The sequence below is a fragment of the Methylophaga frappieri genome (assembly GCF_000260965.1).
Classification (GTDB): domain Bacteria; phylum Pseudomonadota; class Gammaproteobacteria; order Nitrosococcales; family Methylophagaceae; genus Methylophaga; species Methylophaga frappieri.
In genome coordinates this window covers 2129072-2186742 of sequence record NC_017856.1, presented here as the reverse complement: position 1 = coordinate 2186742, position 57671 = coordinate 2129072, and the positions used below count along the sequence as shown (strand labels likewise).

The 57671-nt window shown below is 48.6% G+C and carries 57 protein-coding genes (2 of these 57 running past the window's edge); 24 read left to right on the top strand and 33 right to left on the bottom strand.

Annotation, left to right across the window (positions count from 1 at the left end):
• Nucleotides 1–691, bottom strand: the 5' portion of a protein-coding gene (glyQ, locus tag Q7C_RS10510) for a glycine--tRNA ligase subunit alpha (RefSeq protein WP_014704746.1). It extends 239 nt beyond the left edge of the window; 691 of the gene's 930 nt are visible here — the first part of the coding sequence; the start codon lies at nt 689–691; its stop codon lies off the left edge, out of view.
• Nucleotides 692–905: 214 nt separating this feature from the next.
• Here glyQ and gshB point away from each other — a divergent pair, with 214 nt between their 5' ends.
• From gshB to Q7C_RS10495, 3 genes are read left to right on the top strand one after another with little or no spacing between them, the layout of a single operon-like run.
• On the top strand, nt 906–1856 hold the full coding sequence (gene gshB / locus Q7C_RS10505) for a glutathione synthase (RefSeq protein WP_014704745.1): 951 nt from the start codon (nt 906–908) through the stop codon (nt 1854–1856).
• Nucleotides 1847–2872: an FAD:protein FMN transferase gene (locus Q7C_RS10500; RefSeq protein WP_014704744.1), complete on the top strand. Its 1026-nt coding sequence runs from the start codon at nt 1847–1849 to the stop codon at nt 2870–2872. Before gshB ends, Q7C_RS10500 begins: the two co-directional genes overlap by 10 nt.
• A gap of 14 nt (nt 2873–2886) precedes the next feature.
• Nucleotides 2887–3897 (top strand): energy transducer TonB, encoded by a 1011-nt coding sequence (locus tag Q7C_RS10495; protein WP_014704743.1) that lies wholly within the window; start codon nt 2887–2889, stop codon nt 3895–3897.
• Here Q7C_RS10495 and Q7C_RS10490 read toward each other — a convergent pair.
• Nucleotides 3894–4511: a CYTH domain-containing protein gene (locus tag Q7C_RS10490; RefSeq protein ID WP_014704742.1), complete on the bottom strand. Its 618-nt coding sequence runs from the start codon at nt 4509–4511 to the stop codon at nt 3894–3896. The genes Q7C_RS10495 and Q7C_RS10490 overlap by 4 nt on opposite strands.
• Nucleotides 4508–7273: an excinuclease ABC subunit UvrA gene (uvrA, locus tag Q7C_RS10485; RefSeq protein ID WP_420795002.1), complete on the bottom strand. Its 2766-nt coding sequence runs from the start codon at nt 7271–7273 to the stop codon at nt 4508–4510. Before uvrA ends, Q7C_RS10490 begins: the two co-directional genes overlap by 4 nt.
• Nucleotides 7274–7377: 104 nt before the next feature.
• On the opposite strand from uvrA, the gene Q7C_RS10480 reads away from it, so the two are divergent.
• From Q7C_RS10480 to Q7C_RS10465, 4 genes are all read left to right on the top strand, one after another.
• Entirely contained in the window at nt 7378–8754 is a 1377-nt protein-coding gene (locus tag Q7C_RS10480; protein WP_041367129.1) for an MFS transporter, read from the top strand.
• A 42-nt stretch (nt 8755–8796) separates the two neighbouring features.
• Nucleotides 8797–9270, top strand: coding sequence for a single-stranded DNA-binding protein (ssb, locus tag Q7C_RS10475; protein WP_014704739.1), 474 nt, complete (start codon nt 8797–8799; stop codon nt 9268–9270).
• Between the two features lie 247 nt (nt 9271–9517).
• Nucleotides 9518–9940: a hypothetical protein gene (locus tag Q7C_RS10470; protein ID WP_041366701.1), complete on the top strand. Its 423-nt coding sequence runs from the start codon at nt 9518–9520 to the stop codon at nt 9938–9940.
• The gene (locus tag Q7C_RS10465; protein ID WP_014704737.1) at nt 9937–10134 is read left to right on the top strand and encodes a helix-turn-helix transcriptional regulator; all 198 of its coding nucleotides are present in this window, start codon (nt 9937–9939) and stop codon (nt 10132–10134) included. The genes Q7C_RS10470 and Q7C_RS10465 overlap by 4 nt, the downstream gene beginning before the upstream one ends.
• Nucleotides 10135–10231: 97 nt before the next feature.
• Here Q7C_RS10465 and Q7C_RS10460 read toward each other — a convergent pair whose 3' ends face one another.
• Nucleotides 10232–10900 carry an epoxyqueuosine reductase QueH gene (locus tag Q7C_RS10460; protein ID WP_014704736.1) on the bottom strand — a complete coding sequence of 223 codons (669 nt, stop codon included), beginning with the start codon at nt 10898–10900 and terminating at the stop codon, nt 10232–10234.
• 221 nt (nt 10901–11121) lie between these two features.
• Here Q7C_RS10460 and ppnN point away from each other — a divergent pair, with 221 nt between their 5' ends.
• A complete protein-coding gene (ppnN, locus tag Q7C_RS10455; RefSeq protein WP_014704734.1) occupies nt 11122–12486 on the top strand; it encodes a nucleotide 5'-monophosphate nucleosidase PpnN in 1365 nt (454 codons plus the stop codon).
• 3 nt (nt 12487–12489) lie between these two features.
• Here the strand turns inward: ppnN and Q7C_RS10450 are convergent, their stop codons facing one another.
• Nucleotides 12490–14040 carry an AmpG family muropeptide MFS transporter gene (locus tag Q7C_RS10450; protein WP_014704733.1) on the bottom strand — a complete coding sequence of 517 codons (1551 nt, stop codon included), beginning with the start codon at nt 14038–14040 and terminating at the stop codon, nt 12490–12492.
• Nucleotides 14041–14184: 144 nt separating this feature from the next.
• Here Q7C_RS10450 and dinB point away from each other — a divergent pair, with 144 nt between their 5' ends.
• From dinB to recQ, 3 genes are all read left to right on the top strand, one after another.
• Nucleotides 14185–15273, top strand: coding sequence for a DNA polymerase IV (gene dinB / locus Q7C_RS10445; protein ID WP_014704732.1), 1089 nt, complete (start codon nt 14185–14187; stop codon nt 15271–15273).
• 56 nt (nt 15274–15329) lie between these two features.
• Nucleotides 15330–16109 carry a hypothetical protein gene (locus tag Q7C_RS10440; RefSeq protein ID WP_238532314.1) on the top strand — a complete coding sequence of 260 codons (780 nt, stop codon included), beginning with the start codon at nt 15330–15332 and terminating at the stop codon, nt 16107–16109.
• A gap of 239 nt (nt 16110–16348) precedes the next feature.
• Complete coding sequence (gene recQ, locus Q7C_RS10435) at nt 16349–18475, top strand: DNA helicase RecQ (RefSeq protein ID WP_014704730.1); 2127 nt, start codon at nt 16349–16351, stop codon at nt 18473–18475.
• Here the strand turns inward: recQ and Q7C_RS10430 are convergent.
• Nucleotides 18472–19254 carry an exodeoxyribonuclease III gene (locus tag Q7C_RS10430; protein ID WP_014704729.1) on the bottom strand — a complete coding sequence of 261 codons (783 nt, stop codon included), beginning with the start codon at nt 19252–19254 and terminating at the stop codon, nt 18472–18474. The two genes, recQ and Q7C_RS10430, sit on opposite strands and share 4 nt — an antisense overlap.
• Nucleotides 19255–19360: 106 nt before the next feature.
• On the opposite strand from Q7C_RS10430, the gene rpsT reads away from it, so the two are divergent.
• Nucleotides 19361–19621: a 30S ribosomal protein S20 gene (gene rpsT / locus Q7C_RS10425; RefSeq protein ID WP_014704728.1), complete on the top strand. Its 261-nt coding sequence runs from the start codon at nt 19361–19363 to the stop codon at nt 19619–19621.
• A gap of 62 nt (nt 19622–19683) precedes the next feature.
• Here rpsT and proB read toward each other — a convergent pair whose 3' ends face one another.
• The 4 genes from proB to rplU all read right to left on the bottom strand — a co-directional run bounded on the left by proB (nt 19684) and on the right by rplU (nt 22553).
• On the bottom strand, nt 19684–20814 hold the full coding sequence (proB, locus tag Q7C_RS10420; RefSeq protein WP_014704727.1) for a glutamate 5-kinase: 1131 nt from the start codon (nt 20812–20814) through the stop codon (nt 19684–19686).
• A 2-nt stretch (nt 20815–20816) separates the two neighbouring features.
• A complete protein-coding gene (cgtA, locus tag Q7C_RS10415; protein ID WP_014704726.1) occupies nt 20817–21860 on the bottom strand; it encodes an Obg family GTPase CgtA in 1044 nt (347 codons plus the stop codon).
• A gap of 86 nt (nt 21861–21946) precedes the next feature.
• Entirely contained in the window at nt 21947–22204 is a 258-nt protein-coding gene (rpmA, locus tag Q7C_RS10410; protein WP_014704725.1) for a 50S ribosomal protein L27, read from the bottom strand.
• Between the two features lie 37 nt (nt 22205–22241).
• Entirely contained in the window at nt 22242–22553 is a 312-nt protein-coding gene (gene rplU / locus Q7C_RS10405; RefSeq protein ID WP_014704724.1) for a 50S ribosomal protein L21, read from the bottom strand.
• 158 nt (nt 22554–22711) lie between these two features.
• Here rplU and ispB point away from each other — a divergent pair, with 158 nt between their 5' ends.
• The 6 genes from ispB to Q7C_RS10375 all read left to right on the top strand — a co-directional run bounded on the left by ispB (nt 22712) and on the right by Q7C_RS10375 (nt 28064).
• Nucleotides 22712–23680, top strand: a complete 969-nt coding sequence (gene ispB / locus Q7C_RS10400) for an octaprenyl diphosphate synthase (RefSeq protein ID WP_014704723.1) — start codon at nt 22712–22714, stop codon at nt 23678–23680.
• 41 nt (nt 23681–23721) lie between these two features.
• Nucleotides 23722–24558 carry a presqualene diphosphate synthase HpnD gene (gene hpnD / locus Q7C_RS10395; RefSeq protein ID WP_014704722.1) on the top strand — a complete coding sequence of 279 codons (837 nt, stop codon included), beginning with the start codon at nt 23722–23724 and terminating at the stop codon, nt 24556–24558.
• Between the two features lie 11 nt (nt 24559–24569).
• Nucleotides 24570–25856, top strand: coding sequence for a hydroxysqualene dehydroxylase HpnE (gene hpnE, locus Q7C_RS10390; protein WP_014704721.1), 1287 nt, complete (start codon nt 24570–24572; stop codon nt 25854–25856).
• Nucleotides 25857–25926: 70 nt separating this feature from the next.
• A complete protein-coding gene (locus tag Q7C_RS10385) occupies nt 25927–26298 on the top strand; it encodes a hypothetical protein (protein ID WP_014704720.1) in 372 nt (123 codons plus the stop codon).
• Nucleotides 26285–27055, top strand: a complete 771-nt coding sequence (locus Q7C_RS10380) for an SDR family NAD(P)-dependent oxidoreductase (RefSeq protein ID WP_238532313.1) — start codon at nt 26285–26287, stop codon at nt 27053–27055. The genes Q7C_RS10385 and Q7C_RS10380 overlap by 14 nt, the downstream gene beginning before the upstream one ends.
• Nucleotides 27056–27146: 91 nt before the next feature.
• Complete coding sequence (locus Q7C_RS10375; protein WP_014704718.1) at nt 27147–28064, top strand: GGDEF domain-containing protein; 918 nt, start codon at nt 27147–27149, stop codon at nt 28062–28064.
• Here the strand turns inward: Q7C_RS10375 and rluB are convergent.
• A complete protein-coding gene (rluB, locus tag Q7C_RS10370) occupies nt 28061–28978 on the bottom strand; it encodes a 23S rRNA pseudouridine(2605) synthase RluB (protein ID WP_014704717.1) in 918 nt (305 codons plus the stop codon). The two genes, Q7C_RS10375 and rluB, sit on opposite strands and share 4 nt — an antisense overlap.
• 232 nt (nt 28979–29210) lie before the next feature.
• Between rluB and trpS (Q7C_RS10365) the strand changes: the two genes are divergently transcribed.
• Complete coding sequence (gene trpS / locus Q7C_RS10365) at nt 29211–30227, top strand: tryptophan--tRNA ligase (protein WP_014704716.1); 1017 nt, start codon at nt 29211–29213, stop codon at nt 30225–30227.
• Between the two features lie 32 nt (nt 30228–30259).
• Here trpS (Q7C_RS10365) and trpS (Q7C_RS10360) read toward each other — a convergent pair whose 3' ends face one another.
• From trpS (Q7C_RS10360) to Q7C_RS10310, 11 genes are all read right to left on the bottom strand, one after another.
• Nucleotides 30260–31438 (bottom strand): tryptophan--tRNA ligase, encoded by a 1179-nt coding sequence (gene trpS, locus Q7C_RS10360; RefSeq protein ID WP_014704715.1) that lies wholly within the window; start codon nt 31436–31438, stop codon nt 30260–30262.
• 24 nt (nt 31439–31462) lie between these two features.
• Nucleotides 31463–32155: a site-2 protease family protein gene (locus Q7C_RS10355; protein WP_014704714.1), complete on the bottom strand. Its 693-nt coding sequence runs from the start codon at nt 32153–32155 to the stop codon at nt 31463–31465.
• Entirely contained in the window at nt 32148–33422 is a 1275-nt protein-coding gene (gene serS, locus Q7C_RS10350; RefSeq protein WP_014704713.1) for a serine--tRNA ligase, read from the bottom strand. The genes Q7C_RS10355 and serS overlap by 8 nt, the downstream gene beginning before the upstream one ends.
• A 12-nt stretch (nt 33423–33434) precedes the next feature.
• On the bottom strand, nt 33435–33731 hold the full coding sequence (locus Q7C_RS10345) for a DUF190 domain-containing protein (protein ID WP_014704712.1): 297 nt from the start codon (nt 33729–33731) through the stop codon (nt 33435–33437).
• Entirely contained in the window at nt 33728–34102 is a 375-nt protein-coding gene (crcB, locus tag Q7C_RS10340; RefSeq protein WP_014704711.1) for a fluoride efflux transporter CrcB, read from the bottom strand. Before crcB ends, Q7C_RS10345 begins: the two co-directional genes overlap by 4 nt.
• Before the next feature lie 151 nt (nt 34103–34253).
• On the bottom strand, nt 34254–35297 hold the full coding sequence (gene fba, locus Q7C_RS10335) for a class II fructose-bisphosphate aldolase (RefSeq protein ID WP_014704710.1): 1044 nt from the start codon (nt 35295–35297) through the stop codon (nt 34254–34256).
• Nucleotides 35298–35330: 33 nt separating this feature from the next.
• Nucleotides 35331–36773: a pyruvate kinase gene (gene pyk, locus Q7C_RS10330; RefSeq protein WP_014704709.1), complete on the bottom strand. Its 1443-nt coding sequence runs from the start codon at nt 36771–36773 to the stop codon at nt 35331–35333.
• Nucleotides 36774–36790: 17 nt separating this feature from the next.
• On the bottom strand, nt 36791–37975 hold the full coding sequence (locus tag Q7C_RS10325) for a phosphoglycerate kinase (protein WP_041367126.1): 1185 nt from the start codon (nt 37973–37975) through the stop codon (nt 36791–36793).
• 135 nt (nt 37976–38110) lie between these two features.
• Entirely contained in the window at nt 38111–39109 is a 999-nt protein-coding gene (gene gap, locus Q7C_RS10320; RefSeq protein WP_014704707.1) for a type I glyceraldehyde-3-phosphate dehydrogenase, read from the bottom strand.
• A gap of 150 nt (nt 39110–39259) precedes the next feature.
• A complete protein-coding gene (tkt, locus tag Q7C_RS10315; RefSeq protein ID WP_014704706.1) occupies nt 39260–41248 on the bottom strand; it encodes a transketolase in 1989 nt (662 codons plus the stop codon).
• A gap of 26 nt (nt 41249–41274) precedes the next feature.
• Complete coding sequence (locus Q7C_RS10310) at nt 41275–41832, bottom strand: thioredoxin family protein (protein ID WP_041366700.1); 558 nt, start codon at nt 41830–41832, stop codon at nt 41275–41277.
• A 272-nt stretch (nt 41833–42104) separates the two neighbouring features.
• On the opposite strand from Q7C_RS10310, the gene mrcB reads away from it, so the two are divergent.
• Together mrcB and Q7C_RS10300 are read left to right on the top strand one after the other, a co-directional pair.
• A complete protein-coding gene (gene mrcB / locus Q7C_RS10305; RefSeq protein ID WP_014704703.1) occupies nt 42105–44441 on the top strand; it encodes a penicillin-binding protein 1B in 2337 nt (778 codons plus the stop codon).
• Entirely contained in the window at nt 44441–45001 is a 561-nt protein-coding gene (locus tag Q7C_RS10300; protein WP_014704702.1) for a tetratricopeptide repeat protein, read from the top strand. The genes mrcB and Q7C_RS10300 overlap by 1 nt, the downstream gene beginning before the upstream one ends.
• Nucleotides 45002–45006: 5 nt before the next feature.
• On the opposite strand, the gene dapB is transcribed toward Q7C_RS10300, so the two are convergent.
• The 7 genes from dapB to Q7C_RS10265 all read right to left on the bottom strand — a co-directional run bounded on the left by dapB (nt 45007) and on the right by Q7C_RS10265 (nt 51649).
• Entirely contained in the window at nt 45007–45816 is an 810-nt protein-coding gene (gene dapB / locus Q7C_RS10295; protein ID WP_014704701.1) for a 4-hydroxy-tetrahydrodipicolinate reductase, read from the bottom strand.
• Nucleotides 45817–45901: 85 nt separating this feature from the next.
• Nucleotides 45902–47017, bottom strand: a complete 1116-nt coding sequence (gene dnaJ / locus Q7C_RS10290; RefSeq protein ID WP_014704700.1) for a molecular chaperone DnaJ — start codon at nt 47015–47017, stop codon at nt 45902–45904.
• A 79-nt stretch (nt 47018–47096) separates the two neighbouring features.
• Nucleotides 47097–49016, bottom strand: a complete 1920-nt coding sequence (dnaK, locus tag Q7C_RS10285; RefSeq protein ID WP_014704699.1) for a molecular chaperone DnaK — start codon at nt 49014–49016, stop codon at nt 47097–47099.
• Between the two features lie 106 nt (nt 49017–49122).
• Nucleotides 49123–49680, bottom strand: coding sequence for a nucleotide exchange factor GrpE (gene grpE, locus Q7C_RS10280; RefSeq protein WP_083839462.1), 558 nt, complete (start codon nt 49678–49680; stop codon nt 49123–49125).
• A gap of 103 nt (nt 49681–49783) precedes the next feature.
• Nucleotides 49784–50518, bottom strand: a complete 735-nt coding sequence (gene dnaQ, locus Q7C_RS10275) for a DNA polymerase III subunit epsilon (protein ID WP_014704695.1) — start codon at nt 50516–50518, stop codon at nt 49784–49786.
• Between the two features lie 2 nt (nt 50519–50520).
• A complete protein-coding gene (rnhA, locus tag Q7C_RS10270) occupies nt 50521–50955 on the bottom strand; it encodes a ribonuclease HI (protein WP_041366699.1) in 435 nt (144 codons plus the stop codon).
• Complete coding sequence (locus Q7C_RS10265) at nt 50942–51649, bottom strand: class I SAM-dependent methyltransferase (RefSeq protein ID WP_014704693.1); 708 nt, start codon at nt 51647–51649, stop codon at nt 50942–50944. Before Q7C_RS10265 ends, rnhA begins: the two co-directional genes overlap by 14 nt.
• A gap of 16 nt (nt 51650–51665) precedes the next feature.
• On the opposite strand from Q7C_RS10265, the gene gloB reads away from it, so the two are divergent.
• A complete protein-coding gene (gloB, locus tag Q7C_RS10260; RefSeq protein WP_238532312.1) occupies nt 51666–52439 on the top strand; it encodes a hydroxyacylglutathione hydrolase in 774 nt (257 codons plus the stop codon).
• 8 nt (nt 52440–52447) lie between these two features.
• On the opposite strand, the gene Q7C_RS10255 is transcribed toward gloB, so the two are convergent.
• Genes Q7C_RS10255 through Q7C_RS10245 form a run of 3 tightly spaced genes read right to left on the bottom strand, consistent with a single transcriptional unit; the run spans nt 52448 to nt 55141 of the window.
• Nucleotides 52448–53290, bottom strand: a complete 843-nt coding sequence (locus tag Q7C_RS10255; RefSeq protein WP_014704691.1) for a mechanosensitive ion channel family protein — start codon at nt 53288–53290, stop codon at nt 52448–52450.
• 1 nt (nt 53291) lies between these two features.
• A complete protein-coding gene (locus tag Q7C_RS10250; protein WP_014704690.1) occupies nt 53292–54320 on the bottom strand; it encodes a quinone-dependent dihydroorotate dehydrogenase in 1029 nt (342 codons plus the stop codon).
• Nucleotides 54317–55141: a DUF2797 domain-containing protein gene (locus Q7C_RS10245; protein ID WP_014704689.1), complete on the bottom strand. Its 825-nt coding sequence runs from the start codon at nt 55139–55141 to the stop codon at nt 54317–54319. Before Q7C_RS10245 ends, Q7C_RS10250 begins: the two co-directional genes overlap by 4 nt.
• 244 nt (nt 55142–55385) lie before the next feature.
• Between Q7C_RS10245 and Q7C_RS10240 the strand changes: the two genes are divergently transcribed.
• A complete protein-coding gene (locus Q7C_RS10240; RefSeq protein WP_014704688.1) occupies nt 55386–56951 on the top strand; it encodes a LysM peptidoglycan-binding domain-containing protein in 1566 nt (521 codons plus the stop codon).
• Between the two features lies 1 nt (nt 56952).
• Complete coding sequence (trmL, locus tag Q7C_RS10235; RefSeq protein ID WP_014704687.1) at nt 56953–57426, top strand: tRNA (uridine(34)/cytosine(34)/5-carboxymethylaminomethyluridine(34)-2'-O)-methyltransferase TrmL; 474 nt, start codon at nt 56953–56955, stop codon at nt 57424–57426.
• 18 nt (nt 57427–57444) lie between these two features.
• Here trmL and Q7C_RS10230 read toward each other — a convergent pair whose 3' ends face one another.
• Nucleotides 57445–57671 carry the 3' portion of a YncE family protein gene (locus tag Q7C_RS10230; protein ID WP_014704686.1) on the bottom strand. The gene runs 727 nt beyond the window's last position, so the window shows 227 of its 954 coding nt (coding positions 728–954); the start codon falls outside the window, past its right edge — the gene reads right to left on this strand; its stop codon occupies nt 57445–57447.

Here is a 57671-nt window from a genome sequence, read left to right as displayed (position 1 = left end):
AGGTATCAAACAGTGAGAACAAATGCGCCGTATCGGCATGTTCAAAATTATAGGCCGACATTTCGACTTCATTTTGCAGAAACACGTCGCCATAAGTGACTTTTCCTAAAGGACCATCAGCCCACACCAAGTCGTAGACGCTTTCCACCCCTTGCAGATACATGGCAATCCGTTCCAGTCCATAGGTGATTTCACCGGTTACCGGTTTACATTCCAGACCGCCAACCTGTTGAAAATAGGTAAATTGCGTGACCTCCATGCCATTTAGCCAGACTTCCCAACCCAGTCCCCAGGCACCCAGCGTAGGTGATTCCCAGTTATCTTCAACGAAACGAATATCATGCACCGAAGTATCAATACCTAACATTCGTAAAGAGCCAAGATACAGTGCCTGTATTTCTAATGGCGACGGTTTAATCACCACCTGAAACTGGTAATAATGCTGTAGCCGGTTCGGGTTTTCACCATAGCGACCATCCGTAGGTCGGCGTGATGGTTGCACATAGGCGGCACTCCAGGGTTCCGGCCCAATCGCTCGCAGAAAGGTTGCGGGGTGAAAAGTCCCAGCCCCGACTTCCATGTCATATGGCTGCAGCAATACACAGCCTTGTTCAGCCCAGTACTGTTGCAATCGCAAAATCAGTTCCTGAAAGGTTTTTGGCGTAGCCGCCGACACCGCCGGTTCAGTCATCAGAACTCTCTTTATGATTGAATTATAAAATGTCGTGATTATAGCGAATCTGAGGCCGGCTTGTAGAGCTGACAATGTGTCACTGTTACCGAGGTGACGACAATTCAGCCAATTGATTACGTTACAATAGCCGAGGCGTGTCTCCTTTTCATCGCTGCCGAGTGATCAATATGAAAGATAGACGCGCCCCAGATCACAAACAGGAAATCAAAGCATGACCAGACGTATTGGCATCGTGATGGATCCGATTCAGGACATCAACACCAAAAAAGACAGTAGCTTCGCCATGATGCTGGCCGCTCAAGCTCGCGGCTGGCAACTCTTTTATATTCAACAAGATGACCTGTTTTTACGGGAAGGCAAGGTCATGGCAAACCTGACGGCAGTTTCAGTGCGAGATGATCCGAGCGACTGGCATCAATTGCAGGAAACGCAAATCAGCAGACTCAACAGCCTCGATGCGATCTTGATGCGTAAAGATCCGCCTTTCGATATGGAATATATCTACAGTACGTATCTGTTAGAGCAAGCTCAAGCGGAGGGCGTATTAATCGTCAACGATCCGCAGAGCCTGCGTGATGCCAATGAAAAATTATTTACCGCCTGGTTTCCGGATTGCTGTCCGCCCACACTGGTAACGCGCCAAAAATCCCTGATGCGTGAGTTTCAGGCTGACTATGGCGATATCATTATTAAACCGCTCGATGGCATGGGTGGGGCATCTATATTTCGGGTCATGCAAGGTGACCCCAATTTTTCAGTCATTGTTGAAACCCTGACCGAAAAAGGCACAAAATCCGTGATGGTACAGCAGTATCTGCCGGCTATCCGTGAGGGTGACAAACGTATTTTGCTGATCAATGGTGAACCGATTCCGTATGCCTTGGCCCGTATTCCCGCTGAAGGAGAAACACGCGGTAATCTGGCGGCCGGCGGCCGCGCCGAGGGACGTCCTCTGACAGAGAGAGACCGCTGGATTTGTCAGCAAGTTGGGTCAAAATTACGTGAAAAAGGATTAATCTTCGTTGGTTTAGACGTCATTGGTGATTATTTAACCGAAATTAATGTCACCAGTCCGACCTGTATTCGTGAATTAGACAAATTATTTGACCTAGATATTGCCGATCAATTAATGGATGCCATTGAGGCCAAACTATGCGACTGATTTTATTGTGGGTTAGCCTCGTATTGCTAACAGCCTGCCAAGACAGTACGACTCAACAAGCGAAAATTTTCGCTTTTGGCACGGAAATCGACATCAGTATTTACAATGAAGACAGGGCGACATTTGAACAGGCGATAACGGACTTGGAAACAACTTTTACCGGCGTCAATGACCTTTGGCATGCCTGGCAACCCAGTCTGCTAACAGAAATCAATGCTGCCATTGCTGCTGGTGAACCGATTGCTGTTGACGAAAATGTCGCTGAGGTCATTGCTCAGGCACAAGCCTTGGCTAAAGACAGTGAACAACTTTTTAATCCGGCAGCGGGTCAGCTATTTAGTTTATGGGGATTTGAACAAGACGACTGGTTCAGTTCCCGACCGCCCCCCCAATCCTCTGCCATCAATGCTTGGCTGGCCGCCGCCCCGGATATGACTGACATTGTGATCCGAGAGGATCAGTTATACAGCGACAACCCCATGGCCAAACTCGGCTTTGGTGGCTTTGCCAAAGGTTACGCTGTTGATGCGGCTATCGACCTGCTCAAGGCACGACAAATTGATAACGCCATTGTCAATATTGGTGGTGATTTACGTGCTATCGGTCAGCATGGGCGTCGCGCCTGGAATATTGGTATTCGACACCCTCGGCAAGAAGGGGTTTTGGCGTCTGTGGAAGTCAGGCATGACGAGAGTGTATTTAGCTCTGGAGATTACGAACGTTTTTTCGAATATGATGGTAAACGTTACTCTCATATACTTGATCCGCGTAGCGGTTATCCCGCGGATCAAGCCATGTCAGTCACCGTGATTGATAACAATGCGGCCAGAGCCGATGCGGCTGCCACAGCCTTGTTTGTTGCCGGCAACGATTGGCCCAAACTGGCGGCGAAAATGGGACTAGAAGCAGTCATGCTGGTAACGGCTTCCGGTCAACTGGAGCTGAGTCCAGTTATGGCAGAACGAATAAAGATAATTAACTATGACGGCGAACCGCGGATTCGATCTATCCGCTAGACTGGAAACGTACGATGGCACAAGCTGACAACAATGACTGTCTGATATGGATGCTGCTGTTATCCGTCTTGCTGCATGTCATTATTGTCCTGAATGTCAGCTTTAATGTCTTTTCGCCACCCACCAATGCCCCTGAAAATACGCTGGATATCACCCTTGTCAAACAACAGACCCTCGATCAACCCGAGCAAGCCGATTTTTTAGCGCAAGCGAATAATCTGGGTGGTGGCATACAGGAAAAACCGGAGCCAGAACCCGAACCGCTGCCATTAGTACCGGTTGACAGACCCTTGCCTGAACCTGAGCCAGAGGCATCCCCACCGGCCGTGCTTGAACAGGTGTCCGATTCACCTATACCCGAAGCACCGACACCCATTGAACCTGCAGCAGAGCCAGCCCCCGAACCAGAACCGGTTGTCGAACCAAAACCTGTTGTTACTCCGCCCGCCGAGACACCAACGGTCGCTTCCGAAAAAATCACAACAGATAGCGCATCAGAACAAGTGGAAAGTGTGGATGCTGCCTCTGCAGCGCACGACAATGCTGTACCAGAATCCGTGCCGCCCAGACCGAGTGCACAAGAATTAATTGCCCGGGCAAAAACCAATATTGATGACCTGCAAAATCAATTGGCTAAAAACAGTAACGTACTGAGTAATAAGCCCAAAAAACGGCGCATTTCAGCAGCGACCAAAGAGTTCACCGCTGCGGCTTACATGCGTGCGTGGGAAAGAAAAGTCGAACGGCTTGGCAATATGAATTATCCGCAGGCGGCGCGCGATCAAAATATCAACGGCAGTCTGATGTTATCAGTTGATATTCGCCCTGATGGCAGTGTGCCAGCCGATGGTATTGTTGTATCGCGATCTTCCGGGCATCAGGTGCTGGATGAGGCCGCAATTAAAATCGTCCGTATGGGCGCGCCTTATGCCAATATCCCTGACGATGTGCTGAAAGGTAATGACATGTTGACCATTATCCGAACCTGGAAATTTGAGACTCAGCGCGGCTTATCTGCGCGCTAATCCTTGGCAGGCATTAATAAATCGTAGCCAAGCTGGGCTTTATTCACTGGGTTATCTCGCAGTGGCAACGCCGTTTTCAACTGCTGCGCCAACGTGGATAACACCGTTAACTCACCGTGGCGTAGCTCCAACTCGATTTCATGGATCGGCGTCTGTCGGCCACCAGCTTTGACCCATCCGCGATCATAAGCCAGCTCGACCAAGGTATCGTCAATCTGTAAGTCCCAAGTGACACGGGTAAACTGCGTACTGAAAATACAACCAAGACGCCGCCATTTTCCCGGATCATCGACAATGGGCGCCAGCGGTGTTTGGCGCAATAAGGCCTGATCAAATTCTCCGGTTAACAAAGGCTGATCCCATTCCTCACGCTGATGTAATCCGGCTTTGACCTGCCCAGCTGTTTTTACCGTCTGCACCCACTGGCCTTCGACCTGACGTAACCGCAGCGCGATACGCTGATCTCGTAGCGTAAACTCTGGCGTATCGTAATAATCGGTTCGTAATGCCTGTGTTTTTTGCTTGGTTACTGATGACTGTAACCAATCCAACGCAGCAAGATCGATTTCTGTGTCTTGCAAGACGGCCAATTTAATTTCTTGTTCCAGACTCATGACAGCAATGCCTTGAGGTAATGTCCTGTATGTGAGTGGGTAACCTTGGCAACCTCTTCCGGTGTGCCACTACAAATAACCTGACCACCACCAGACCCACCTTCCGGCCCCATATCGATGATCCAGTCAGCCGTTTTGATGACATCCAGATTATGCTCAATGACGACGATGGTGTTACCCCGATCACGCAAGTGATGCAGTACTTTCAGCAATTGTTCAATATCAAAAAAGTGCAGTCCGGTTGTCGGTTCATCAAGAATATACAATGTTTTACCAGTATCGCGCTTGGACAATTCCTTCGCCAGCTTGACGCGTTGCGCCTCACCGCCCGACAGGGTCGTCGCGTTCTGTCCTAACTTGATATAGGTCAGCCCCACATCAATCAACGTCTGTAATTTTTTTGCCACCACCGGAATATTTTCAAAGAACACATTGGCTTCTTCGATAGTCATGTCCAGCACTTCGGTAATGGTTTTCCCTTTGTACCGAATATCCAGCGTTTCGCGGTTATAGCGCTGTCCTTTACACACGTCACAAGGCACATAAATATCAGGCAGAAAATGCATTTCCACCTTGATCAGGCCATCTCCCTGACAGGCTTCACAACGCCCACCTTTAACATTAAAACTGAAACGTCCCGGCCCATAGCCACGGGAACGCGCTTCAGGCGTTCCAGCAAATAATTCGCGAATGGGCGTAAACAAACCGGTATAGGTTGCAGGATTAGAGCGCGGTGTCCGACCAATCGGGCTTTGATTTATGGCAACGACTTTGTCCAGCTGCTCCAAACCCAGTATTTCAGTATGTGGTGCCGGTTCATCTGAAGCACCATTCAAGGTTTTGGCAGTCAGCTTTAGCAGCGTTTCATTGATTAATGTTGACTTACCGCTACCGGAAACACCGGTAACACAAGTCATTAAACCAATGGGAATATCGACATCAACCTGTTTCAGGTTATTGCCACAAGCGCCGCGCAACCCAATAACTTTTCCGGCATGGGCTGATTCCCGGCTGGCAGGAACCGCAATTTGACGACGGCCCGACAAATACTGCCCGGTGAGCGAATGCTCACTTTTCATAATGTCGTCTGGCGAACCCTGAGCAACAATAGCGCCACCATGCACACCCGCCCCCGGGCCAATATCCAAAACATAATCCGCACTGCGAATGGCATCTTCATCATGCTCAACCACAATCACCGTATTGCCCAAATCACGCAATCGCGTCAGCGTGGCCAGCAGCCGATCATTATCACGTTGATGCAAGCCGATAGAGGGTTCGTCCAATATGTACATGACTCCGACCAAACCCGCGCCAATCTGACTGGCTAAACGAATCCGTTGCGCCTCACCACCTGACAAAGTTTCTGCACTGCGGGCTAGCGTTAGATAATCCAGGCCGACATTGACCAGAAAGCTTAGTCGCGCACTGATTTCATGGATGATTTTGCCCGCGATTTCGGCACGCTGCCCAGTCAAACGCAACTGTTCAAAGAAGGTTTTGGCTTCACCAATTGGCAAGGCAGTAATCGCCGGTAAATTGGTTTCATTAATAAAGACATGCCGTGCCGCTTCATTCAGCCGTGCACCCTGACACTCTGGGCAGGTTCGCACTGAGTGAAACCGTGCCAGTTCTTCTCGAACACTGCCCGAATCCGTTTCATGATAACGACGTTGCAGATTGGGAATAATGCCCTCAAAACGATGCTTACGCGTCATGCGTCGGCCACGGTCTGTGAAGTAACTAAAATCAATTTCTTCTCGGCCACTACCATGCAAAATGATTTGCCTAATAGCTTCAGGCAACGCGTCAAAGGGTTGCTCGAGATCAAATTGGTAATGCGTCGCCAAAGCATGCAACATTTGATAATAGTAGGCATTACGCCGATCCCAGCCACGAATGGCACCATCCGCCAAACTGAGCTCGGGATGGGCAACCACACGCGCTGGATCAACAAATTGCTTAACGCCTAAACCATCACATGTCGGACAAGCGCCAGCCGGGTTGTTAAAAGAAAACATCCGTGGTTCCAGCTCAGCAATGGAATACCCACATGTACTACAGGCAAACTTTGCAGAAAACAGCATGACGTCATCCGCATCGTCCATCGACACCACTTTAGCGACGCCATCTGCCAGTTTGAGCGCCGTTTCAAATGACTCCGCCAAGCGCTGCTGAATATCTTCTCGCACCTTAAACCGATCGACGACGGCTTCAATGGTATGTTTTTTTCGTAATTCCAACTCGGGTGGATTGTCGAGTTCAATCACCTCACCATTCACTCTTGCACGCACAAAGCCCTGCGCCCGTAATTCTTCCAGTAAATCTCGGTGTTCGCCTTTACGATCCTGAATGACCGGCGCCAACAGCATCAGTCGTTTTCCTTCAGGCAACGCCAGTACGCTATCCACCATCTGACTGACGGTTTGCGCGGCTAAGGGTTGATCATGCGTGGGACAACGTGGCTCACCAGCGCGCGCAAAAAGCAAACGGAGATAATCGTAGATCTCGGTAATCGTGCCGACCGTTGACCGAGGATTATGCGAGGTCGATTTCTGTTCAATAGAAATTGCGGGTGATAAACCTTCAATATGATCGACATCCGGCTTTTCCATCATCGACAAAAATTGCCGCGCATAAGCAGAAAGTGACTCGACATAACGACGCTGTCCCTCTGCATACAGGGTGTCAAACGCCAGCGAAGATTTGCCGGACCCGGACAAACCGGTAATGACGATCAAGGCATCACGCGGCAACTCCACATCAATATTTTTAAGATTATGCGTACGGGCGCCGCGAATGCTGATTTTTTTCATGCATGTTCCGTAGTAAAATCAAACCGATCAATATACGCTGTCCCACTATCATGACGCAAAAACAAACCACATCGGCCGCACTCAGCGTGTCGGAAAAACGCACGATTTCTGGCTTATCCCTGATTTTCGCCTTACGGATGCTGGGTCTGTTTATGATTCTGCCCGTGTTTTCCTTATCCGCGCAAACCTACACCCATAGCACACCATTACTAATCGGCCTGGCTATTGGCGCCTATGGTTTAACACAGGCGGTTTTGCAAATTCCTTTCGGCATGTTATCCGACCGAATTGGCAGAAAAAAAGTGATTTTTGTCGGGTTGATTTTATTTGCTTTGGGTAGCGTCCTCGCGGCAATGGCCGAATCAATTTATACCGTGATAGCTGGCCGCTTATTACAGGGTAGTGGCGCTATTGCCGCCGTCATAATGGCGCTCACCGCAGATTTAACTCGTGATCAACACCGCACCAAAGCCATGGCCGCAATTGGCATCAGCATTGGGTTGTCTTTTTCGATCGCATTGGCAAGCGGCGCGGCATTGGAAAACTGGCTGGGTCTGGCTGGTATTTTCTGGGCAACGGCAGTGATGGCAATATTAGGTATGATTGTGTTGGCATGGTGGGTGCCGAACCCCTATCGCCTTAAAATTCATCAAGAAATGCAACCTGCCCGTGCGCAACTTGGCTCAGTGTTGAGCAACGCACCAATGATGCGAGTCATCCTCAGCATTTTGTTTTTGCATTTGTTATTGACGCTAAGTTTCTTTGCCTTACCGATTGCCCTGCAAGATTACGCCGGTATTGCCAAATCAGACTTGGCACAAACCTATTTACCTGTTTTGCTACTGGCATTTGTCGCCATGGTGCCGTTTATTTTATTAGCGGAAAAAGGCCGACAAATGAAACCGGTCATGCTGGGCGCTATCGCTGTGTTGGCCTTGGCGCAAATCGGCTGGGCAACGCAGCCTCAATCTCTCATTTTATTACTGGTTTGTCTTTGGTTATTTTTTACCGCTTTTAATGTACTGGAAGCCAGCCTGCCATCGGTTATGTCTAAATTAAGTCCGCTGCAATCCAAAGGCACGGCAATGGGCGTTTATGCGAGCGCGCAATTTATTGGCGCCTTTCTCGGTGGCGTGCTGGGCGGATTAATATATAGCTATGCTGATATTCAGGGTGTTTTTCTACTCGCACTGAGTCTATGTGTTGTCTGGCTAATGATGATGTGGCGCATGCGGCCACTGGTGCATTACAGCCATCGAATTGTGCCCTTACCCGGTTTATCTGCAACAACAGCGGAGTCTTACCAACACCGTTTATCGGCAATTTCAGGCGTTGTTGAAACGGTTCTGGTGGTGGAAGATCAACTTGCCTACGTCAAATTCGTTGCCGATGAGATAGAGTTGAATGAATTGGAATCCATCCGCTGAATCTGCGTAAAATGACGCAACCTAAGATCAAAGGAACCCATCATGTCTGTAAATAAAGTAATTCTGGTCGGCCGACTCGGTGTTGATCCTGAAAGCCGGGCATTTCCAAATGGCGGCTCAATCTGCAACCTGCGAATTGCCACAACCGAATCATGGCGTGACAGACAATCGGGAGAGCGTCAGGAACGCACCGAATGGCATCGCGTTGTATTGCGTAACAAACTTGGCGAAATCGCCCAACAATATCTGCGCAAAGGCAGCCAAGTATATATCGAAGGCCGTATTCAAACCCGTAAATGGCAAGATCAGAATGGCCAAGACCGCTACACAACGGAAATCGTTGGTAATGAAATGACCATGTTGGATAGCAAAGGCGGTAGTGGCGGCGACAGCAGTTATGATCAACCCCGTCCGGCGCAAAATAACGCGCCAAGTGGCCAACCCGCTTCAGCCACAGCCGGCCCCGATTACGGCGGTAATAATGACGATTTTTATGATGATGATATTCCGTTCTAATTTACACCTACGATAGTTTTGTAAATAAAACCAAATAAGCCCCTGTAAAATGGGGCTTTTTTTCATCTGTACATTCAATTTTGTCGCCTGATTGATTCAGGTATCCACTTTAGGATAAATACTCATTCTCAGCCTGAGGATTGATGACTCACCGCGATGACCAAACATGGAAATGTAAACAAAACTTGACATCCCATCACAACAAAAAGTAATGTTTACTTTACATTAAATCAAGCGAGGTTGACTCATGATTCAGACAAAAGCAAAGCACGCGTATGCTTCGAGCGAAAAAAAAGCCTCAAAATCTGTTATTTATTGGTCCCTGGCTTGGGGGGTGTCTATACCACTGGGCAGTGCCGCAATACTGCTATTTTTCCCCCAAAAAATGCTTATTGGACTTTTAGCATTGTTCATTAACATTTTACTTGGCGTTGGCGCGATGCTCGCTCATAAACGCTGGCTGGGTAAACTTGATGAAATGCAGCGTCAAATACAACTGGAAGCGATGGCTTTTGCACTGGGAACATTATGGCTGACTTTAGGTGGCCTTTTGATTTTAAATACGGCAGAAATAATTCATATCAATCACTGGGTGATTTCACTTTTACCTGCTCTCGCTGGGTTAAGTATGTTGATCGGTAATCTGATTGGATTCCTTCGCCTTAGATGAAAAATCGATTAAAAGTACTTCGTGCCGAATTAAACTGGACACAAGCCGATTTGGCGTCAAAGCTAAACGTGTCTAGACAAACGATTAATGCCATTGAGAAAGGCAAGTTTGATCCCAGCCTGCCGCTGGCCTTCAAAGCCGCAAGGTTATTTGGCTTAAAAATTGAAGACATCTTTGAGGAAGAAGCGGATTAATCAATTTGTATCCACTGTTGCCAATCACATTTCGAATCAATTATGCATCGGGTTAGCCAGCGCTTGCTTGAATTACCACGATAATCGCGGCTTTGTTTTATTCAGCATCTTCTCCGTAAAATTTTTCACCGAGTTTGATTCGATCCCGCCCTTGAGAGACCCGATGACGGTTGGTATCGCGCAGGGAATAAACGCAGCCGCAATATTCCTGCTGGTAAAAGTTCTCGCGTTTGCTGATTTCGATCATACGTTGCGAGCCGCCCTGTTTACGCCAGTTGTAGTCCCAATAACGCAAGTCAGGGTAAGGCTCAGCAGCACGATGACCACAACCATTAATTTGCTGCATGTCTTTCCAGCGTGAAATACCCAATGAGCTGCTGATCAGCGAATAGCCATGTTCATAGGCATATAGCGCGGTGCGTTCGAAGCGCATATCAAAACACATGGTGCAGCGCACGCCACGCTCGGGTTCGTTTTCCATGCCTTTGGCACGGGCAAACCAGTTGTCTTTGTCATAATCGGCATCAATGAACGGCACGCCGTGCTGCTTGGCAAAGCGAATGTTTTCCTCTTTGCGGATTTCATATTCTTTAACAGGGTGAATATTCGGGTTGTAAAAGAAAATGGTGTAGTCGATACCGGTTGCTTGAATGGCTTCCATGACTTCGCCAGAACACGGCGCGCAACAGGAGTGCAACAGTAACTTGTCCTTTTCAGGGTTAAAGCCTTTTGGTAACGGTAAAGGCTGGCGCTCTATCTCATCCATCAAGTGACCTTAAGCATGATTGTAGCCATGAAATTATAGCGCGATACGTTATCGATCAAAAAACCGTGTTGGTTTGCAATATCACTGCAACCGAACCGGTTTACCTTTTTTGTCTCAGATTCACTTTGAAAGAATCCATCGAGATTATTTTTCTCTGCCAGAGATTGATCGACACCCAAAACAATGGGAGTATCAGCTTATAAAACCAATGAAGGCCCTGCATGAACAAAGTAGCGCATACCACGATCCGCCCAGCCCGCAGTCTGAATCTGTTATCCCAAGATGAAATTCATAAATTAAGTAGCCCTAGCGCCGCTTTGCATAAGCTGTTTCGCGACTGTGCACTGGCTATTTTAAATACCGATAGTCAGCAGGATGATCCTGAAGAAATTTTCAACACTTTTGCCGATTTTGACGTGCGGTTTGTGCTGCAATCCCGCGGCATTGTGTTGGAGATTTTTAATGCACCGGCGCGCTCATTTGTCGATGGCAAAATCATCCGAGGCATTCAGGAGCACCTGTCGTCAACTTTGCGCGATATTGTGTACACCGATTTTAAAATTCTGTCTCAACAGCCGGAAACATCAGCACAAATCACGGACAGTGTGTTTTTGATTTTACGTAATGCCAATGTGGTTCGGCCAAATTTGCCGCCGAATATGGTGGTCTGCTGGGGCGGGCATTCTATTTCCCGGCTCGAGTACGACTACGCTAAACAAGTAGGTTATGAAATGGGCCTGCGTGGACTGGATATCATTACCGGCTGCGGTATTGGCGCGATGAAAGGGCCAATGAAAGGCGCCGCAGTTGGTCATGCCAAACAGCAAATTAAAACCGGTCGTTACATTGGCATCAGTGAGCCAGGCATTATCGCTTCCGAATCACCGAACGCGATTGTCAATGAACTGGTGATCATGCCGGATATTGAAAAACGGCTGGAAGCCTTTGTCCGACTGGGGCATAGCTTTATTGTTTTCCCGGGTGGTGTCGGTACGGTAGAAGAGATTTTTTATCTGCTCAGTATTCTGCTACATCCGGAAAACAAACAAGGTATCCCGTTGATTTTGGCGGGTCCAGCAGCGTGTCAGGATTACTTTGCAACACTGGATGCGTTTTTGAAAAAGTGTTTTGGTGATGAAATTGCGGATCTGTACCACATTATCACCGGCGAGCCGGAACAAGTCGCCAAGTGGAGCCGTGAAGCGGTTGACTCAGTGCAAGAAGCACGTCGTCAGTCTGAGGATGCTTATTACTTTAATTGGCAGCTTTATATTGACCCGATGTTACAACAACCCTTTATCCCAACACATCAAAACATGGCGGCACTCAAACTGTTTCCTGACATGCCGAAACACGAATTGGCTGCACAATTACGGGCTGCTTTTTCCGGCATTGTTGCCGGTAATGTTAAAGCCTTTGGTATCCGCCAAGTTGCTGAGCATGGACCGTATCAAATTAATGGTGACCCGGAATTAATGCGTGCCATTGATGATTTATTGAGACAATTTGTTCGCGACAAACGGATGAAACTGGGTCAGGATGCCAGCTGCTATCAACCTTGTTATGACATTATTAACGCCGATTAGACGCTATTCAGGGACGTTATTGCTAAGTTTGAAATAACGCCCGGACAGCCAGATCAACACCAGAACGGGCAGCCCTAACAAGGCGGTTAACAAGAAAAACTGCGGATAACCCATCGCCTCAACCATGCCGCCAGAATAACCACCCAGCATTTTTGGGATCAAGGTCATCAATGAACTGAAGATGGCGTATTGAACCGCTGTAAACGAAATATTGGTCAAACTTGATAAAAACGCGATAAACGCGGCACTGGCAATACCTGCAGATAAATTATCTGCCGAGATAACGACATACAGCATCATCAAGTCATGCCCCAGGGTGGCCAGCAACATAAATAATAAATTGGTCATTGCAGACAAAATTGCGCCTAACATCAAAATCCGCATGACACCGTAACGCATTGCCAATAAGCCGCCGACAAAACCACCAAAAATGGTCATAAACAAACCAAAGGTTTTAACAACAGTGGCAATTTCCGGTTTGGTAAAGCCCATATCCTGATAAAACACATTGGCAATCACGCCGAGCACAATATCTGAAATACGATACAAACCCACCAGCAGAAGCAATAATACGGCGGCAGAAACCCCATGACGGCGGAAGAAATCGACCACCGGCTCCACATAACTGCGCTGCAGAACCTGTTGCCGCACCAGTCCCAAGCGAATCAAAGTCCGCCCCACCAGCACAGCAATCAGCGCTGCCAACACCAATCGACACAACTCAATCAGAACACTGGTTAATGGCCCGTTTTGCAAAACCGGCATTAACATCGGCCCCACCTGGTCTGCCCAGCCACGCGTCAGATAAAAGCAGCCAATAAACGCTGATACCGCCAGCACAAAGGCCAGCAACAAGCCAAGGGAATCCTGTTTTCGACACGGTGTTTTTAACGGATCGGCATGCGGTTCACGGCAGAGTAAGGTGGTGATGACACCAATCAGCATCAGCAGCGCCATCAAGTAATAGCTCTGCTGCCAGGCAGCATAATCATACGCGCCCATATCCGATCCAAAATAACTGGCCAGATACAATGCACCGGCACCAGCCAGCAACATACCAATCCGATAACCGGCAATATAACTGGCAGACATCAATGCTTGAAGGCGAATTTCAGCTGATTCAATCCGATAGGCGTCTATCACCACATCTTGCGTGGCAGCAGAAAACCCCAAAAACACCGCCGCAAAAGCCATTAATGTCAGCGAATCTTTGGCTGGGTCAACACTGCCCATGCCAATAATCGCTAAAATAATGGCCAGTTGTGATACCAATAACCAACTACGTCGCCGTCCTAACAATCGATGCAACCACGGTAATGGCAAAGTATCGAGTAACGGCGCCCAGACAAACTTGAAGGAATAACCCAACGCCGCCCAGCTAAAATAGGTGACGGCGCTTCGCTCAATACCGGCTTCCCTCAACCATAGGCTCAGCGATGAAAAAATTAACAGCAGCGGCAAGCCGGCGGCGATGCCTAAAAAAAGCATTGTCAGCACTTGAGGCGTTAATAATGCGCGCAGACTGTCATGCCATGAGCGGATACGATCAATCAAACCTGTCTCTCGGGCGTGGTTTAATCGGCTAAAGTACCATTCACATCACCATGCTGCCAATGTGTGATAGCAGATAAACATTGTTGTGCGGCTTATGTCGATTGACAATGTCCTATTACGGCTGACCTCCATCAAAAAAATACCATGGCCAAACAACACAAAATCATTCACGTTGATATGGATGCTTTTTTCGCTTCCGTAGAACAACGAGACCATCCCGAGTATCAGGGCAAACCGCTGATCGTCGGCGGTCAGCCCGACAGCCGTGGTGTGGTCGCCGCCTGTAGTTATGAAGCCAGACAGTTTGGCATTCACTCGGCCATGCCCTGCGCCCGCGCCTACCGTTTGTGTCCGCAGGCCATCTTTGTGCGACCGCGTTTTGAAGCCTACCGTGAAGTCTCCGGCCAGATACGTGACATTTTCTGGCGCTATGCCAGTGAAGTCGAGCCGCTGTCGCTGGACGAAGCCTATCTCGATGTCAGCTATACCGCCGATTACAATGGTTCGGCAACGCTCATCGCCAAGGCAATCAAGCGCGATATCCTGAAAGAAACCCGCCTCACTGCCTCGGCCGGCGTTTCCTATAACAAGTTTCTGGCCAAGATTGCTTCCGATATGGATAAACCCAACGGCCTTTATGTGATTCGCCCGGAACGGGGGGAAAAGTTTGTCGAAACCCTGCCCGTCGGCAAGTTTCACGGCATCGGTCCGGCTACGGAAGCCAAGATGAAACAACTGGGCATAGAAACCGGCCTGGATTTACGCAATAAAACGCTGGCACAACTGACCGAACGTTTCGGCAAGGCCGGCCATTATTATTTCAATATCGCCCGCGCCATTGATGAACGGCCGGTACGCAGTAGCCGCACCCGTAAATCTTTGGGCAAGGAAACCACCTTTGCACAGGATATTACTTCTGTTACCGAACTAACGACCAAATTACTGGATCTTGCCGAGATCGTGTTGGAAAGTCTTGCTAAACAGAAGCTAAATGCAAGAACCGTGACGGTCAAAGTCAAATACTCGGACTTTCAGCAGATCACCCGGGCGCATACGCTGGATCACAGCATCGCACTCGGTGATTTACGTGAAGTGATTCCGATGCTGTTGGCAAGGACTGAAGCAGGCAAAAATCCAGTCAGGTTAGTCGGCTTGAGTTTGAGTGGGTTTGATGCGGGAAAATCAGAAGATCGGCAATCACAGCTAGATTTAGCCTTCAGCGACCCATTTTGATTTAGTGTCCGACGCTTAGGGAAAATCTCTTATACCCTCACGTTAGAAGTCAGGGTATGTTTATAAAAACTATCAGTCAGGATAAAAAGAAAATGGATTTTCGCTTCAATAAGACTTTTTTCATTCGCCTTTGCGGGGGGCTGCTAAGACTGTTCATTATCTACTTGATAATACCCGTGACTTTGATGTTTTTGATAGCACTGTACTACACCTCTTTGGAACTCGGCCCCATGTTAGAACTGGCAGATGAACTCTCACGTTTTAACTACCCGACGCTTTTGATTCTGATTAGCCTGATTCCTCTCGGAATGACTTATTGGTGGCAACGTGACAACAAACCACTACTTTGTTTGTGCATGGGTTTACTGGTACTACATGTGGTTTCAATGGAATACTTTGATGTCATGCCTTACGTTACTTTTGAAACCAGTAGCGGACGGGCATTGGATTATATGATATCCCCCAGCATGCTGATCATGACTGTGCTGCTCTTATTCAGTACTCTACACTTTTTGTTACCAAATCAATACAGCAGACCGTACCTGTCACTATTACCTTTTTTCCTGCTCATCAGTGGGTACTATCAAGCTGTCGCTCCGGTACTGGGTGGACTGGTTGGAATTTTAAGTGCCGATCCAACATCACCACTAACAAAAGCTGATGCTCTAGAATTCGTAATCTATAATGTCAAGTCTGTTCAGGGACTGTGGTTTTTCTACTCAGTGCCTCTCTGTATATATCTACTTGCAAGGTTTTGGCAGCCCCTGACTGATTTCCTGGCAGGTAGAATCCGTCATTTCCAGCGAAGAAGAGTCAATCGTAATATTCGATTGTGAACTGTGAGAAAGGGCTGAATCGAGTTTCTCCGTAACTTTAATTTCGCTTTCCCGAAATTCCCCCGTTTGTGCTGACAACTAGCACAGTGGCGCCTCAACCAGCACAGTCGCGCTCTCTTGGACTCTTAGAGTGCTTGAGCGCACAAGCCCTGACTCGCCCCAAAGCGAAACTGCTGGGTCATCGAAGATAAACAAACCCGAATTTGCCATAATGGCGCTTTGCCAGTTTATTGATAGCTATGGATATTAACGGACAAACGGCACAGGAAGTGCTGCAAAACGTCTTTGGTTACGACCAATTCCGCCATAATCAGGCCGCCATTGTCGAACAGGTGATCAACGGTGGCGATGCGCTGGTATTGATGCCCACCGGCGGCGGTAAGTCGCTTTGCTATCAAATCCCCGCTTTGGTTCGCCCCGGCACCGCCGTGGTGGTCTCTCCCCTGATTGCACTGATGCAGGATCAGGTAGTGGCTTTGCAGGAACTCGGCATTCAGGCGGCGTTTCTAAATTCCAGCCTGTCAATCAATGAGATGAATGCGGTAGAGTTTCAGCTCGAGGCTGGCGAGATTGATCTGTTGTACGTGGCGCCGGAGCGGCTGCTGAGCCCGCGCATGCTGAGCCTGCTGGATCGACTGACTATTTCCCTGTTTGCCATTGATGAAGCCCACTGCGTATCCCAGTGGGGGCATGACTTTCGCCCTGAATATCAGCAACTGCGCATTCTGCATGAACGTTTCCCCCGCATTCCACGCATCGCGCTGACGGCCACCGCTGACAAGCGCACCCGCGGCGAGATTATCGAACAACTTAATCTGCAGCAGGCCGAGGTCTACCTCAACAGCTTCGACCGCAACAATATTTTCTACTCCATTGCCGAAGCCCGTCAGGCCCGGCAGCAGTTATGGCAGTTTATCGAGAGTCAGCATGCCAATGACGCCGGTATTGTTTATTGCCTGTCGCGCAAAAAAGTCGAGGCTACGGCCGACTGGCTGCAACAGCAGGGCCGCACCGCTCTGCCCTATCATGCCGGGTTATCGGCCGAGTTACGGGCTCATACCCAGCAACGCTTTTTGCGCGAGGAAGGCGTGATTATCGTGGCCACTATTGCCTTCGGTATGGGCATTGATAAACCTGATGTGCGCTTTGTGGCGCATCTGAATTTGCCCAAGAATATCGAGGCTTATTACCAGGAAACCGGCCGCGCCGGTCGTGACGGTCTGCCCGCCAACGCCTGGATGGCCTACGGTCTGCAGGATGTGATTACGCTGCGCCAGTTTATGCAGGACTCCGATGCGCCGGAGATGGTTAAACGCGTCGAGCATCACAAGTTGGAAGCGATGCTGGGTTTATGCGAACTGATTACCTGCCGCCGCCATGCCCTGCTCGCTTACTTTGACGAGGATGCCCCGCAAAAATGCGGTCAGTGCGATAACTGCGTCAATCCACCGGAACAGTTTGATGCCACCGAAATCGCCCAAAAAGCCTTGTCCTGCGTGTTTCGCACCGGCCAGCGTTTCGGCGTTAATTACCTGATTGATGTTTTGCTGGGCAATGAAGACGAGCGCATCAAACACAATCAGCATGATCAAATCAGCACCTTTGCTATAGGCAGCGAGCTGAATGCCACGCAGTGGCGGGGGATATTCCGACAACTGGTGGCGACCGGCTACCTGGATATTGATATCAACCGATACGGGGCGTTGCGTTTAACCGAAAAGTGCCGGGCATTATTACATGGCAAGCAGACCCTGCATTTACGTAAACAGCAGCAAAAACAGGCGGCTGCCAAAACCGGCAAGAAAAAAACAACGGTGCGCCCTCAGGATGAAGCGCTGTGGGAAGCCTTGCGAACGCTACGCTCAGATATCGCTAAGGAGAATGGCGTACCACCCTATGTGATTTTCCATGATTCGACGCTGCTGGAAATGTGCCAGTACCGGCCTGCCGATATGGATGCCATGCAGCGTATTGCCGGGATCGGCAAGCAAAAGCTCGATAACTACGGCTCAGCTTTTTTAGCTGTTATTGCAAAACATCCACTCTCTGAACTACTTAATAACCGACTGCGAGATACCGTTAACCTGACGTTACTGATGCATGAGCAAGGTTTAAATCCCGAACAAATAGCGCGTAATCGGGCGTTAAAAGTGAGTACGGTGTATAGCCATTTATCAGATGGGATTGAAGCTGGACTGCTTGATGCCAAACAAGTTTTACAACTAACCGATGCAGAATATGACGAAATCGCCACCACTATTGCCGATCTCGGCGATCAAGCTGACAGTTTAAAACCCATCTATCAAGCGCTGGATGAACATTATGATTATGGTGTCATTCGCTGTGTCAAAGCGGCTTTGCTTTAAAACGTAGATAAGTTGTCGCGGTAATCGACAGTCAGTGGCGCATGATCTGAAAAGCGCTCATCTCGATAAATGTCGGTCGCGACGACGCTCCCTTTTAAGCCCGGACTTAGCACGTGATAATCAATGCGCCAACCCGTATTATTTGCCCATGCCTGACCGCGGTTAGACCACCAGGTATATTCATGGTCCTGTTGGGGTAATTCACGAAACGCATCCACAAACTGCATCTCATCAAATAACTTATCTAGCCAGGCACGTTCCTCTGGCAAAAATCCGGAATTTTTTTGATTGCCTTTCCAGTTACGAATATCTTCATTCTTATGTGCAATATTCCAGTCACCGCAAACTATGAACTCTCGTCCTGCATCCAGGATCTGTTGTAGACGTGTTTCGATAAAATCCATACACCGGTATTTGACCGCCTGGCGCACATCACCCGACGTCCCGGATGGCAAGTAAAGTGACACGACACTTAATTTGCCAAACTGGGCTTCGAGATAGCGACCTTCGGCGTCAAATTCATCATTCCCCATGCCAACAATGATAATATCTGGTTCCTGTCGGCAATACAGGGCAACCCCACTATAGCCCGGCTTTTGCGCATCGTGGTAATAGCAGTGGTAATCCTGTGGATGGAAGACCTGATCACTGAGCTGATGAATTTGCGCTTTGGTCTCCTGAATACAGACCACATCGGCGTTTTGTTTGGGTAGCCAGTCGAAAAAACCTTTTCGTGCTGCTGCTCGAATACCGTTTACATTGGCGGTGATGATGCGCATTACTTGCCTCAGTTAAAAATTTGTCAATGATACCATTTACAAACTGTTTAAAAATCAGGATAATGGCCGGTTCATAAACAAACAGCTGATTTTTAGGAGAAGCATTTTGGCAAACTCAGCACAAGCAAGAAAACGCGCTCGTCAAGCGGAAAAACACCGCCAGCTGAATGCTAGCCAGCGTTCTGCCATGCGCACCAGCATTAAAGCCGTCCGTAAAGCCATTGTGGCTGGTGACAAAACGCAGGCAACTGCTGCTTTCCAAGCTGCTGTTCCTGTTCTTGATAGAATGGCGCGTAAAGGCCTCATTCACAAAAATACCGCAGCACGTGGTAAAAGCCGTTTGAATAACGCCGTCCGCGCACTCTAATTCAAACCGCAATTACCATTGCGCAAAGAAACCGGCTTTTGCCGGTTTTTTTATATCCGGATTTAGGTCGTGACGACCAAGTTGTCGCGATGAATTAACTCTGGCTCATCGACATAACCCAACAAAGACTCAATCGCCTGGCTTGGCTGGCCCATAATTCTGATGGATTCCGCCGCACTGTAATTGGCTAATCCTCTCGCTACTTCTCGCCCTTGTGCATCACAACAAATAACCAGTTCACCCCGGGAAAAATCCCCTTGAACAGCTCGGATACCGACGGGCAGTAAACTTCTGCCTTGGCCACAAATCACATTCACGGCCCCGTCATCCAGTATCAGTTTGCCTTTTGGAATCAAATGTCCCACTAACCATTGCTGTCTGGCTTTGATGGGTTTCATATCCGGCCAGAAGAGTGTACCGACCGGATTACCCGCCGCTAAATGACGTAAATTATCCGGTTCTTTACCAGACAAGATAACGGTTGTTGCACCCGAACGCGCCGCACGCCGTGCGGCTCGCAATTTGGTTGCCATGCCGCCACGTCCCAGTTCACCTTTGCTATCCCCAGCCATGCTATCCAGCGCCGGATTGCTCGCTGCTGATGCAGCCAGCATGCGTGCCTGCGGATTCAAACGCGGATCGCTATCAAAAAAGCCACTTTGATCTGTCAGGATAACCAGGACATCTGCTTCAATTAAGTTCGCCGTCATCGCAGCCAGCGTATCGTTATCACCGAAACGAATTTCATCCGTAGCAATGGCATCATTTTCATTAACAACGGGCAAAATGCCCATCTTTAGCAAAGTCTGTAAAGCGCTCCGGGCATTGAGATGTCTTTCTCTTTCAGACAAATCAGCATGGGTTAATAAAATTTGTGCGGTATGGATGCCATAATATTGACATGCCGTTGCATAAGCATGGATCAAATTCATTTGACCGACACTGGCCGCGGCCTGAAGGCGGTGCAATTCATGTGGTCGGCGTCGCCAACCAAGCTGCTGCATACCGGCCGCCACAGAACCAGAGGTAACAAGAACAATGTCCTTACCTTGGCGTCTTAACTCAGCAATTTCACCACTCAGCCAACGAATACGATTTAAATCCAGACCTTGACCTGGCTTCGTTAACAACGCGCTGCCGATTTTAATCACCCAGCGTTGCGTTGACACCAATTGTTGATGCGGATTTTCCAAGCTCAGTCCTCAGTTTCACTGTCCTGCAAGGTAGCTTGCTGTGATTCTAAAAACGTCATGACATCTTCGCATAGCACATCACAACCTTCGCCAGTCTGACCACTCACGCGATAAACGGGTCCCTGCCAGTTAAGCCGGCTGAGCACTTCCTGGCATAAGTCATCACGAATATCTTCTGGCACCAAATCCATTTTATTCAAAACCAGCCATTGTGGCTGTTTGCCAAGCGCATCACTATAACGCTGTAATTCGGTATTGATGGTATTCACACTATTGACCGGATCTTGTTTAACATCAACCGGCGCCATATCAACCAAATGCAATAACAGGCGGGTACGGGTAAGGTGCCGTAAAAACTGGATACCCAGTCCCGCACCTTCCGCCGCGCCTTCAACCAGTCCTGGCACATCGGCAATAACAAAACTCCGGACATCTTTTAACGTAACGACGCCCAGATTGGGATGTAAAGTCGTAAATGGATAATCAGCGACTTTGGGCTGCGCTGCAGAGACTTGACGGATAAAAGTTGATTTCCCGGCGTTTGGTAAGCCTAACAAACCAATATCAGCCAATAGTTTCATTTCAAGGCGAAGCGTTCGCTGTTCACCAGGCGTACCATCTGAGGTTTGCCTAGGTGCGCGGTTGATACTGGATTTATAGCGCAGATTACCAAGGCCATGCCAACCGCCTTTGGCAACCAGCATCTTGTCACCATGTTTAACCAGGTCGCCAATTAACTCATCAGTTTCATCATCCCAGGCTTCCGTACCAATTGGCACTTTAATGACCAAATCATCACCCCGGGCACCACTACATTGGCGTCCACGTCCATTCTCACCACGCTGGGCTTTAAAGTGTCGTTGATAGCGGAAATCAATCAGCGTATTTACCTGTTCGTCGGCAATCAGATAAATATCACCACCATCGCCACCATCACCGCCGTCCGGCCCGCCAAAAGGAATAAATTTTTCGCGTCGAAAACTCAGGCAGCCATTACCACCATCGCCGGCCTTAACTGTAATCTTCGCTTCATCAACAAATTTCATGTCAAACTTACACTGCCCAGAAACAAAAAACCCCGCATCAGCGGGGCTTTGAGCTGTTTTGGCCCCATCAGGGCAAACAGAAAATATTACTCAGCAACAACGCTGACAAAAGTTCGTTTGTTCGCACCTTTGGTTTCAAACAAAACTTTGCCATCAACTGTCGCAAATAATGTGTGGTCACGACCGACACGGACGTTGCGACCAGCATGGAATTTTGTACCACGTTGACGAACCAGGATGTTGCCACCCAGTACGGCTTGACCACCAAATCGTTTTACACCCAGTCGTTTCGACTCGGAATCGCGACCGTTTCGAGTACTACCACCCGCTTTCTTATGAGCCATTGTTAACTCCCCTTAATGTTTCAGTTGGTTAATCGAATCAGGCAGAGATGCCAGTGATTTCGATTTCAGTAAACGCTTGACGATGACCCATCTGCTTACGATGGTGTTTACGGCGACGGAATTTGATAATTTTCACTTTATCGCCACGACCTTGTGCTGCCACTTTTGCTGTGACTTTGGCCCCATCAAGATATGGCGCACCGACTTTGACACTGTCGCCTTCGCCAACCAACAAAACTTTGTCTAGCTCAACCGTATCACCGGCTTCAGCAGTCAATTTTTCAACGCGGAGCTTTTCGCCCTCTTTTACACGGTATTGTTTACCACCCGTCGCGACAATAGCGTACATCGCTGTCTCCAAAAAAATAGTTAATTGCAGGTAACCCAACAAAAGACCGGCAATTGTATCTGCTTTATTTATGCAGATCAATTATTAATCTAAAATTTGCGCTGTCTCAGTCCCCATGAGAAAGTAGCCCTTTTAACAGCTACAGGCACCTAAGCCCCGTGGATATTCAATCCATCTACGCCCTCATTGAAGAGGATATGAACACAGTCAACACCATGATACAGCAACGACTGCAGTCTGACGTGGTCTTAATTAACCAGCTCGGCCACTACATTATCAATAGTGGTGGGAAACGATTACGTCCAGCCATCGCGCTACTCAGTGCTCGTGCTTGCGGTTATCAAGGCAGTGCGCACATTAATCTCGCCACCATTATCGAGTTTATCCACACCGCGACACTGCTACATGACGATGTGGTGGATCATTCTGAATTACGGCGTGGACGCGAAACCGCCAACACCATCTGGGGCAATGAAGCGAGCGTCCTGGTAGGCGACTTTCTCTATACCCGTGCCTTTGAAATGATGGTGGAACTGGACAATATGCGGTTGATGCAGATTTTATCACATACGACAAATGTCATCGCTGAGGGTGAAGTATTACAACTTTTAAATGTGCATGATGCCGATACGTCTGAACAACGATACTTGCAGGTTATTCACCATAAAACCGCCAAGTTGTTTGAAGCAGCCGGTCAATTAGGTGCGGTACTAAGTCAGAAGTCAGCCGATATCGAAAACGCCTTAGGTCTGTATGCCATGCATCTTGGCAGTGCTTTCCAATTAGTTGATGATCTGCTCGATTACAGTGACAGCAGTGACGTCATCGGAAAAAATATTGGTGATGATCTTGCTGAGGGTAAGCCCACGCTGCCTTTGATTTATGCCATGAGACATGGCGATGAAGCTCAGGCACAATTGATCCGAATGGCAATTGAACAAGGTGATAAAACCCACATCGATCAGATCATCGATATCATCCAGAAGACGGGCGCCATCGACTACACCGCCCAAGCAGCCCGGAATGAATCCGAAAAAGCCAAGCAGGCATTGGCGGTTTTGCCTGACAGCGACGATAAATCCGCGTTAAGCGCTTTGGCTGACTTTGCGGTATCTCGTCAATTCTAAAGTCACTTTTCAGGTGAAATGATGATTAGGTTGGCGCAAAGATGACTCCACAACAGTATTGCCGTGATAAAGCGGCAAAAAGTGGCTCCAGTTTTTATTACAGTTTTTTATTTTTGCCGCCAGCAAAACGCAATGCCATCACAGCTGTTTATGCGTTTTGTCGTGAAGTGGATGATACCGTTGATGAAATCGCGGATCTTGATGTTGCCAGCAAGACATTAGATTGGTGGCGCCAAGAAATTCATGCCGTTTTTAGTGGGGAACCGAATCATCCCGTCGGCAAGGCTTTGGTCGATGTCATTGCTGAATTTGGCTTAAATGACGCCTATTTTTATGAAATCATCGACGGTATGGCGATGGATTTGCAGCAATCGCGTTATCCGGCTTTTAAACATCTCGCCCTGTATTGTTATCGGGTTGCCAGCGTGGTGGGTTTGCTATCGGCAGAAATTTTTGGTTATCAAGATCGACAAACACTAAAATTTGCTGAAAAGTTAGGCTTGGCCTTACAACTGACCAATATTATTCGCGATGTTCGGGAAGACGCAGAACGCGGTCGAATTTACCTACCTCAGGATGAAATGACGCGTTTTAATGTCAGCGAACAATCCATCCTAATGGCTGAGTCGTCCGATGCCCTCAAAGCCTTGCTAAATTATCAAGCACAGCGCGCTTATCAATATTATGACGAGGCAATGCAACTGTTACCTGACGTTGATCGCTCTAATCAAAAAACGGCCTTGATTATGGCGGCAATTTACCGGCGTACGTTGGATGAAATTGTCGCAGATGACTTTCAGGTTATGCGCCATCGCTTGTCATTAACACCACTTCGTAAGCTCTGGATTGCTTGGCGCACTGCCAGACAATACCGCTAAACCCATTTGATATGCATATTTTAATCGTTGGCGGTGGCTGGAGTGGTTTGGCCGCCGCAGTGTCGCTTTGCGAACAAGGTCATCAAGTCACGTTACTCGAAGCAGCGGGCCAACTGGGCGGGCGCGCCCGAAATGTTCAATGGCGAAATCTCACTGTCGATAACGGCCAACATCTGATGATTGGCGCCTATCAACAGATGTTAGCGCTACTTGATCGTATTGGCGTTAACCCCGATACCGTGTTTTTTCACCAGCAGCCAGATCTGCGGATGAAAGACCCGCGTTTTCCAGATTTAGTGCTCAGCAGCCGAGGCGTTGGCCCTCGCCTAATTAACCTCGCCATTAACCTGTTTCAATCCGGCGGCTGGGCATCGGTTATCGCCGTTGCTCGGTTCCAACGTATCATTCGTTTGCCAGACAACCTGACAGACGAAACCGTCGCTCAGTTGTGCCATCGGACGCGGCAACCGGAGCGACTCATTCAGCAGATCTGGGAGCCGCTGTGTCTTGCTATGCTGAATACGCCCATTAAACAGGCGAGCGCGGCGGTCTTTGCAACGGTTCTTAATCAGGCCTTGTTTTCGAATGGAATGGCAAGCGAGTTGTTAATCCCCCGCATTCCACTCGGCGACATTTTACCCGTGCCAGCTGCGCGTTTTATTACGGCACATGGTGGCAGTATTCACTACCAGAAACGCATTACCAAAATCCATACCGAAGCTAATCGCGTCAGCCGCATTGAAGACCAGACTGGGCAGTCATTTCAGGCCGATCACGTTATTTTGGCGCTAACTCCTGCCTCACTAACAAAATTGCTCCCGGCAGGCATTGAACAGAAAACCATTACTGAAAATCCTATCTGCACGTTATATCTGCAATATCCGGCTGGCACGCAGCCGACAGCCTCAATAATGGGGTTTTCCGGCGGTGTTGCGCAATGGCTATTTGATCTAAACCCGCGTCGCTCCGGCTTGGTTGCCGTTGTCGTTAGCGGCCCTGGCCCTCATCTTGATTGGCCTCGAAGCAGACTTATGGCTATCGTTTGCGATGAACTCTCCGCGCACTTGCCTAACTGGCCTGAGCGACCTATTGATTCATTGATTATTCGAGAAAAAAAAGCCACCTTTGCCTGCACACCTCAAACACAACAAAACCGTCCATCCTGTCAGACACCACTCGATAATCTGTGGTTAGCTGGTGACATCGTTCAACATCCGTATCCTGCCACCCTAGAGACCGCAGTCGATAACGGATTGTATTGTGTCGAACAGTTATCTAAAACGATGATAAAATCCTGATGTATTTGTCGAAATCGTCCTGTTAGCTTGCTATACTGGATATCTTTATAAACCAACAGAAGGGTGAGTAATGTTAAATCGTATGCGTTTACTATTGACCAGTTTATTTATCAGTTTTGCCCTGATTGCCTGCAGTAATGATGAATCACAAGACAACGATAATGATGCCGTAGAAGAAACTGCAGCCGATGTTGTTTCTACTGATGATACTGCTGGAAACATGTCCGAATCAGCTGAAATGGATGCTCAAACAGCAGATAATGTTGAACGAGGTATGACTGAAGCACAACTTCTCGAGATGCTTGGTGAACCTGATTTAAAACAAGTGACGGGTGTTGATAGTTTTGAAGTGATTTTCTATGAGTGGGAAACTGACGAAGGGTTGCTGACCGTTCAACTCCACAATGGTGCAGTGGCATTTAGCCAATTTGAACCGAAATAATTCGTCTTTGCCGATGTCGGCTGAGACAACACTGCTCAACAATAAAGTCATTCTTATTACCGGTGCCGCAGGCGGCATCGGTAGTGAGGTGGCAAAGTCCTACGCCCACCATGGCGCAACCGTCATACTCCTTGATAAAAATTTACCTGCACTAGAAAGTCTCTACGATACAATTGTTGCAGACAATAGTGCGGAGCCTGCATTGTATCCGCTTGATATGAAAGGGGCTACCGCATCTGACTATATCAATATGGCGGCGAAAATTGAGCAAAGCTTTGGCCGTCTTGATGGCATTGTTCATTGTGCAGCGACATTAGGTCAGCTGTCTCCGACAATACATCAAGATAGTCGGCTGTGGCTGGAAACATTACAGGTCAATTTAACGGCCCCGTTTCTGTTAACAAAATCCTGTCTACCCCTGTTACAAAACTGTGCACGAGAAAAACCGGGCATGATCATCTTCACTACTGACAGCAATCAAAACAAGGCGTACTGGGGCGCTTACGGGACTAGCAAAGCCGGCATTGAAAACCTCTGCCAGCAGTTAGCGCGTGAATTCGAAGCGGCCGGCAACATCAAAGTCTTTTGTCTGGATCCGGGTCAAACCCGAACCGCACTATTTAGTCGTGCTTATCCAGCGCGTAATCCCGATGACTTACCTGCCCCTTCTGCTGTTGCCCCCGCCTATCTTTACTTGGCTACAGCAAACAGCCATCACTTGCATGGTCAATGTGTGTCGGCACTGTCAATTCTCTGACAGATATTTTATTTATCTGTTTTATATCGTTATTTTCGGGATGGCATAAATTTCGCTAGAAAGTTGCATGTACGGTCAAAAGGCAAGTGCAATGCAATCAATTTCTCCCTCAAACTCCGCTAATCTGCGTCTGCTTTCCCAGCAGGCCGTTGATGACACGATAACGGATGTCGATTCCATTTTGTCGTCACTCGCTATGTTGCTGCAAAGCACATTAGACACACGACAATTGCTGCAGTTATTTCATCAGCAATTATACAAACTCATCGGTAATGACGGTATTCGTCTGCAAAATCCAGATAGACAGCTGGATATTCGCATTGGCAACCAAGCTCGGCACAGTTGCCATTATCAGCTAGAAATTGACGCTCAGTCACTTGGCAAGCTGAGCATTGTCCGTAGCCAACGCCTTTCAGAAACCGATATTTTATTAATCGAAGAAGCCTTGTGTAAGGTTGTTTATCCACTACGCAATTGTTTGCAATATCAGGATGCACTTGCCTCGGCGATGACTGATAAATTAACTGGTATGCCTAACCGGCAGGCTTTTGACCAGCATTTAGATCGTGAAATTGACTTAGCGAGACGGTTGCAATTACCCCTGACTCTGGTCGTCATTGATGTCGATCATTTCAAGAGTATCAATGATGCTTACGGCCATAACAGTGGTGACAGGGCACTGACCCTGATTGGTCAAACCCTGGCCTCTTGCTTAAGACGCAGTGATATTGCCTTTCGTTATGGCGGCGAAGAGTTTGCCGTCATCCTCAGTCATAGTGACGCGGAAAAGTCGATAGCGGTCGCTGACCGGTTACGCCAAAACATCAGTGAGCTGACTTGTCATGACGGCCTGCGCAGCTTTTCCATGACCATCAGTATCGGTCTGGCCCAGATGACATCCGAAGAAAATACCTTCCAGCTTTTTGACCGGGCAGATAGAGCGCTTTATCACGCCAAAGCTCAGGGCAGAAATCAAGTTGTCAATGCCGCTGATATTGCTGGTTTTTAATCCCGGCCACGGATTCTTGGCGCTTTACGCGGATTAAACTTCTCTGGCCGCTGTTTTTTGACGCCCCGTTTTGTTGGGGCGGTATTTTCCTGTTTACCAGCACTTTGCCAAATCGTGTTTTTGGCTTCATTAGATTTATTGCGCTGACGGGAAGCTGGTTTCACATTCGCCCTGCTGGGTTTCAGACCTGCTTCTTCATAAAGGTAATCCAGTTCTTTGCCTTCCAAAAGCATCCAGCGACCGGGCTTGAGCTTATTCGGCATAATAACTGGACCATAGCGCAACCGCATCAGACGGCTGACTTGAACGCCAACCGCTTCCCATAAACGGCGGACTTCACGATTGCGGCCCTCTTGGATCACCACGTGATACCAGTGATTTGCGCCTTCGCCACCCGACTCCTGAATATCAGCAAATTTGGCTTCGCCATCTTCCAGCAAAATACCATCCCTGAGTTGCTGCATCATTTCTGGAGTCACTTCACCCAAGACACGTACCGCATACTCTCTGTCCATGGCATTAGATGGGTGCATGAGTTGATTGGCGAGTTCACCATCTGTGGTCAGAATAATCAAACCACTGGTATTCAAATCCAGACGACCAACGCTCACCCAACGACCTTGTTCTGGTGCTGGTAGCGATTGATAAATAGTCCGACGGCCTTCCGGGTCACTGCGGGTACACACCTCACCGACAGGCTTGTGATACAACAGAACCTGTTGCGGTTGCTGCCATAAACGTTTTGGTGAGCAGGGTTTGCCATCGAGCCGAACGGTGTCTCCTTCACTGATTTGTGCCCCTAATATTGCGGGCTCACCGTTAACCAATACTTTACCTTGTTCAATCCAGGTTTCCAGCTGCCGGCGTGATCCATAACCCGCCCGTGCCAATACTTTTTGAATTCTTTCTGCCATTTCGTTGTCTCCCGACATCGTGTTAATTGCCACATTACCCGCAGGTTATGTGTTGCCCGTTTGACTTAGTGCTGCCACGCATTACAGCGAATCAGTTTGCGGATATTGTAAACTTTTTAGTCTAGGGAGAGGGAATCTTACGAAAAAATCTGTCAGAATCAGTCCAACAGCCCTAGGCATAACAAGGTTCATTGGTTATTATCGCCAAGCTTGACTACAAACAAATCATCTCATGACTAATCAACGCGTATTAACAGGCATCACCACGACGGGCACCCCCCATTTGGGTAATTATGTGGGCGCTATTCGTCCCGCCATCGCTGCAAGTCGCCAAACCGATACCGACACGTTCTATTTTCTGGCTGACTTTCATGCTCTGATTAAATGTCAGGATCCCGAGGCGCTAAACCAGTCGACCAGAGAAATCGCCGCAACCTGGCTTGCCTTAGGCTTGGATATCGATAGATCCGTGTTTTACCGCCAGTCAGATATTGCGGAAATCCCGGAACTCATGTGGATCCTCACCTGTGTCTGTGCCAAGGGCTTAATGAATCGGGCTCATGCTTACAAAGCTGCCGTGGATGCCAATCTGGCTGAGCAGGAAGATGCCGACAAAGCGATTACCATGGGGCTGTTTAGTTATCCGGTCTTAATGGCGGCCGATATTCTGATGTTCAACGCCAATAAAGTCCCCGTCGGTAAAGACCAAATCCAACATGTTGAAATGGCGCGCGATATTGCAGCGCGTTTTAACCATATTTATTGCAAAAAAGCGCCGTTGCTGGCCTTGCCCGACTATCAAGTTGATGACAATGTTGCCGTCCTGCAAGGCCTCGATGGTCGTAAAATGAGCAAGAGTTACAACAATACCATTCCATTGTTCTTAACTGAGAAACAGCTGCAAAAGCACATCAATAAAATCAAAACCAATTTGCTTGAACCGGGCGAGCCCAAAGATCCGGATAGCTCAACGGTTTTTCAAATCTGGCAGGCCTTTGCCAGCCCCGAGCAAACCTCAGACATGCGTCAGGCTTTTGCTGACGGGATTGGCTGGGGGGATGCCAAAAAACAATTATTTGCGTTAATCAACGAAGAAATCGGTGATGCTCGGGAACGCTACCATGATTTACTGGCGCGTCCTGATGACATTGAAGCTATCCTGCAACAAGGGGCGGATAAAGCGCGCGCTATCAGTAAACCATTACTCGAAAAAATCCGCACAGCGACCGGTATTCGCCGATTGTCGTAAACAAGCGGTAGCCGGCAGGGTATCAATTCAGTTTATTTATAACTGATGCCCATCGCGGATTTCACCTCAATCAAGGTTTCTTGGGCAATTTCTCTGGCTTCTTCGCTGCCACTTTCAATGATTCGACGAATATCTTCCGGATGACCGGCCAGCTCTTCCGCCCGCTCACGAATCGGCGCTAATTCCGCGGATAACAATTCGATCAAGGTTTCTTTGCACTCGCTATCATCCCGACTACTATTTTGACAGTCCTGACTCGGATCACCTTCATAAATCGCTAATAAATCACACACTGGACAGCCGGCTGACGTTTCCCTGTTCATAGGCATTGCCCGTATTTTTTGGGCGAGACTGTCATCTGACTCACGCAGCGAAATGATATTAGCCAGAGAATTGGACATTTTTCGACCATCTGTACCCGGCACACTATCGCTATCCGTTAATAATGCCTGCGGTTCCGGCAGGATCACCTTGCCGCCACCTTCGAGATATCCAAATAAGCGCTCGCTATCACCTAGCGCCAGGTTTTGTTGGGTTTTTAATAATTCGCGGGCCGTCTCCAGCGCTTCCGTATCCCCTTGTTCCAGAAATTTCTTTCGTAACGTTTCGTAAAGCTTGGCGTTTTTCTTACCCATTTTTTTTATCGCTGCCTCTGCCCGTTCTTCAAAGTCAGGCTCTCGACCATAAAGATGGTTAAAACGGTTAGCGACTTGGCGAGTAAAACTGACATGATCAAGTTGATCTTGCCCCACTGGCACCTGGCCTGCGCGATAAATCAGAATGTCAGCGCTTTGCAGCAATGGGTGCCCTAAAAATCCGTAAGTCGACAAATTTTTATCTACTGCTTTAGCTTGTTCCTGGGTGTAAGATGGCAGCTGCTCTAACCAGGACAAAGGCGTAATCATCGACAACAGCAGATGCAATTCAGCATGTTCCGGCACTTTTGACTGTAAAAACAGGGAGGCGGCAGAGGGCTCGATACCCGCCGCTAACCAATCGGTTACCATTTCCCAGACATTATTCTCAATTACCTTGCTGTCACTATAATGGGTGCTCAAGGCATGCCAGTCAGCGACAAAAAAGAAACAGTCAAATTCATGCTGGAGTTTGATCCAGTTTTTTAACACGCCATGATAATGTCCCAAATGCAATTTCCCTGTAGGCCGCATTCCGGAAACGATTCGACGCGATTGATAAGCGACAGTATCCAACAATTACTCCAACATCTGTTCTGATTAAAATAAGCTATTCAGCAGGCTCGCTGCCTGACCGAAGCTAATGCCCAGCCACTGTGCCAGAATCTGTACCGTCGTATTCAACATTGGCGACAGGATCAACCCTAAAATACCAAATGCCAACAAACCTAAAATAATAAAAAAACCATACGGTTCAATACGACTGACCTGCCAACCCAGTTTGCCGGGTAAGACACTGACCAGGACACGTCCGCCATCCAGTGGCGGTAACGGCAATAAATTTAAAAACATCAAAATGGCATTAATCCAAATACCGGCCAACCCCATATAAAACATGGGTTCACCAAAACTGTTGCCAGCTTGTACCAGCCCAAATCCCAGCTTGGCAACGACGGCCCAGACCAGTCCCATCGCCAGATTTGCACCAGGCCCCGCCAATGCTACCCAGGCCATGTCTGATTTTGGTTTTCGCAGATTCTGATAGGACACTGGCACCGGTTTTGCCCAACCAAAAATAAAGCCACCTAACAATAATAATATGCCTGGTACGACAATCGTGCCTATGGGGTCAATGTGTTTGATCGGATTCAAGCTAAGTCGACCTAGCATTTGTGCTGTACGATCTCCCAGCTTTAATGCCATCCAGCCATGCGCTACCTCATGCAAGGTAATGGCAAATAAAACTGGCACTGTCCAGATAATAATTTTCTGGACCAGACTAAACTCATCCATGCAGTTGTTCTGCTCCAGACAAATAGCCTCGCAAGGCAGCCGGAATTTGAATGCTGCCATCCGCTTGTTGATGATTTTCCATCAATGCCAGTAAGGTTCGACCAACAGCCAGACCAGAGCCATTCAAGGTATGCAGTAATTCCGGTTTGCCTGTTTCCGGGTTACGCCAGCGCGCTTGCAACCGCCGCGCCTGAAAATCGCCAAAATTACTGCAAGACGATATCTCCCGATACGTTTGCTGACTGGGCAGCCAAACTTCCAAATCATACGTTTTTTGCGAAGCAAAGCCCATGTCACCCGTGCATAACAACATTTTCCGGTATGGTAACTCCAGAAGCTGCAGAATTTTTTCGGCATCTGCCGTTAATGCTTCATGCGCTGCAACCGAATCTTGTGGTTCAACCACTTGAACCAACTCGACCTTTTCAAATTGATGTTGACGAATCAAACCGCGCACATCACGACCATGGGAGCCCGCTTCACTTCGGAAACAAGGCGTATGAGCCACCCATTTCAATGGCAGTTTATCCGCCTCGACAATCACATCTCTAACCAAGTTCGTCACTGGCACTTCTGCGGTCGGGATCAAATAAAACTGGCCATCATCCACTTGAAACAAGTCATCAGCAAATTTGGGAAGCTGCCCCGTACCCCGCAACGAATCTGCATTGACCAAATAAGGTACATAGGTTTCGGTATAACCATGTTGCTCACCATGTACGTCAAGCATGAATTGAGTTAAAGCACGCTGCAGTCGCGCCAAAGGCCCGCTTAAGGTAACAAATCGCGCAGCACTTATCTTGGCGGCGGCTTCAAAGTCCATGGCATGCATTGCAGCGCCCAGATCAACATGATCTTTTGGCTCAAAGTCAAACTGGCGTGGCTCACCCCAGCGCGAGACTTCCAGGTTCTCAGACTCATCCCGACCTACGGGCACATCCGATAACGGCAGATTGGGAATCCCCATGGCGATATCATTCAGTTCCGTTAACACAGCGGCTAATCTTGCTTCAGCCGCTTTATGTCTATCCCCCAGATCTTCGATTTCAGCTAATAATGGCGCAATATCCTCACCGGCTGCTTTGGCTTTACCAATCTGCTTCGAGCGACTGTTGCGCTCCGTCTGTAAGGCTTGTGCATCTGATTGTGCTTGTTTCCGGTCTTGCTCCAATTGTGCAAGCTGATCAGTATCCAGTTTGAAGCCACGGGTGGCCAGTTTTTCTGCCAGTTGTTCCGTATCCTGACGTAATAATTTAGGGTCGAGCATAATGTTTAAAATCTAAAATCCAGTTTGGGCCGGCCAACTCACAATGTGATCGGGTTTAATCATGGTTTTCAGGGTTGGCATCAATTCAGCCACCCGTTCCGGCGTATCAAAAAACTCAATTACCATCGGTAATTCAGAGGACAAATCTAACAGGCTGGCTTTGTGAACCCGGCCATCGCGGCCAAGACTAGCCACACCACGAAATACAGTAAAGCCTCGCATCTGCGCGGTTTCCAACCATTTCATTAACTTGCGAATATCATCACGGCCATCAGCCAGATACAATCTGACCATCAGGATATCACTCATAGCTGCCGCCCCACTATTATTCCCAGCCAAGTCGCACTAAGACAAAGCAACACGCTCAGAAAAATATTCGTGCCCGCTTTTAGCAGGTCACCGTTTTCCATTAAAGCCAAGGTTTCAAATGAAAAAGTCGAGAAGGTCGTAAACCCACCCAAAAATCCAATCAAAATGGCACCACGCCATTCTGCCGAAAGACTGAGTCTTTCAACTAACAGAATAAATAACAGCCCCATCAACAAAGAACCAAGCACGTTAACCACCAACGTGCCATAAGGAAAATCTCTGCCCAGGACGCGATAGATACCATTGGAAGCGACAAAGCGCAGCACCGCCCCACAAGCGCCACCAATCGCTATAGCCATTATTTGCTGCACAACGTGAAATCCCGTATTGGAATCAAACTAGTTTACCGTATTACGCTTTTGTTCTCGTCATTGATTGCTTTTTCAGCATTTGCCGCTCCCAAAACCGAGCCAACAAACGATAAATTAGGCTTCCAGTCTGATATTTCAACCTCAAGCAACTTTACTCGTATCGTGACACCATATCAGCTAATGCGATGGGTTTGATTTTATCGGCTTGGCCAGCACTGCCAAATGCCTGATAACGCGCTTCGCAAATCGCTTGCATCGCCGCTGTCGACGCTAATAAAAACTTGCGTGGATCAAAGTTTTTTGCATTTTTCTCATCGGTCAAAAACTGTCTGACCGCCCCCGTAGAAGCCATGCGTAAATCGGTGTCGATATTGACCTTACGTACGCCATATTGAATACCCGCCACAATTTCTTCCACGGGCACCCCATAAGTTTCACCAATATCACCGCCATGCGTATTGATGATTTTCAACCACTCTTGCGGCACCGAACTCGAACCATGCATCACAAAATGGGTATTCGGCAGTTTGTGTTGTAAGGTTTTGAGATGGCTAATCGCCAACACTTCTCCCGTAGGTGGCTGGCTAAATTTATAAGCCCCGTGACTGGTACCAATCGCGACGGCCAGTGCATCCACTTGGGTTTGTTGAACAAAAGCCACTGCTTCATCCGGATCGGTCAGCACTTTATCGCGACTCAGTTTGCCATCCGCGCCATGGCCATCTTCTTTACCCATCTTGCCAGTTTCCAGCGAGCCTAAGCAGCCAATTTCCCCTTCAACTGACACACCACAAGCATGGGCAATATCAGTCACTGTTCGCGTCACCGTCACGTTATAGTCAAAATCTGATGGGGTTTTCATATCCGCTTGCAAAGAGCCATCCATCATCACCGAGGTAAAGCCTGATTGAATGGAGCGAATGCACACATCCGGCGTAGCGCCATGATCTTGATGCAATACAACGGGAATAAACGGATATTGCTCGACCGCGGCTTGTACCAGATGACGTAAAAACGGCTCTCCTGCATAACTGCGCGCACCGACACTGGCTTGCATAATCACCGGACTATTAACGGCCTGTGCTGCCTGCATGATCGCCTGCACTTGTTCCATATTACTGATATTAAAAGCCGGCACCGCAAAATCATGTTCTGCAGCAAAGTCGAGTAACTGCCGCAGGGCAATCAACGCCATACATTCTCCTCTTACCTGTTTATTTGATTCCGGCTATGCATCAATCAATTCGCCTACGATAACCAATTTCAAGGTATTCGTGGTACTGGGTTGTTCAGGATCACCTTTTGTCAAAATAACCACATCCCCATCCGTCACGACATTGTGCCGCTGCAATTCCGCCACCATCTGTCTGTTAATTGCAGCATGATCCGTCTTATCCAAGGCGAACACAAGCGGATAAACGCCTCTGAACAAGGTCATTCGACGTGCACTACTTAATTGTGGCGTCAAAGCAAAGATTGGCATGCCGGAGCTGATTCGAGACATCCATAATGGTGTTGAACCTGACTCTGTCAGGGCGGCGATGGCTTTCACATCAAGATGATTGGCCAGATACATGGCACTCATGGCAATAGCCTCATCCAGGCGAGTAAAACGGGTATCAATGCGATGTCTGGACCGCCGAATCTGGCGTTGTTGCTCAGTTTGTAGACAAATTCGGTTGACGGCTTCAATCACTTTCACTGGAAACTGACCCACCGCAGTTTCTCCTGAAAGCATGACGGCATCGGTGCCATCAAGGACCGCATTGGCGACATCAAATACCTCCGCACGGGTCGGAATCGGATTATGAATCATCGACTCCATCATTTGTGTCGCTGTAATAACGACGCGATTTCGCTGACGAGCGGTGGTGATCAATTGTTTTTGAATCGGTGGCAAAGCAGCATCACCAATTTCCACGCCCAAGTCACCGCGTGCCACCATAATGCCTTCTGAAGCAGCTAAAATATCATCAATTTTATCCAGCACTTCCGCACGTTCAATTTTTGCAATTAAACTCGCCTGACCACCAGCCTGTTGAAGCAAATGTCGCGCCGTGTCCATGTCTTTTGCACTGCGAGGGAAGGAGATCGCCAAGTAATCTGCTTGCATGGTGGCAGCCGTTTTAATATCGATCCGATCTTTTTCGGTTAGCGCATCTGCCGATAAACCACCACCAAGCCGGTTAATGCCTTTATTGTCAGTTAACCGCCCACCGGTCGCGACAACACACTGTACCTGGCTACCAACAACGTGTTGCACCTCAAGCACAATCCGTCCGTCATCCAGTAATAAAGTATCACCGATACCAACATCATTCGCCAAAGGTTGATAATCAACTCCCACCTGAAGCTGATCGCCAGCATCTTTGGCAAGGTTGGTATCAAGGGTAAAGGACGCACCTTCAACTAACGTGACGCCACCATGACGAAATCGTGAAATACGGATTTTTGGTCCTTGCAAGTCAACCAAAATACCGACTTGCCGACCTTGAACCGCGGCACATTGCCGAATTCGCTCAGCAACAGTCAGATGATCTTTTGCCTCACCGTGGGAAAAGTTCAGTCTAAAGACATCAACACCAGCTCGAATTAACGCTTGCAGATTGGCTTCATCTGCACTGGCCGGACCAATTGTTGCGACAATTTTGGTTCTGCGTCTGACTGTCACGCTGTCCTCCCGGAAAATTATCCGGCCGCACGCTGCTCCAGAATTTCAACCGCGGGCAGTTTTTTGCCCTCAAGAAATTCTAAAAATGCGCCACCACCAGTGGAAATATAGGAAATATCCTCACAGATTTTATACTTGGCTACCGCTGCCAGCGTGTCACCACCACCCGCAATCGAAAAGGCATCGGATTCGGCGATAGCCATGGCAATCTCTTTGGTGCCTTCACCGAACTGATTGAATTCGAATACACCGACTGGGCCGTTCCAGACGATGGTGCCTGCTGTTTTCAGGATTTCCGCAAGCTGGGAAGCACTTTTAGGGCCGATGTCGAATATCATATCATCGTCCTCAACGGCGTCGACTTTTTTCGTTTCCGCTTCAGCATTTTCGGCAAAGTGCTTGCCACAGACCACATCAGTCGGGACCGGAATATCGCCACCTTTGGCTTGCGCGGCTGAACGTAATTGCTTACAGGTATCAATCAACTCTGCTTCATAGAGAGAGTTGCCGACATTAAAGCCTTCTGCCGCGATAAAGGTATTGGCGATACCACCACCGACAATCAGTTGATCCACTTTTTGTGACAGCGTTTCCAGCACCATCAACTTGGTTGATACTTTGGAACCACCGACAATCGCCACCAGCGGTCGAGCCGGATTATCCAGCGCCTTGCCCAAGGCATCGAGTTCGGCAGCAAGTAAGGGCCCGGCACAGGCAACAGGGGCATACTTGGCGATCCCATGCGTAGAGGCCTGAGCACGGTGAGCAGTACCGAAGGCATCCATCACAAACACATCACACATCTGTGCCATACGACGCGCCAAAGCATCATCATTTTTCTTTTCACCGATATTAAAGCGCACGTTCTCACACAGCACTACTTCACCCTCTTCAACCGGGATAAAGTCCGGCTCCAGCCAGTTCTGCTCTAACCGCACCGGCTGTTCCAGCAAGGCAGTAAGGTAATTGGCCACCGGTGCCATGGAATACAGGTGTTCGTACTCCCCCTCTGTCGGTCGACCAAGATGCGACATCAGCATGACCTTAGCACCTTTTTTCAGCGCCAGTTTAATAGTCGGCAACGACGCCAGAATCCGGGTGCCGTCGGCAACGACGCCGCGTTTCAATGGTACATTGAGATCTTGTCGGATTAGGACACGTTTACCGCTCAGGTCTAAATCAGCCATCTTGATTACAGACATATCGATTCCTCTCTCAGTTTTTTGTTTTTGCTTGTGATCACCAGTCCAGTATAAGCGGCTGGCGATTTTCATAGGCACAAAAAAGGCCTCCTGCCAGGAGGCCTTTCAGTTTGCCGTCAGTCTATTAAAGAAAAATTACTGACCCACATGCTGCACAAGGCGCATCATGTTGCAGGTGTAACCATACTCGTTGTCATACCAGGCAACGATTTTGACAAACGTGCTGTCCAGTGCAATACCGGCACCCGCATCGAAGTTTGATGGTGCGGTATGTCCACGGAAGTCGGTAGAGACCACGCTCTCATCAGTGTAACCGAGCACACCTTTGAGCTCGCCTTCAGAGGCCGCTTTCATTGCCGCGCAGATATCGTCATAGCTGGCATCGCTGTTCAGTTCCGCCGTCAGATCGACCACGGAGACATCAGAAGTCGGAACGCGGAAAGCCATACCGGTCAATTTGCCATTCAACTCGGGTAATACTTTACCGACGGCTTTGGCTGCACCGGTAGAGGATGGAATGATATTTTCCAGAATGCCTCGGCCACCGCGCCAGTCTTTCATTGACGGGCCGTCAACAGTTTTCTGAGTCGCTGTCGCGGCGTGAACCGTGGTCATCAGGCCACGTTTAATGCCAAATTTGTCATGCAGGACCTTGGCAACCGGCGCCAGTGCGTTGGTGGTGCAGGAAGCAGCAGAGACAATCGCTTGACCGTCGTAATCTTTATGGTTCACACCATAAACAAACATCGGTGTGTGATCTTTAGAAGGCGCTGACTGCACTACTTTCTTGGCGCCAGCCTGAATATGCGCCTGGCAGCTCTCTTCGGTGAGGAAGAAACCGGTACATTCAATGACCAGTTCTGCACCGACTTCATCCCATTTCAGGTCCGCCGGGTTGCGCTCTGCAGTAATACGGATGGTTTTACCATTGACCACCAGATTACCGTCCTTAACGTCAACGTCACCATCAAAGCGCCCATGAACCGAGTCGTATTTGAGCATGTAGGCCAGGTATTCGGGATCCAGCAGGTCATTGATCGCCACCACTTCAATATCGGTAAAGTCTTTTACCGCAGCGCGAAACGCCATTCGTCCGATACGACCGAATCCATTAATACCTACTTTAATCGTCATGCTTGTTCCTCTTATCTCGAAAGTCTAACAACTAAAAACTTGGGGCCAAGATTTCACTAGTTAAACTTTAAAGTGTCAGACGAAAAAAAACCAGCGGGCCGGAGCCCACTGGTTCTTCTTTTATTTCAACAGATTAGCAATCTGCCGTTGTTACAGTACTGATTTAACAGTGTTAACAACGTTTTCGACGGTGAAGCCGAAGTGTTTCATCAGAACACCACCCGGTGCAGATTCACCGAAGGTGTTGATACCCACACTGCCGCCTTCCAGACCAACGTATTTCGCCCAGAAGTCGGTGACACCGGCTTCAACAGAAACACGCTTAACGCCTGGTGTCAGAACGCTGTCTTTGTAGGCTTGGTCTTGACGATCAAACACGTTAGTTGAAGGCATAGAAACAACGCGTGCTTTCACACCGTCTGCTTTCAGCTCTTCCTGTGCTTTCACAGCCAGATCCACTTCTGAACCGGTTGCGATAATGATAACGTCAGCCGCACCACCTTCTGCTTCAGACAGAACGTAAGCACCTTTACGGATACCTTCAACGTCAGCCAGGTCGTGTTTACGGCCAGGGATACCTTGACGGCTCAGAACCAGGCTTGAAGGACCATCCATACGCTCAACAGCAGCAGTCCAGGCAACAGCAACCTCAGTCGCATCAGAAGGACGCCATACATCCATGTTCGGGATGTAACGCAGACCTGCTGTGTTTTCGATAGGTTGGTGAGTAGGACCGTCTTCACCTTGACCGATAGAGTCATGGGTCAGAACCGCAACAGTACGTTGTTTCATCAATGCCGCCATACGCAGAGCAGACTTGGCATAGTCAGAGAACATGTGGAAAGTACCACCGAATGGCAGCAGACCACCGTGCAGCGCCATACCGTTCATGATGGCAAACATACCGAATTCACGAACACCGTATGAGATGTAGTTACCAGGCTCTTTACCAGATACGTGCTTGAATGAACCACAGCTAGTCAGGTTAGAACCAGTCAGGTCAGCGCTGCCACCCAGGAATTCAGGCAGTACAGGCGCCAGCTCGGTGATAACCATTTGTGATGCTTTACGAGACGCAACGCTTGGCGCATCTTCGTTGATTTTTGCAATCATGGCATCAGTGGCTTCTTTCCAGTTTGCTGGCAGTTCACCAGCCATACGGCGTTTGAATTCTGCTGCTTCTGCTGGGTATTCGGCGGCATAGGCTTCGAATTTTTTGTTCCACTCAGCTTCTACTGCGGCACCTTTTTCTTTGGCATCCCAACCCGCATAAACATCTTCAGGGATAACAAATGGTTCAGCGTCCCAACCCAGTTCTTTACGAGTCAGTGCAACTTCTTCTTCACCCAGCGCTGCACCGTGGCAGTCGTGGCTGGCAGATTTGTTTGGTGAACCGAAACCGATGATGGTTTTACAGCAGATCAGTGAAGGCTTGTCTTTAACCGACTTGGCTTCTTCGATCGCCTTGTTGATAGCGTCAGCGTCGTGACCGTCTACGGATTGAACGTGCCAGCCGTAAGCTTCGAAACGCTTAACGGTATCATCGGTATACCAGCCATCGATGTGACCGTCGATAGAGATGTTGTTGTCATCCCAGAATGCGATCAGGTTACCCAGGCCCCAAGTACCGGCCAGCGCACAGGCTTCATGAGAAACACCTTCCATCAGACAGCCGTCGCCCATGAACACATAGGTATTGTGGTTTACGATGTCGTGACCTGGTTTGTTGAACTGGTCAGCCATCAGTTTTTCAGCCATGGCAAAACCAACCCCGTTGGTGATGCCTTGCCCCAGAGGACCCGTAGTGGTTTCGACACCGGGTGCATAACCATATTCAGGGTGACCCGCACATTGTGAATGCAGCTGACGGAATGTTTTGATTGAATCCATTGGCAACTCATAACCAGACAAGTGCAACAATGAATAAACCAACATGGAACCATGACCATTTGAAAGAATAAAACGATCGCGATCAGCCCAGTTCGGGTTGGTCGGATTGTGCTTCATATGATCGTTCCACAACACTTCGGCGATATCCGCCATCCCCATCGGCGCACCCGGATGTCCCGAGTTCGCTTTTTGGACTGCGTCCATGCTGAGCGCACGGATCGCATTTGCTAAATGTCTGCGTGTAGCCATTATCTACATTCTCCTGTTAAAAAAATTTATGCTGCTCGCCATTTTATCGAACAGCCCATGCTGGGGATTTGTGTCGCCGGTCCTTGACCTGTCAATGCCACTTCACTCATGGCCTCAAACAAGTCTCGGCGAGCGTCCGCTGGCGCCGCTTCTTTTCGGCTCGCGTCCAGTCGGCCCCGGTATTGCAATTGCAAATCCTGGTTGTACCCAAAAAAGTCCGGTGTACAGACCGCGCCGTATGCTTTGGCAACGTCCTGTGATTCATCATACAAATACGGAAAAGGAAACTGCTCCCGCTCTGCAATTTGTCGCATATTATCAAATGAATCTTCTGGATAATCCGCGACATCATTGGCTGAGATTGCAACAGAATTGACACCCATCTCTGCCAATTGCCGCGTATCCCGAACCAGCCGATCAAGAATAGCCTGAACATACGGGCAGTGATTACAAATAAACATGACCAGCAATCCGTTTTGACCACGGCATTTGTCCAAAGTCCAGACGTTTCCATCGGTACCAGGCAACGCGAAATCGACGGCAGATTGGCCGAAATCACAAATTGGCGTTTGAGTGCTGACCATAATTACTGTGTCTATTATTAAAGGTTTGCTCGATACAAATTTCGAGAAAACCATCTTTATGAATATTCTCGCAACGCGGGATAGTACCAGAAAACTATTTTTTGGCGAAATAATCACCATGGCTATGATGTCTGAACATTTATGCAAAACCTGACAAAATGCCACGATAATTCAGTGATTTGCTGAGATTATGGCTATTTTAAGCATGAACCACTTTAACCATTTTGCGCTTCCCGATACCATGAGCAATCTCTAGTTGTGGATTTGCTATTGTGAAATCAAAACGCACCGCTAAATCAACGTCGTCTCACCATCCATTGCGACGCCTGCTGTTCAATAAAGTCACTTTTCTTATCCTGATTCTTATTTTTACGGCCGGCATCATTGGGCTCTGGCAAATGGATCGCCATATTCGGGCTGAATTTGAAGGCAAACGCTGGGCGCTGCCTGCAAAAGTGTATGCCAGACCACTGGAGCTTTATGCCGGTGCCAGCCTGTCCATTGCTGATCTTAAAATTGAATTACAGGCATTGGGCTATCGCCTGACCGGTCAGGTTGAGAAACCAGGCCAAGCCAATATCACTGCCAATCGGGCTGTGATTGCCAGCCGCGGATTTGGCTTGCCCGATGGGCGTGAACCTGCCCATCGAATGGTACTCCGATTTCAAGGGCAACGACTCACCTCACTTCAAGATTTTGATGGCCAGGAGCTTACACTGGTTCGACTGGAACCGGCATTAATTGGCGGGATTTATCCGCTCAATAATGAAGATCGGGATTTAATTCAGTTACAAGATGCCCCACCAGCACTGACTGATGCCTTGATCGAAATTGAAGATCAGTCTTTTTATCAGCATCACGGCATTTCATTAAAAGGCATCGGGCGTGCCCTGATTGCCAATCTCAAAGCTGGTGCATTTGTGCAGGGAGGCAGTACACTGACCCAGCAGTTAATCAAAAACTTTTACCTGACCGCTGATCGCACCCTTTTGCGGAAACTGATGGAAATTCCCATGGCCATCCTGCTTGAACGTCGATACAGCAAGGATGAGATATTGGAAGCCTATCTCAACGAAGTGTATCTGGGTCAGGATGGCAGTCGCGCTATTCATGGTTTCGGACTGGGTGCCGCCTATTATTTTGCGCGCCCCTTGAATGAATTACCTTTAGAGCAATTAGCCTTGTTAGCGGCCTTGGTGAAAGGCCCTTCATATTATGATCCGCGACGGCATCCAGAACGAGCCAAACAACGCCGCGATCTGGTATTAAAGGCCCTGCTGGATGCCAATAAAATTTCCGCTGCAGACTACTTATTGGCCGCAAACTCGCCTTTAGGTGTGGTTACTAAAGGCAGCTTAATGAAAGAGGCCTATCCTGCCTATCTTGATCTGGTCAAGCGTCAATTACGCCAGCAATACAACGATGCCGATCTGGGGTCAGAGGGGTTACAGGTGTTTACCAGTCTGGATCCAATCGCGCAGCGCAAAGCCGAAACCGCCATGACCACAACCATACAGGCGTTGCAGGGACAGCATGGCACTGCCATGACTGGCTTGCAGGGTAGTATGGTGGTCACGGATCCCCAAACCGGTGAAGTCTTGGCATTGATTGGTGATCGCCAGACCCGTAACAAAGGCTTTAATCGCGCACTGGACGCCAAACGTCAAATCGGTTCACTTTTAAAACCGGCCGTTTATCTCACTGCGCTGGAAAATAACTACACGCTGGCCAGCGTTCTAAATGACCAGCCCTATGAACTGGATATGCCCAATGGCGATACATGGGCTCCGCAAAACTATGATCGCAAATCGCATCAAGATGTATTGCTGATAGACAGTCTCAGTCATTCCTACAATATTGCGACGGCAAGACTGGGCATGACCCTGGGACTGGACAATGTGATTAGTACTATCCGACGACTTGGCGTGGATAAACCGCTTCAGGCTTTTCCTTCTCTACTGTTGGGGGCACAAAGTTTTTCCACCCTTGAAGTCGCCAGTCTTTATCAAACAATTGCGGCAGGCGGTTTTCGTATTCCACCACGAGCTATCCGCGCCGTCACTGATGCCGATGGTACGCCATTGTCTCGCTACCCACTCAAACTTGATCAGACTATCGATCCGGCAAACAATTATCTGCTGCAAACCGCCTTGGTTGATGTCATGGAAAATGGCACTGGACGATATGCGCGGCAACAGCTTCCGACCAATATGACGGTTGCGGGTAAAACGGGTACTTCCGATCAACAACGTGATAGTTGGTTTGCCGGTTATAGTGCCAACCGGCTGGCCGTTGTCTGGTTAGGTCAGGATAACAATTCTGCGTTACCCTTTACCGGTGCCAGTGGTGCACTTCCAGTTTGGCGACGCTATATGGAAAGTGAGCCTTTACTATCACTGGATATGTTGCCACCGCCGGACATTGAAACAGCATGGGTCAACCAGTTCACCGGCAAGCTGAGCGCCCCATCCTGTGAAAATGCGCGCGAGTTGCCTTTTGTAAGTGGCACGACGCCAACCACGTTAGCAACGTGCCACGCCCAATCTGATCAGAATTTACAAAACCCGGTCGAGCAGTCTATCGACTGGATTAGAGGATTATTTGACTGATGACCCAATATCAAACTGGCTTTCGATTTAGCTGCCTTGTCGGTTTTGTCATGCTGACAGCATGCAGTACCCCAAGCCGTGACTTGCCTCCCGTTACTATTCCAGAGGCGCCCGCACCCGCCGTACCCCGCACCGAGCCGGAACCCGCCGAACCGACAGCCTCAGTACAAGCGATACCCGAGCAACCTCAGGCAAAAGAACAAACCCAACCGATCAAACCTGTTGCCGTCCCTTTTCGTTCTAAACCGGCTGTGGTCGCACTCATTGATAAAGCTCAGGCGGCATCTACCGCCGGCAATTTGGCAAGCGCGCAAAGTGATTTGCAACGTGCACAACGTATTTCGCCTCGGGATCCGAATGTATATTTAAAATTGGCCACAATCCATTATCAAATGCAGGATTTTGCCCAGGCAGAACAGTTAGCCAAGAAGGGGGTGGCAGTATCGGGTTCAGATTTGCAATTGCGACAAAGATTATGGCAGCTGATTGCCGATATTAGACTGGCAAATGGCGATGATCGAGGTGCAGTTACCGCAGCACAGGAAGCGGCAAAATACTAAACCTATTAGTCGCGCAGTGCCAAGACATCCTGCATATCAAACAGGCCATGAGAATAGCTCGACAGCCAATGAGATGCACGCATGGCACCGTAAGCAAACGTCATTCGACTGGACGCTTTATGCGTAATTTCCAGGCGTTCGCCATCGGCCGCGAATAAAACGGTATGATCACCGACCACATCGCCCGCGCGGACAGTGGAAAAGCCGATAGTTTGCCGATCCCGCTCACCCGTACGGCCTTCTCGTCCGTAGATTGCACAGTCTGACAAATCCCGGCCCAAGGCGTCGGCAACCACCTCTCCCATTCGCAAGGCGGTGCCGGATGGTGCATCCACTTTATGTCGATGATGGGCTTCGATAATTTCAATGTCGACACTGTCACCCAGTACGCGTGCAGCAAGGTCGAGTAGTTTCAAAGACAGATTCACGCCAACGCTCATATTTGGCGCCAACACAATCGCAATGTCGTTTGCCGCCAACGTTATTGCTTGTTTTTGCGCCGCATCAAAACCGGTAGTGCCAATCACCGGCCGACATTGGTTTTGTGCGCAGTACGGTAATAAAGCCATCGTCACTTCAGGCAAGGTAAAGTCAATAATAACGTCTGATTTTTGGGTTGCCGCTGCAACATCATCTGTTATTTGAATACCCAGTTTGCCAACGCCTGCCAGCTCGCCCGCATCGACACCGATCAGGCTTGAATCAGCGCGATCCAACGCAGCAGATAATGTCAGGCCTTCGGTTTCATGCACTGCCTGAATCAAGCAGCGCCCCATGCGGCCAGCTGCACCATTAATGGCAACTTGAATAGTCATGATCTTTCCTTTTGCCCAAAACAGGCGTTAGTTAATCCATACTGACGGCAACATAGCGACGCCGTACATTTCTGACAATGTCAGTTTATTCAAAAAACCGTTTAACGGCGTCTAACCATGACTCATGCTTAGGGTTATGCCGCCCACCTGTACCTTCAAATGTCTCAGCGAACTCATTCAGTAGCGCTTTTTGTTTTTTCGATAATTTTACCGGCGTTTCAATGACGACTCGACACATTAAATCGCCTTCCGCACCGCTACGTACCGACTTAACGCCTTTGTTTTTTAAACGGAACTGTTGACCGCTTTGCGTACCCTCGGGGATTTTCAAAACGGCTTTGCCGGCCAGGGTCGGTACTTCCAGTTCACCACCAAGTGCTGCTGTGACAAAGCCCAGCGGCACATCACAAAACAAGTTGTTACCATCACGGGTGAAAACATCATGACGCTTAACTGAGACTTCGACATACAAATCGCCAGGTGGGGCACCACGGCTTCCTGCTTCACCTTCACCATTCAAGCGAATTCGGTCACCCGTATCGACGCCCGCTGGTACTTTCACAGACAGGGTTTTATGTTCCTGGACCACGCCTTCACCATGGCAATCCTCACAAGGCTCCTCGATCATTTTGCCGGTACCCCGGCAGTGAGGACAGGCTTGTTGCACGGTGAAAAATCCTTGCTGAATACGCACCTGACCGTGACCGCCGCAAGTCGAACAGGTGACCGGCTGCGTGCCTGGTTTAGCACCAGATCCATCGCAGGTTTTACAGCTTGCATGTACCGGAATGCGAATATTGGCTGTCGTCCCGGCAACCGCTTCTTCTAGCGTCAAATCGAGGCGATAGCGCAGATCTGCACCACGAAAATTCTGAGCACCGCCCGGACCGCCGCCACCGAAGATATCATTGAAAACATCCCCAAAAATATCACTGAACCCACCCGCACCACTGCGGAATCCGCCACCAGCACTGCCATCAACACCGGCATGACCAAATTGATCATAGGCAGCCCGTTTTTGACTATCTGCCAGCACCTCATAGGCTTCTTTGGCTTCTTTAAACCGAGCTTCGGCGGTCGCATCATCCGGATTGCGATCTGGATGATATTTCATTGCCATCCGTCGATAGGCTTTTTTAATTTCTGCTTCTGACGCGTTACGGGCAACCCCGAGCAGTTCGTAATAATCTTGTTTGGCCATGGTTTCTTTTTTTCGTTATTTCAGAAACAAAACAGGCGCAGGATCAATGCCTGCGCCTGATTTTTAACAGCAATGTGGTTTACTGTTTTTTACTGTCATCAACTTCTTCAAACTCTGCATCGACAACATCATCGGCTTGTGCGTTGTCATCTGCATCGGCGGCGCCATCACCTGCTTCGGCATTTTCAGCATAAGCCTGTTCAGCCAGTTTAGCAGCCGCTTCAGACAGCGCGGTCGTTTTGGCTTCGATGTCCTCTTTGTCTTCACCTTTAATCGCTTCTTGCAAGGCTTCGACAGCGGATTCGATCTTGGCTTTTTCATCTGCAGCCACTTTGTCACCCAAATCTTTCAGTGATTTGGTCGTGGCGTGAATCAGGCCATCAGCTTGGTTTCGAGCGGTTACCAACTCGTGGAACTTACGGTCTTCATCCGCATGTGCTTCTGCGTCTTTAACCATTTTTTCCACTTCATCATCACTTAAACCACTAGACGCCTTGATGACGATGGATTGCTCTTTACCCGTTGCCTTATCTTTTGCAGATACATTCAAAATACCGTTTGCATCAATATCAAAAGTGACTTCAATTTGCGGTGTGCCACGTGGCGCCGGCGGGATATCAGCCAAGTCAAAACGACCCAGTGACTTATTGGCTGAAGCCATCTCACGCTCACCTTGCAGCACATGAATCGTCACCGCAGGTTGATTGTCATCGGCTGTTGAAAACACCTGATTCGCTTTAGTCGGAATCGTGGTATTTTTTTCAACCAGCTTGGTCATCACACCGCCCATGGTTTCAATACCAAGACTGAGTGGTGTCACGTCCAGTAACAGGACATCTTTCACATCACCAGCCAGAACCGCAGCCTGAATCGCAGCACCGACGGCAACGGCTTCATCAGGGTTAACATCACGGCGTGGCTCTTTGCCAAACATGTCCTTAACCGCTTCCTGTACTTTCGGCATACGGGTTTGACCGCCCACCAAAATCACATCATTGATGTCAGATACTTTCAATCCTGCATCTTTCAGTGCCATTTTGCATGGCTCCATGCTGCGTGTGATCAGATCTTCAACCAGTGACTCCAGTTTGGCTCGGGTCAAACGAATTTCCAGGTGTTTTGGACCGGAGGCATCCGCCGTAATATAGGGCAGGTTAATATCCGTTTGCTGACTTGAGGACAGTTCGATTTTGGCTTTTTCTGCCGCGTCTTTAAGACGTTGCAAGGCCAATGGATCTTTACCAAGGTCAACGCTTTGATCCTTTTTAAACTCTGCAACCAAGTAATCAATAATGCGTTGATCAAAATCCTCACCACCCAGGAAGGTATCACCGTTAGTTGCTAATACTTCAAACTGATGCTCACCTTCGATATCGGCAATTTCGATAATCGATACGTCAAACGTACCACCGCCAAGGTCATAGACCACAACGGTTGAGTCGCCTCGTTTTTTGTCCATCCCATAAGCCAGTGCGGCTGCCGTCGGTTCGTTGATGATCCGTTTGACTTCCAGACCAGCGATTTTACCGGCATCTTTTGTCGCCTGACGCTGAGAATCGTTAAAGTAAGCTGGCACCGTTACCACCGCTTGGGTGACTTCTTCACCCAAAAACTCTTCTGCGGTTTTTTTCATTTTCATCAAAACGCGAGCAGAAATTTCTGGTGGCGCCATCTTTTTGTCGTTGGCCGAAATCCAGGCATCGCCATTGTCCGCCTCAACGATTTTATACGGCACCATATCGATGTCACGTTGCACCACATCTTCTTTGAATTTACGTCCAATCAGACGTTTAATACCGTAAAGTGTATTTTTGGGGTTGGTAACGGCTTGACGCTTGGCGGACTGCCCAACCATCACCTCGCCATCTTTGTTAAACGCAACAATTGACGGGGTCGTCCGATCGCCTTCACTGTTTTCAATGACACGGGCTTTGCCATCTTCCATTACTGCGACGCAGGAATTTGTTGTCCCTAAGTCGATACCAATAATTTTAGCCATAACTTATTGTCTCCATCATGCTTAAATTCATACTGGCCGTGCCAGCTGTTGTTTTGTTAAATGGGGCAACGCAATGCGAATTTCAAGCCCCTGCTTTATCTGGGTTTTATTGCGCCACGACAACCATCGCCGGACGGAGTAACCGACCATTAAAGCGGTAACCTTTTTGCATCACTGAAATCACCGTATTAGAAGCAGCTTGCTCAGAAGGCTGCATGGCGACGGCTTGGTGTGACTCCGGATCAAAAACGTCACCCTCAGGATTAACCGGTTCCAAACCAAACTTGGCAATGGTGCTCAGCAACAATTTCAAGGTCATATCCATGCCTTCACGCACTTTATCGGTGTTGGCATCATTTTCCTGCGCAGCATTGATGCCGAGCTCAAGACTGTCGCAGATTGGTAACAGTTCGGTAACGAACTTGTCGAGCGCATGCTTGTGGGCGTTTTCCAAATCACGACTATGACGTCGGCGCATATTTTCCAGATCCGCGCGGGCACGAAGCAGCTCGTCCCAATGCGCTTCAGCTTGTTTTTGAGCTGCAACCAACTGGGCGGCTAAATCAGCGTCCGTCGGTTGCGCTGTATTTTGTGCTGCTTGTTCAGTTGCCTCAGCCTGATTGGCTGCGCTTTCTTCCATTGTTGGTTTGTTTTCCTGGCTCATGATTGCCCCATTCGCTGTAACATTGAGTCACCGGAGTTGGGGATTAAAAAAATTTTTTCAAGCCAAAACAGATTTTTTTATTACCGCTAAAAAGTCAGGCGGTTCAGGTTGATTTTAACCAGACACATTTACCACCACTGGCTTTATCAATTTTTTCCAGCATGGTCTGATGCGCTTGTTGTTCAGCAGCACTCGCTGAAATCACTTTTAATGGCAACTGCGAGTCTGTCGAAATGACAGGTTGGTCAGCTTCTCTACTTTGTGTATTGGAAAGTGGCTCAGCCGCCAACGTCAGGCTGACTTGGCCTCCTGTCATGGCCAAATAAACATCCGCTAAAATTTCGGCATCTAACAGAGCGCCATGCAATTCGCGATTGGTATTGTCAACGTCGTAGCGTTTGCACAAGGCATCCAGATTATTTTTTTGTCCGGGATGCCTATCTCGGGCCATGATAAGGGTATCGGTCACCTGACACAGGTTACGAATATCCGTAACCGGCGCCGTCATCTTTTTCAGCTCATGGTTGATAAAGCCAACATCAAATGGCGCATTATGAATAATCAGCTCTGCACCATCGATAAATGCCAGAAAAGCCTCTGCAATATCACTAAACTCAGGTTTGTCAGCGAGAAATTCATGCGTAATGCCATGCACCTCCATCGCACCCGCATCAATTTCACGATGTGGGTTAATGTATTGATGAAATGTTTGGCCAGTTAGACGGCGTTGAATAATTTCGACACAGCCAATTTCGATAATTCGATGATCATCTGCCGTGCTCAACCCCGTTGTTTCGGTATCCAGCACAATTTGTCTGCTTCGTTTCGATGTTGTCATGGTTAACTCAACGATTCTCTTGCTTGAACTGCCAGTTGATCGGCGCGTTCGTTATCCGGATGGCCACTATGGCCACGCACCCATTGCCAGTCAATCTGGTGTGGCTTTGACAAGGTAACAAGCTGTTGCCACAGATCAGCATTTTTCACAGGTTGTTTTGCCGCTGTACGCCAATTCCGGGCAAGCCAGCCTGGTAACCATTCGGTCATTCCTTTCATCACATATTGCGAGTCTGTGGTGATGGTAACGTGGCAAGGTTGCTTTAACGCTTGTAATCCAGCAATCACCGCCATCATTTCCATTCGGTTATTGGTCGTGTCGGCTTCGGCACCCGATAGCATTTTTTCAGTTTTTCCGGCGCGTAAAATCACCCCCCAGCCACCTGGCCCGGGGTTACCACTGCAGGCACCATCCGTATACATCTCAACCTGTTTCATACGTTCCTTTACGACTCACTACTTTGCCTGCCAAGGCGGGACTGACAAACATCGGCGTCTTTTGCCGACGCGTTTTAAGGGGGGTTAATCGATAATAATTCTTTCGGGCAACTATCACGGTGATGGCACCGAAATAGGGCCAGTAACGACTCCCCCAGCTTTCCAGTCGGCTTTGTTTTGGTAACTGCCAAGGCAATTGATAGAGCATGGCGTGTTTTTCAACTATCTCAAAATCCAGCAGGGTTAACCAATCAATCAGGCGCCAACGACTAAAAAAATGTCCGTGCCATGGTGCTGCACGATATTGAATCAGTTTCCGTAGCCCCCACCAACTAAGCGGATTAAACGCAAAAATAATTAAACTACCCTGCTCTGCCAATACGCGATCGGCTTCTCTGAGCAACAAGTGGGGCCTGTCAACATATTCGAGCACATGCGCCAGAATCAGTTGATCCACGCTATCAGACGGCAGAGACAAGGGCAGCGGGGCGCTAAGCAATTGCTGCTGATGACAAGGACGATTGATTTTAGGTAATAATCTCTCACCACCACCCAACTGTATTTGCCAATGTCCCGTAAACCCGGCAGCATGACGCTGTAACCAGTTTTGCTCAGCGCGAATGACCGCTCGGCCATTCACACTTCGCCACCAGTCTGTCATCCTTGCTTCAGCGGTTTTATTTCGAGTGACCATGTTTCAGGAGCCTGTTTTGCCTGTTCATACTGTCCCTGCATTTACTGATAATTATATCTGGCTGATTGAGTCGGCGCAGTGTCGGCAAGCATTGATCGTGGATCCAGGCGAAGCAGAGCCGGTTTTGACTGCGCTGCAAGATGCTCAGCTGACCCCAAATGCTATCTTAATCACCCACCACCACGCCGATCACACGGGTGGTATTGAAGCCCTTAACCACCACTATGATATCCCGGTTTATGGCCCTCATAGCGAACAAATAAAAGGCGTCACCCATCCTATCTTTGCCGGCTGTCTTATTCAGCGTGACGGCTTCCCACCTATTTATGTTCTTGACACCGGCGGGCATACGCCTGGCCATATTAGTTATCTTATCGACCAGAAATTATTTTGTGGTGATACCTTATTTGCCGGCGGTTGTGGTCGATTGCTGGGTGGGACAGCGCCTCAGCTTTTTGCCTCATTGATGGCACTGAAATCGCTGCCTGACAGTACCCGTGTGTATTGCGCACACGAATATACGGAAGCGAACCTCGCCTTTGCCCAAACGGTGGAACCGGAAAATACTGCATTACAACAACGGCTTATCTACACACGTCGGCAACGCGCAGCCGGTCAGCCTACCGTTCCCAGTAGTTTGGCTGAAGAAAAAGCAACTAATCCTTTTCTACGTTGTGATGAGCCAGCCGTAATGGCCGCTGTCTCAGAAAAAACCGGTGCCCAGTTAACAAGCCCGGAAGCGGTCTTTACGGCACTGCGGCAGTGGAAAGACAACTTCCGGTCAAGTTAACGAAGTAATCAGCTGTTTTGTGGTTCGGCGTCCAGATCCGCCTTTGAGCCGCTTTCTGGTAATGGCTGATTAAGATGCAACTCCATTTGCGGAAATGGAATGGTAATTTCATTAGCATCAAAAGCCAGTTTCACCTGCTCCAGCAACTCCGCTTTAGCAACCCCAAAATCACTACGATTTACCCATGGCCAGACAATAAAATTGACACTATTGTCTGCTAATTCCCCCACCCGAATAATCGGGGCTGGATCGGCCAATACCATCGGATGCGCCGTCACAATATCGGTTAACAGTTGTTTTGCTTTCAACAAGTCACTGTCGTAACTGATGCCAAAAACCATATCAATCCTTCGTGTATCACGTGCCGAATAATTGGTGATGGTATCTGCGTATATCTGACCATTGGGCACAATCACTTCACGATTATCTGTCGTGCGCATAATAGTGCTGAAAATGCTGATTTTTTCGACAATCCCCATCACCCCGGCCACTTCGACAAAATCATCCAACTTGAAAGGTCGGTTGATAATCAACATCACCCCAGCGGCGAAGTTCTGCAATGAGTCTTTCATCGCTAAACCGACAGCCAAGCCAGCCGCACCCAGCACAGCAATCATCGAAGTGGTATCAACACCCAGCTGGTCCAGCGCTGCAATCAACACAAACAACAACAAAATGACATTGGCAATGGTGCTGGTAAAGTTAATCAGAATCGGGTCAATATTAGCTCTGACCATCAGTTTGCGGGCAATTTTTATCAGCCAGCGAACGACCACCCGACCAACCAGGACGATAACTATCGCCAGCAAAATATTTAGAAACAGATCGCCAATAAGGCTTCCGGTTTGCATATTAAGTCCTCTGTTTTAAAGTAGTAACAATGTCATGAATCAGATTTGGGCCCTGATAAATCAGGCCACTATATATCTGAACCAACGCCGCACCAGCCGCTAATTTAGCCGCCGCGTCCTCACCACTGCTGATTCCGCCAGCGGCGATAATTGGCATTTTCTCAGGCAACACTTGACGGAATTGTCGAACAATTTCCGTTGACTTGGCAAATAAGGGACGACCACTCAGTCCGCCCTTTTCTTCGGCCAATGGCACAGTGGCAACCTGCTCTCGGTCTAAGGTTGTATTGGTTGCAATAACAGCATCAATCTCATAACGGGTAAAAGCCGCTGCCAATTGGGTTAATTCTTCTTGACTGATATCGGGGGCAACTTTCACCGCCATGGGTACATAACGATCATGCTGCACAGCAAGCGCTGCCTGCGCCGACTTTAATGCCGAAAGCAAATCATCCAAGGCTTGACCAAACTGCAGATTTCGTAGCCCCGGCGTATTGGGAGAGGATATATTAATCGCCACATAATCAGCATAGGAATAAACCCGGTTTAAACTAAACAAGTAATCTGACATCGCATCAGCAACCGGGGTGTCAAAATTTTTGCCAATATTAATGCCGACAATGGTATTTTTTGTTCGAGCGACCTGAACCTGCTCGGACAAATACTCAACCCCTTTATTATTGAATCCCATACGATTGATGATCGCCTCAGCGTCCGTCAACCGAAACAATCGTGGTCGTGTATTACCGGGTTGCGGACGAGGCGTCACCGTGCCGACTTCGATAAAACCAAAACCAAGTTGCGATAGAGCTTCAATATAATCTCCATTTTTGTCCAGCCCGGCCGCCAGTCCAAGGGGGTTGGCAAACGTTAAGCCCATAACTTCAACCGGAGCAAACACCGGCTGTTTCACCAGCAAGGGCAACAAGCCTGACCATTCAAGCCATTTCAGACCATTTAGACCAAAATGATGGGCCGTTTCCGCATCCAGACGAAACATGAGGTTACGTAATAATGGATAGATTTTCATGATGCTAAAGATACCTGATAGCCTGTAAATTTTCGGATGTTGAGTACGCCGGTATCCAATATCAAATACTGGCCCTTAATGCCCATCAGCTTGCCACTGATTTCGGGCGTTTTATCAAAATTCAGGGAGGTAACCTTGTCCGGATATCGGGTTACCGGATAGCTAATATCAACCGCCGGCTCAGCATATAAATGACGGATGGCACCTGACTCAAATTGAGACTGTAACGCAGTAATATCATCTTGAAAGGACTCAAATAACTGGTCTCGCTCCTTAGCCAGATCCTGCGGCGGCGCTTCACCCTTAAGCATTTTCCGCCAATCCGTTCGATCTGAGATATGACGTTTGAACATGACCTCCACCAGTCCTGACTGATATCGACTTTGAACCCGAAAGATCGGTAACGCTTGGGTTGCTCCTTGATCTAACCAGCGTGTAGGCACTTGTGTCTGCCTGGTGATGCCCACTTTAAGACCCGAACTATTCGCCAAGTAAACGATATGCTCCTGCATACATACTGACAAGCCCCACTCAGGTTCACGACAGGTACCTTGTGAAAAATGGCAGGTTTCCGGTTTCATAAAACACAAATCACACTGCGCCAGACGCTGCGAGCACGGAAAGCAAAATCCACCACTGTAACTTTTCTTGATTTTGACCTGACAACACTGGCAAAAAATCTGACCTGCATAGGTAAAGTGTAATTGCTGGCCCAGTAACTCGTTCATTGCCACACCCTGATCGCCTAACCGTAATGTGTAATGCACCTCGCCGTGTTCAGACAGATCCGCCTGCATTTTTTCAAGTTGCCCTGCGATCACTTTTTTCCTGCCTGTCATCTTGCTAATGACATAGTTTACCTGAGCGTGACTTGGTCTGCTTAAGTGAACAAATCCGCGCAATCTGGATGCGTTAACCAAGGCTTATCTCATCAAACCAATTCTGATTTAAAGCCGAGCACAAGCGAGATTAGCGATTGCCGGAAAAATTCCTGCTGGCACCTTGACGACGAATGGCGTATAAAATGTGTGCAATTAATTGCTTAGACAAACTAGATGAAGCGTCATGTTAAACGTTAATAGCCTGTTGAGGCTTGGCGTTACTGTGTTGTTAGTGCTTATCTCCGGTTGTAGTACCACACAAAAGCAACCCGAAATGCGCACTGAAAATACGGTAAATAGCCAGCCAGTCCTTGCCGCCGTCCAACAACGACCGCCTCACTGGCAGCGAAATCATATGGTGACGCTTGAACCAGATGAATTCGATCTGCAGCTGCTTGCTGAGGAAAACGACCAGCCTATGACCGATGTCTGGCAGCGTATTCGTGCCGGCTATGCCATTGATGACTATCGTAGCTTACATCCCGAAACACAAACCCGATTGTCTTGGTTTGTTAAACACCCAGATTATGTCAACCGCGTAGTCGAACGCGCTCGACCATACCTATTTTATATCGTTGATGAACTGGATAAGCGCGACATGCCGATGGAAATCGCCTTACTGCCCATCATCGAGAGTGGTTATCAACCTTTTGCTGTTTCATCCAGTGGCGCAGCTGGTATCTGGCAATTTATCCCAGGTACCGGAAAAGTGTTTGGACTGGAGCAAACCTGGTGGTATGACGGTCGCAGAGACGTCATTCGTTCCACCGATGCGGCGCTGGATTATTTACAAAAACTACACGGCTACTTTGGTGACTGGCAGTTAGCCATCGCCGCCTACAATGCAGGGGAAGGTACGGTTGGTCGCGCTATCAAACGTAATCAGGAATTAGGGCTTGATACCGATTTCTGGTCTTTGGATTTACCGGTAGAAACAACCGGCTACATTCCAAAATTATTGGCTGTCGCACACCTGATCAAACGACCAGCACAATACGATATTGCACTCAGTCCAGTGCAAAACGTCCCGTTTTTATCCGTTGTCGAAACAGGCAGTCAACTGGATATGGCCGTTGCTGCTGATCTTGCTGGCATGGATAAAGATCAGCTATATCAACTCAACCCAGGCTATAGCCGATGGGCAACCGCACCTGACGGACCACATCAGCTTGTCCTGCCGATCAGCAAAGCATCCGCTTTCAAATCCGCATTAGCGCGCTTGCCAGAAAATAAACGGTTAAGTTGGCGACGACATACCGTTCGTCGAGGCGACTCTTTGGGGAAAATTGCCAGTGAACATCAAACGACTGTCAATGCTATCAAAACCGCAAACCAACTCTCCAGCAACCTCATCAAAACTGGTGCAGAGCTCATTATCCCTGCCGCTGGGCAATCAGCACCCACTGTTTCGCAACCTAGCAAGCAAAAACGTAGCCAATACACGGTAAAACCGGGCGATAGCTGGTGGCATATCGCACGTAAATATAATGTGGATGTTGGCGATCTTGTCAGTTGGAATAACAAGTCTGCTCAAGATATGCTGCATGTTGGTCAAGCCATCATCGTCTGGCAACCAATGCAAAAAAGTCATAAACAAACCGTCAATTACACCATTCGTAATGGCGATTCCCTTTGGAAGATTTCTCGCCAGTTCAATGTATCGGTGGCGGATGTCAAGGTCTGGAATAATCTCAGCGAATTCAGCCTGCTTCAACCCGGCCAGAAATTAACCCTCTATATCGATAGCTAACGTGCTACATGTCGCGCTGTATGAGCCAGAAATCCCACCGAATACTGGCAATATCATCCGCTTGTGTGCCAACGCAGGCGCACAGCTACATTTGATTGAACCGTTAGGATTTACGCTGGATAGCAAACAGGTACGACGTGCCGGGTTGGATTACCATGATCTGGCTAATGTCACAGTACATGCCGACTATTCGATATTTTTAGCGTGGTGTGCAAAGCGTCGCATCTTTGCCTGCACGACGAAAGCCAGACAGCACCACCATCAAGCCAAGTTTACAGATGAGGATATTTTATTATTTGGTCCGGAATCACGTGGACTGCCCAGTCAGGTACTGGACTCACTTGCTGACAAACAGAAAATTCGTATTCCGATGCGGGCAGATAGTCGAAGCCTGAACTTGTCGAATGCAACCGCTGTTATTTTATATGAAGCATGGCGCCAGCTAGATTTTGCCGGCGCCATGAAATTTGATTAGCAACGTTTAACTCGCGTCTTACTTGATTAAGAGCATATTGCGAGGCCCTTCAGGAACGTCTACAGAGCGAATCTGAGCACCTTTTTCAACATCGGCCACAGAGAGACTGTTGTCAAACCAATTGGTCACATATGCTTTCTCGCCTGATGGACCAAGCTGTAACGTTTCTGGCATTTTACCAACGGCTGTTTCATTAACAACTTCTAACGTCTTTGCGTCAAACTGCCGAACGGCATTGTCGTTTT

Excerpts from the sequence above, each read along its gene's own strand:
- gshB (WP_014704745.1), top strand. The coding sequence starts at position 906 with ATGACCAGACGTATTGGCATCGTGATGGATCCGATTCAGGACATCAAC.
- Q7C_RS10500 (WP_014704744.1), top strand. The coding sequence starts at position 1,847 with ATGCGACTGATTTTATTGTGGGTTAGCCTCGTATTGCTAACAGCCTGC.
- Q7C_RS10495 (WP_014704743.1), top strand. The coding sequence starts at position 2,887 with ATGGCACAAGCTGACAACAATGACTGTCTGATATGGATGCTGCTGTTA.
- Q7C_RS10490 (WP_014704742.1), bottom strand. The coding sequence starts at position 4,511 with ATGAGTCTGGAACAAGAAATTAAATTGGCCGTCTTGCAAGACACAGAA.
- Q7C_RS10480 (WP_041367129.1), top strand. The coding sequence starts at position 7,378 with ATGACGCAAAAACAAACCACATCGGCCGCACTCAGCGTGTCGGAAAAA.
- ssb (WP_014704739.1), top strand. The coding sequence starts at position 8,797 with ATGTCTGTAAATAAAGTAATTCTGGTCGGCCGACTCGGTGTTGATCCT.
- Q7C_RS10470 (WP_041366701.1), top strand. The coding sequence starts at position 9,518 with ATGATTCAGACAAAAGCAAAGCACGCGTATGCTTCGAGCGAAAAAAAA.
- Q7C_RS10465 (WP_014704737.1), top strand. The coding sequence starts at position 9,937 with ATGAAAAATCGATTAAAAGTACTTCGTGCCGAATTAAACTGGACACAA.
- Q7C_RS10460 (WP_014704736.1), bottom strand. The coding sequence starts at position 10,900 with ATGGATGAGATAGAGCGCCAGCCTTTACCGTTACCAAAAGGCTTTAAC.
- ppnN (WP_014704734.1), top strand. The coding sequence starts at position 11,122 with ATGAACAAAGTAGCGCATACCACGATCCGCCCAGCCCGCAGTCTGAAT.
- dinB (WP_014704732.1), top strand. The coding sequence starts at position 14,185 with ATGGCCAAACAACACAAAATCATTCACGTTGATATGGATGCTTTTTTC.
- Q7C_RS10440 (WP_238532314.1), top strand. The coding sequence starts at position 15,330 with ATGTTTATAAAAACTATCAGTCAGGATAAAAAGAAAATGGATTTTCGC.
- recQ (WP_014704730.1), top strand. The coding sequence starts at position 16,349 with ATGGATATTAACGGACAAACGGCACAGGAAGTGCTGCAAAACGTCTTT.
- Q7C_RS10430 (WP_014704729.1), bottom strand. The coding sequence starts at position 19,254 with ATGCGCATCATCACCGCCAATGTAAACGGTATTCGAGCAGCAGCACGA.
- cgtA (WP_014704726.1), bottom strand. The coding sequence starts at position 21,860 with ATGAAATTTGTTGATGAAGCGAAGATTACAGTTAAGGCCGGCGATGGT.
- rpmA (WP_014704725.1), bottom strand. The coding sequence starts at position 22,204 with ATGGCTCATAAGAAAGCGGGTGGTAGTACTCGAAACGGTCGCGATTCC.
- rplU (WP_014704724.1), bottom strand. The coding sequence starts at position 22,553 with ATGTACGCTATTGTCGCGACGGGTGGTAAACAATACCGTGTAAAAGAG.
- hpnD (WP_014704722.1), top strand. The coding sequence starts at position 23,722 with ATGACTCCACAACAGTATTGCCGTGATAAAGCGGCAAAAAGTGGCTCC.
- hpnE (WP_014704721.1), top strand. The coding sequence starts at position 24,570 with ATGCATATTTTAATCGTTGGCGGTGGCTGGAGTGGTTTGGCCGCCGCA.
- Q7C_RS10385 (WP_014704720.1), top strand. The coding sequence starts at position 25,927 with ATGTTAAATCGTATGCGTTTACTATTGACCAGTTTATTTATCAGTTTT.
- Q7C_RS10375 (WP_014704718.1), top strand. The coding sequence starts at position 27,147 with ATGCAATCAATTTCTCCCTCAAACTCCGCTAATCTGCGTCTGCTTTCC.
- rluB (WP_014704717.1), bottom strand. The coding sequence starts at position 28,978 with ATGGCAGAAAGAATTCAAAAAGTATTGGCACGGGCGGGTTATGGATCA.
- trpS (WP_014704716.1), top strand. The coding sequence starts at position 29,211 with ATGACTAATCAACGCGTATTAACAGGCATCACCACGACGGGCACCCCC.
- Q7C_RS10355 (WP_014704714.1), bottom strand. The coding sequence starts at position 32,155 with ATGGATGAGTTTAGTCTGGTCCAGAAAATTATTATCTGGACAGTGCCA.
- serS (WP_014704713.1), bottom strand. The coding sequence starts at position 33,422 with ATGCTCGACCCTAAATTATTACGTCAGGATACGGAACAACTGGCAGAA.
- Q7C_RS10345 (WP_014704712.1), bottom strand. The coding sequence starts at position 33,731 with ATGAGTGATATCCTGATGGTCAGATTGTATCTGGCTGATGGCCGTGAT.
- fba (WP_014704710.1), bottom strand. The coding sequence starts at position 35,297 with ATGGCGTTGATTGCCCTGCGGCAGTTACTCGACTTTGCTGCAGAACAT.
- Q7C_RS10325 (WP_041367126.1), bottom strand. The coding sequence starts at position 37,975 with ATGTCTGTAATCAAGATGGCTGATTTAGACCTGAGCGGTAAACGTGTC.
- gap (WP_014704707.1), bottom strand. The coding sequence starts at position 39,109 with ATGACGATTAAAGTAGGTATTAATGGATTCGGTCGTATCGGACGAATG.
- tkt (WP_014704706.1), bottom strand. The coding sequence starts at position 41,248 with ATGGCTACACGCAGACATTTAGCAAATGCGATCCGTGCGCTCAGCATG.
- Q7C_RS10310 (WP_041366700.1), bottom strand. The coding sequence starts at position 41,832 with ATGGTCAGCACTCAAACGCCAATTTGTGATTTCGGCCAATCTGCCGTC.
- Q7C_RS10300 (WP_014704702.1), top strand. The coding sequence starts at position 44,441 with ATGACCCAATATCAAACTGGCTTTCGATTTAGCTGCCTTGTCGGTTTT.
- dapB (WP_014704701.1), bottom strand. The coding sequence starts at position 45,816 with ATGACTATTCAAGTTGCCATTAATGGTGCAGCTGGCCGCATGGGGCGC.
- dnaJ (WP_014704700.1), bottom strand. The coding sequence starts at position 47,017 with ATGGCCAAACAAGATTATTACGAACTGCTCGGGGTTGCCCGTAACGCG.
- dnaK (WP_014704699.1), bottom strand. The coding sequence starts at position 49,016 with ATGGCTAAAATTATTGGTATCGACTTAGGGACAACAAATTCCTGCGTC.
- grpE (WP_083839462.1), bottom strand. The coding sequence starts at position 49,680 with ATGAGCCAGGAAAACAAACCAACAATGGAAGAAAGCGCAGCCAATCAG.
- dnaQ (WP_014704695.1), bottom strand. The coding sequence starts at position 50,518 with ATGACAACATCGAAACGAAGCAGACAAATTGTGCTGGATACCGAAACA.
- rnhA (WP_041366699.1), bottom strand. The coding sequence starts at position 50,955 with ATGAAACAGGTTGAGATGTATACGGATGGTGCCTGCAGTGGTAACCCC.
- Q7C_RS10265 (WP_014704693.1), bottom strand. The coding sequence starts at position 51,649 with ATGGTCACTCGAAATAAAACCGCTGAAGCAAGGATGACAGACTGGTGG.
- Q7C_RS10255 (WP_014704691.1), bottom strand. The coding sequence starts at position 53,290 with ATGCAAACCGGAAGCCTTATTGGCGATCTGTTTCTAAATATTTTGCTG.
- Q7C_RS10250 (WP_014704690.1), bottom strand. The coding sequence starts at position 54,320 with ATGAAAATCTATCCATTATTACGTAACCTCATGTTTCGTCTGGATGCG.
- Q7C_RS10240 (WP_014704688.1), top strand. The coding sequence starts at position 55,386 with ATGTTAAACGTTAATAGCCTGTTGAGGCTTGGCGTTACTGTGTTGTTA.